We start from the raw sequence: 54,221 nt of genomic DNA, 5'->3' as shown, positions 1-54,221 counted from the left end.
CGGAAATTCGCCAGAGCCCGACGACGGAAAACCAGGAGGACCGAGCCGATGAGCAGCAAAACCGCCCAGAAGACCAAAGCCAGGCCGCCGCGATTGCCGAAGGGCGAGGCCGAGCAGGTGCGCATCCGCAAGGAGATCGGCCATGATTTCGCGCTGAAGGACGACAGGTTCGGCCGCAAGCGGCTGGCCAAAGGAACGCAGGAGGCGGCGCGCCTCTATGAGGTCTCCAATGACGGCCACACCGCGACCGGCGGCATCGTGCGGGTGCGCAATGTCGACCCGCTGAGCGGCCTCACCTCGCTGTCGCGCCAGCAGCGCGAGGCGGGGATGCGCTACCGCCAGGATTTCCGCAGTTCGTCGGAGGCAACCGCCAAGCCGATGGCTTGGGCCGAGCGTGTCGACGGCGGCCGCACCGGCAGCGGCGTCGCAGAACACATCCTGTCCGCCGGCCGCGACCATGCCGAGGCCACCAGGGCGCTTGTCCATTGGGAGATCGCCGGCATCGTGCAAAAGGTCTGCTGTGCCGACGCAACGGTCAAGAGCCTGGCCGAACAGGCGGGCGAACCGCGCGACGTGGTGGTGAAACTACTCAAGATCGGGCTCGACATATTGGCCGTGCATTACGGCATGATGCTGATGCGCAAGCCGAGATGAGGAGCCCCGCCGATCCGGCCGGCACTACCGGCCGGATCGATCCGTCAACGACGGCAGACACGGATTCTTTCGATGATCCGGTGGTGATGACGCCAGTGCCTGATGACTTCGGTATGGCAGCGCCGGTGGTACCGGTACCGGTAGCGCGGCGCGTAGTCCTCGTTATAGACATCATAGCGGTAACGGGGGACGTACTCATCGTCGTAATCGGAATACCGATGGTGGCGATAATAATAGTCGTCGTCATAGCCGTTGCCGATGCCGATCGTGACGCTGCCGCCGGCATTGGCCGGGCCAATCACGGAAGCCGCCGAGGCGATGGCGATCACCGAGGCAAGCAGGAGCTTCTTCATAGCTACCTCCTTCATTAACGTCCCTCTAATAGAAAAACCCGCGAGGGGCAGGCTCGTTCCACAAATTAGCAAGATGCCCCCAACTGAGAGCCCCAATTAGCGCCGCGTGGGCGAAAATGCCTCTGGCTGTGCGGCAGGGTGGCCGTCGACGCAAGCCTCGAGCTGGTTGTGGTCCGCGCCGTATGTATCCCGGCGTCCCGTCAAAACAGCGACACTCGGGCGGTGCCAGTCCCGTCACCTTGCCGATCTATAGGACATGCCCCAGTTCCAGCAAAACGAAAGCGGTCGCACCCAGCACAGCGAGGGCGTAGGCCGCATAAAGAACAAGCAGCATCACCTCAAAGTCCCGGACGAAACTAGCGGCAATCCTGGTCTCCTGAGGCTCCGCTTTCTCGATGCGGTCGGCTTCCAGCTGCTCCGTTGCCACGACGAGGCAGACTATCCTGTCGTTGTCGGCCGCCTGCAATATCCGTTCGGTCAAATCGACTGCAATCACTGGATCATCGGCCAACTGATCCCGCGATAGCCGGCTTTCAGTGACGGTCTGGATTTCACGCTTTCTCACGCACGCATAATTGCGCCGACTAAATTAGGTTCCACTGAAATACATAGTAAAATACATAGATTGCGTCCACCCGATCGCATGGGTGAGGCGTGAGCCCTGCTGGGCGTGGAACCACCGCCCGAGGCCCGCATTTGTCGACCGTCGAGGCGAATCTCGATCCGCATCCTCCGATCAAAGGGCGCCGGCTTCTTCATAGGCTGCTACGGTGCGCCAGTGCTGGTAGGTCGCAATGCTAAAGCCGCCAAACCTTCATATCGCGAACGCAGCGCCGACGTCTTCGGTTCTGACCGGTTATGACGAAGATCGCATGCTTACTTATATCCGGCTGCTCGATGCTTCGGCGGAAGGAACCGATTGGCGCGAGGTCGCCCGTATCGTTCTGCACATTGATCCGGAGCGGGAACCGGAGAGGGCTTTCCGGGCGTGGGCGACACATTTGGCGCGTGCACGATGGATGACCAGGAAGCGGAACGAACCGCGCCAATTGCATGATGAGTGGTGGGGATGAGCACCATCTAGGAACTGCCGTCCCGGTCTGGCCGTTGAGGGAGGAGGCCAACATGGAAAAGCGACCAATGACTTCTTGGCGAGCCAATACTTTCGAGCTGTGCTGCCTTCTTGCAGTTCCGCTGTCGCTTATCCTTACCGTTTTACTGGCTGGTCTCATCCTTAGCTGACCTGGCGTGGGTTGCTCGCCAAGGGCTGGTCGGTCGTGATCCGACAAGATCCCGCACTGTTACTTCACAGCCGCCGCCATCACATCCGAAAACAGCGCCCGTTCCACCGCCGGCTCCAGCGTTTCGGCGAAGGGCGTTGCCAGGTGGTGGCGGTCGCGGAAGGCTAGTTTGCCGTCGATGAAGACGTGGCAGGTGGTCTGGTCGCAAAACCGGTCGGTCATGTCGATGTAAGTGGCGTTCGGCGTCGAGCGCACGATGTCGCGCTCGACTGTGGCGATGTCGTCGTTTGCCGCCATGATCCTCGGCGTGTCGCATGTCGCGGGCGTCTGGCCCCGCCACAGAGCGCGCGCCACGCATTTGTCGGCGTAGCTTGCATTGTAGGGCACGTCCCTGATGACCGCGACCTTGATGCCGGCCTGGCTGAAGGCCTGAAGCGTCCAGGCGAGGCCCGTCCGCCACTGCGCTTGCCAATCGGCGTGCTTCAACTCCTCGGGCGATTCCTTCATCACATTGCCGATCGAGAATTCCGAAATCACCACCAGTTGCGGGTGCAGCGCGATGATGTCCTGGACCGACTGCTCGCGCCACTGGTCGCATTCGGTGTAGTCGCGCTTCAGCCGCCAGTTCCAGGTCGTCACCCGCGAAGCCCGGCAGGAGGATTTGAGAAAGGTGACGACGCGAAAATTGTTCTTCTCGGCCGCCTTGATCAGCGGCGTCGACCAATGGTCGGCATGCGAGTCGCCGAACAGCACGACGGAGCGCTGGGCATCCTTGCGGCCGAACATGCAGGGCTTCGGCTTGACGGTCTCGAAATCGAGCACGCAGCCGCCATTGGTCGCGCGCACGGTGGAGAGCTGGGCGGCGCTGTCGGCGATGACGTGCTGTTCGGGGCTGAGATTGTGCTCGGCAAAGCGCGCATTGCCATAGGCCGCGACCACGCCGGCGCCGGTCAGCGCGGCGGCGGGCACCAGCGCCCGCGCTGCTCCGGCCATCAGCCAGCCGTTGCGGCGGATCGGGTTCTCGATGAAATGATAGGTGAACATCGACAGAACCAGCGTCAGCGCCGCGCAGGCAAAGCGGTCCAGGATGGACAGGTTGGGAACCACCATTGCCGCGTAGACGATGACCGGCCAGTGCCAGAGATAGAGCGAATACGACAGCCGGCCCAGCCATTGCATGGGGGGCAGCGCCAGCACGGCGCTCGGCAGATTGCGGCCGCCGCTGCCGCCGAGCAGCAGCAGCACGGTGCCGGCGACAGGCGCCAGCGCATTCACCCCGGGAAACGGCGAGTCTTCGTCCAGCATCAGATAGGCCCAGGCGATCAGCACCAGACCGAGGCATGCCTGGAGCGTGGCCAGCAGCGGCCGGTCGCGCCAGATCTTTGCCGGCGCCATGGTCGCGAGGCCGCCGGCGGCGAATTCCCAGGCCCTGAGAGGCGAGAAGTAGAAGGCCCAGGGCTGCGACACTTCCGTCAGCCAGGCGCAGGCGGCGAAGGAGGCTAGGCCGGCGACGCCAATGACGATTATAGCGGTGCGCTTGCCCGGGCGCAGCCATGCGGCCATCAAAAGCAGCGCCGGCCATGCCAAATAGAACTGTTCTTCGACCGACAGCGACCAGAAGTGGATGAAGGGGTTGTTGGTGGCGTCGGCGGCGAAATAGTCGAACGACCAGCGGATCAGCCAGAGGTTGATCATGTAGGCGGAGGCGAACATAGCGCCTTTCGAATAGAGCGCCTGTTCCTCCGGCGACAGGATGAAGTAACCAGCAAACAGCGTGGCGAGAATAACGAACAGTGCCGCCGGCAGCAGGCGCCGGGCGCGCCGGGCGTAGAAGCGCCAGAGGTTCAGCCGCCCGGTTTCGGTTATTTCCGTAACCAGGTGTTTTGTAATCAGGTAGCCGGAGATGACGAAGAAGATGTCGACGCCAGCAAAGCCGCCGGGCAGGCCGGAGAGACCAAAATGGAAGGCGATGACACCCGCCACCGCCAGTGCGCGCAGCCCTTCGATGTCAGGCCGAAATGATGCCGACACAATCACCTCGTGCAAGGAATGCCCACCTCGCAGAGGCTCGACCCGATGCGCCGATATTGCAATGCAACAAATCTAACGCAGTGCAACATAGGGCGAGGGGACAGGCTCCTCCCACTCGTCGCATGGGCGATTCGCTCACATTGGCGGTTCAGTCACGAGGCGATTGATATGGAAGCGAAGGGTGCCGAGGCGATCAGGCCTTTTTTCAAAAACTCGGCCTTCAGCACCAGGCCCTTCACCTGCCTGGTGCTGCATTCGATCTCGCCTGGATCGCCGGTGCCGGCAATGCCATGCGGAGGCTAACCGGCGGGCTGCGAGCAGACGGGACCGCTCGGGGTGGCATTGCCACTCCGCGACATGCGTTCCGACCAGGCCATGCCGATGGCGCCACGGCAATCGAACAAAAGCCGTGGCCTTCATTGCGCGGATATTCCGGCGTAGCGACGTCAAATGGCTAAGCCGCCGTGCAGACTGGAAGGTCGCGCAATGACGGACCTGCCCGCCCTTTCGCTTGGTCCGTTATTGCGATCGGCAAGACGCCGGCGGTCACTTGTTACCGAGCTGGTTGGCCATCTTGCAGAAGTCGGCATGCGTCTTGGCAATGCCGGCGTCGCTGCATTCCTTCAACACCATGGCCCGGTCGCTCGTGGAGATGGCCATCCATGCGGTCTTGAATTCGGCTTCCGACTTCATGCTCTTCATGCCGGCGTCGGTGAAGAAGGGTGACATTTTCTGCGGATCGTCGAGCGCCGAAGTGCCAGTGGCACCGGCGGCAAGCGCTGCGCCGGTCATCATCGAAAGCGCCATCGCGCCCATGCAAAGCATCTTGATGTTCATGATCATTCCTCCTGAGCTGCTGCTTTGAGGTTGTCCATCAGCGAGCTACGAAGGAACGGTGTTTTGACCCAAAAGTTCCGCGTTCCGGCGCAGACATGGAACAGGATTGCCCGTGACGCCATTTATGCAAAAAATTCTACCGTGACTGAAAAATTCTACCGTGACTGAATAGCCGCGCTGCCGATCTGAAGCCCGACAAAGCCAATTAAGGTCCAGGGCAATCGGTGTCCAGTTGGGGGAGACGCTGCGAAGTTGCACGCCGGCTCAATATGCCCGATCATGGCGACGGCGGGGCGGAGGTATCAAGTGGCGGCAAATCGTCGAAACGGCGCGCACCTGTCGGAGCCCCGGCGGGCGGGCATTGTTGCCGCTGCCAGGGCGCTTCCGCGCACATCGTTGCCCAGCGTAGCGTCGGTCGTGACGGCCGTCGCGGCGCTCTATTTCGGGCGCGAGGTCTTTCTGCCAATCGCAATCGCCCTGCTGCTTACCTTTGCGCTTGTACCGATGGTGTCGGCACTCAAGCGCGCTGGCATTCCGCGTCTTCCTGCCGTGATCGCGAGCGTGCTCGGCGCATTCACGGTGCTGGCGCTGTTCTCCTTCATCGTCGCCACGCAGGTCAGTGAACTGGCGCAGAACATCCCGCTTTACCAGGCTAATATCCTGACCAAGGTCCGGTCCCTCAAGGACACCGGCGTCGGCGGCGGTATCGTTTCCAGATTGAGCCGGGTGATCGAACGCGTCGGCCAGGAACTCGACAGACCCGGACCTGTGCAACCCGCCGCCGATCAGCCTCCGCGGGAGCCGATCCCGGTCGAAATCGTCGCGCGCGAACGACCGCTCGAGGTTCTCCAGAATCTGATCGGCCCGCTGCTGAGCCCGCTGGGATCGGCCGGGCTGATCGTCGTGGTCGTCATATTCATGCTGCTCGAGCGGGAAGACCTGCGCGATCGTTTCATACGTCTCGTCGGCTACGGCGATCTGCATCGAACCACCGAGGCGCTGCAGGATGCCGGCAAGCGGGTCGGCCGCTACCTGCTCATGCAATTGGTCGTGAACATCGTCTATGCCGTGCCGATTACGTTCGGGCTTTGGGTTCTGGGCATACCCAATCCATTGCTGTGGGGCTTGCTGGCGCTGGCGCTGCGCTTCGTTCCCTATATCGGCCCGGTCATCGCGACGCTGCTGCCTCTGTTCCTGGCGCTGGCCGTGGCGCCCGGCTGGTCGCTCGTGCTATGGACCGCCGGGCTTTTCGTGGTCGTGGAACTGATCACCGGCAACGTGATCGAACCCTGGCTCTACGGCTCGCGCACCGGGCTGTCGCCATTGGCCATCATCGTTGCGGCGATCTTCTGGACCTGGCTCTGGGGGCCATTGGGCCTGGTTCTGTCGACGCCGCTCACGGTCTGCCTCGTCGTGCTCGGCCGCCATGTGCCGCAGTTCGAATTCCTCGACGTTCTGTTCGGCAACGAACCCGTGCTCGAACCGCACGCCCGGCTTTACCAACGGCTGCTGGCCGGCGATCCCGAGGAAGCGACAGACCATGCCGAGGAGATGCTGGAGGAAAACTATCTAGTCGAGTTCTACGACAAGGTCGCGATTCCCGCACTTCTGCTCGGCGAGCAGGACCGTGTGCGTGGTGTGTTGAGCGATGAGCAAAGACAGCAGGTCGCCGGCAGCGCGCTGACGATGGTGGCGAACCTCGACGACAGCGCGCAGGAGGAGGCGGAAGCGGACGATACGGCCGCGGCCGAGGACAATGGTGTACGCGAGGACAAGCAGATTCAGGGGGAGGACGAGGACGACACCGAACTGCCGGATGGCACGGGCATGTCGGTGCTGTGCGCCGGAGGGCGCGGCGAACTCGACGACGCCGCTGCCGCCATGCTGGCGCAGGTGCTCGAAGTCCAGGGCGCTACGGTGTTGAGGGCGAGCTTCGCCGATCTGGAACCGGGAAGCATTCGCCGCCTTGAACTCGACGCCGTCGATACCGTCGTCGTCGGATTTTTGAACCGCGATTCCGTCAAGCACGGCCGGTTCCTGGTCCGTCGGCTGAAACGCGCCAAACCAAGGTTGCGGGTGGGTATCGTGTTGTGGTCGGAACCCGACAGCGACAACCAGGAGGCAGACGCCAGATTGGCCAACGAGATCAATGCCGATTTCGTCGCACACGGCATGGTCGGCGCGGTGCTCGGCGCGTTGTCCAGCGCTCCGCCGGTGGCGCTGAAGGCTACCGCCAAACGCCGCATGCGCCGCTTGACGCCGGCGCGCAAGAAAGAGCCGCTCGCCGCGGCAAAATGAACGCGGCCGACGACGGCGGCAGGTCGGGTTATTACCGCTTTCGCGAAAGTGGTAATAACCAAACGGATCAGGTTATCCTCGCAAGGTCGCGCTGAACCGTCCGCCCCGGCAAACGGCGCCAACCTTCATACAGTCCAGAAATAGCGCACCGTATGGAAGAAGACCGGGGCGGCGAAGACCAGGCTGTCAGCACGGTCCATCATGCCGCCATGGCCTTCGATCAGATGGCCCCAGTCCTTGACGCCCTGATCGCGCTTGATGGCGGAGGCGACCAGCCCGCCGAGGAAGCCCATCAGGCAGGCGATGAAGGCGACGCCGGCTGCCTGCAGCGGCGAAAACGGCGTCAGAAACGACAGCAGCACGCCGAGCAGGCTCGATGCCGCCAGCCCGCCGACCAGCCCCTCCCAAGTCTTCGACGGCGAGACCGTCGGCGCCAGGAGATGCCGGCCGAACAGCTTGCCGAAGATATATTGCAGCACGTCGCTGCCTTGCACGGTGATGATCAGGAAAGCGATCAGCAACAGGTTGCGGCCTTCGAAGCCAGGCACATCGAGCGTCAGCAGCGCCGGCACGTGGCTGACGCAGTAGACCGAAATCATGACCGCCCATTGCTGCGCCGAGACGCGCTCGAGAAAGCGCTCGGTGTCGCCGTGCAGCGCGGTGATCGCCGGCATCAGCAGGAAGCAGTAGACCGGGATGAAGATGGTGAACAGGCCATACCAGGCGGTCCACACCAGCCAGTACTGGAACGGGATGACGATGCCGAACATGCCGAGCAGCACCCAGTGGTCGCTGCGGCGGCTGTGCGTCAGCGTCACGAATTCGCGCAACGCGGCGAACGAAATCAGCGCGAACAGGATGGTCATGCCGGGGCGGCCGAAGAAGAAGGCAACGGTGATCGCCACCACCATCACCCACCAGGCATTGATGCGCTGGGTGAGGTTGACCAGCGTCGGCGACAACGGCTTCGGCGCGCGCCACGACAAAACGCCGGCGACGACGCTGGCGCTGATCAGCACCGCCAGCAGGCCGACAATCAGAATGAGGGTTTCGTGCATCATCGGCAGCATTTTGCCTTGATCCTCAATCGTCTCGCTCCGGCCGGGGGTTCAGCGCCAGCAGCGTTTCGCGGGCGCGGTCGAGAAAGGCGCGGCGTTCCTCACCAGGTTGAATGGCGATCGGCGCGCCGAAGACGACGCGGCAGAGCAGCGGCACCGGCACGAATTGCCCCTTGGGCAGCACCCGCGACATGTTCTCGATCCAGCACGGGATGAGCTCGACATCGGGTCGCGCCATCGACAGATTGTAGAGGCCGGAGCGAAACGGCAGGAGCGGTTCGTCGGTCATGTTGCGCGTGCCTTCGGGAAACAGGATCAGCGAATGGCCCTGGTCGAGCACCGACAGCATGATCGAGATCGGGTGCTGCGTTTCATCCGTCCACTGCCGGTGGATCAGCACGGAAGACAGCATGTCCTCGGCGATGAACCGGCGCAGCCGCGTCTTGCCCCAATAATCGGCGGCCGCCACCGCATGGGTACGGGCGCGTTCCTTCTCGCTGAGGCAGGCCGACAGCAGGATGAAATCGCCGTGGCTGGCATGGTTGGCGAAGTAGATGCGCTGCCGGTCCGATGGCTGGCTGCCGTTCCAGATCGGCCGCACGCCGGTGACCGCCCAGGCCAGCGCCGACAGGCCGACCGAGGTCACCGTCTGCAGCAGGGTATAGGTGCTGACGCGAAGCTTTGTCATGGACGGGCTCAAAAGAATGCCGCGACGACCGAGGCCGCCGCGAACAGGCCGAACGCGATACGCTGCTTGGCGAGCAGGCGGCGCGTGCCGGCCATCCGCTGCTCGAGTGAGCGGCCGCCGGCAGTGGACTTCAGCCGCATGCCGCGCCAGCACGTCGTCGATCGCCGCGCCGCCGCCTGCCTCGCTGGCGTGGCTGGCCATCAACCGAAACAGCAGCGCGTCGAACAAAAGCAGGGCCGAGAGAATGATTGTGGCTATGGCACTTGCGGCGGCGATCAGCCAGGCTACCGCGGACAGCGACGATGTTTGCGGCGCAGCCGCCAGGCCGATGACCGGCGCCGCCAGGAAGGCAGCAGCAATCAGCAGCAGCGGCCATGTCACCTGCACCATCAGCCCGGCAGCGAACGCTTCGGCCCTGTCACGATAGGCGGTCATGCCGGTGCGTCCGTGCAAAGATGCACCGGCCGGCCCGCGGCGGCGAGCTTGCCTCGCGCCTGATCGGGCGTGGCGGCCCGGCCGCTGGCGACCAGCCATTCGGCGACCACGGCGGCGCTGCGTTGGAAGCCGAGCGCACAGCAGACCAGCACCGCGCCCTGCTTCTGCGCCGCCTCGATCGCCGCCACCGCTTGCGCACGCGCCTCGCGAGACGGCGGCAAAAGGTCGACCATGGGCAGGCTCACCCAGCGGATCGAGGCGCCACGCGGCCTTTCCAGTTCGCCGGCAAGGTCGATCACCGTGCCGAAAGGGTCGGCTTCGGCGGCGGTCGGAAAACGGCCAAGGGAAACACCGTCGGCAATGACGATATGCGCCGGAAGCTTTCGCGTCCACGCCCACACATTGGCCTTGGCGCCAAGGCGGTAGGGCCAAAGCAGTAGACGGCTGGCCAGCGACACGCGGCCATCGGCTGTTTTCTGGAACACTTTGGCGCCGGCGCCGGCATAGGCGAAAGCGACTATGGCCAGCGCCAGTGCCGGCCACAACAGGATGAGCCACAGCGCCGAGACCAACGCGCCGGCAGCGGCGCCGGCCAGTGCAAGGCTTGCGCCGAGCGCATAGAACAGCGCCAACCGCCGTGCCTTCGGGTCAGCGCTCAGGCGGAAGCCGGTGAACGGCAGCTCGCTGTCGCGCGGAAACAGCCACAGGGCGAAAAGGCCGAGCAGCGCGCCGGTCGGAATGTCGATGAAATGGTGCTGCCACGTCGTCAGCACCGAGGCGCCGATCAGGAAACACCAGACATGCCAAGCGAAGCCGGCGATGCCGGTCAATCTGTAACGCCAATGGTCCCAGATGATGACCAGCAGCGCGATATGCAGCGACGGCGCCTGGTTGAAGGGTTTGTCGAAGCCGCCGAGCACGGCGAACATGAAGCCGGGCAGGCCGCTCGTCTGCGGGCGCACGAAGGTCGCAGTCAGCGGGAACAGGATGAAGCAGGCGACGGCGACGAGCTGCGCCGTCAGATAGCGGCCGGCAAGGCGGTCGACGCCGCTCTTCGAATTGTTCAACAGCAACGACAAGCCATAGAACAGGTTGATCGACCAGTAGGGCACGATCGTCCAGGCAAGGAACGGGATGCCATGCTCCCAGCCGTAGACGATGCTGCCGACATCGTCGCGCCGCGACGCCAGCCAATTGGCGAAGCCGTAGGTGGCGTAGAAGAACGGCGCCAGAAATGCCAGCCACAATGCGGCGCGCAGGACGATCCCGGGATACGGCTCGCGCGGCAAGGCCGGAAGGGCATCGCGAGGTAAGGCAGAGGCAGGCAAGTCCATGTTCAGACGCGCCGCGCGACCGAAACGGTGAAGATGCCCCACTGGTCGATGCGCTGGTCGAGCTTCTCAAAGCCGGCGGCCGCCACCAGCTGGTCCATCTCGGCCTGCGTGCGGCGGCGCATCACCCAGGCCTGGCCGCCGCGATGCGAGGTCAGGCTGCGCGCGATCATCTCGAGCTGCGGATGCCAGGGCTGGTTGGTATAGACGAGCAGGCTTCCCGGCTGCATGGCGCTGGCCAGTCCACCGAGCGAGCGGGCGATCACGGCATTGTCGGCAAACAATTCGTAGAGCCCCGAGACGATGGCGAGATCCGGCGCCGGGTCGAGCCCGGCCAGCATCGTGGCGTCGAAGGCGTCACCTTGATGGAAAGTGACGCTCGCCGGCAGCTGGCGCTCGGCGATCAGCTTGCGGCCGAGCGAGACGTTGAGCTCGGAGAAATCCTGCAGCCGTACGCTTGCCGGCGGCTCGGCGCATTTCTGCACGGCATCGAGCACGTAGCGGCCATGGCCGGCGGCGATATCGACGATATGGACCGGCCGGCCGGCGGCCTTGAACGAGGCGGCGGCGCTGCCGATCAGTTCTTCCAGATGCAGCTTGCGCTGGCGGATGCCGCGCCAGCCGATGGCATCGAGAAAGGTGCGGTCGATCATGCGGCCGATGGGGCTGATGCCCCGCGCCTCGTTCTCGTAGACATAGTCGAGCGTCGAGCCCGAATCGAAGCCGGTGGCAATCCCCGTCTTCATACCGGACGACAGCCAGGCGCCCATGCGGATCGAAGCGCGGCTCATTGCCCAGTAGAGGCCCCTTAGCGACAGCAGCGGCAGCGGCGAGGCAAGCCGGTCGGCCTCGTCGCGCGTGTAGCCGGCGCGGTCGGCCTCGGTCAGGTCGACCGGCTTTTCCGGCGCCGCGAATTGCTTTTCAAGGAAAGCCCTGATCAGGTCGAGTGCCTTGTGGCGGTCGCGCTCGCCCAGCGTGTCGTGGAAGAAGCCGGCCAAAACATGCCGCTCCTTGGCCGGGCTCGCCAGATTGACGAAAAACTCGTGCTGCGGTTCATGCCGCACCACCCAGTCACTGCCGGAGATCAGAAGCTGTGTCGGCACCGTGATGGCGCGTCCGTCGGCGACGATGCGCGCAGCATGGTCGTAGAGCTCGACCAGGATGTTGGAGGCGATCGGCCGGGTGATCAGCGGGTCGGCGTCGAAGGAGGCGATACGCTCGGGGTCATGCGTCAGGAATTTCGCCTTGACGTAGGAATTCACGAAGAAGCGGCCCTTCAGCTTCTGCCACAACGCGATGCCTTGCTTGGCGAGGGGCACGTAGAGCTTGACCGAGAAGGCTGGCGAGGCCAGCACCAGGGCGCGAATGTCGGGCGCGTAATCGTGCACCCAGGCGGCGGCAAGCACGGCGGCGAAGGATTGCGCGATCAGCGCGATGTCGCGCCGGGCAAAGCCGTCGCTGTCGATCTCGCGCACAAAACAATCGATGTCGCGCACCAGCGCGGCAAATGACGGCGCATAGCCGCGTTCGCCGGCGGAGCGGCCATTGCCGCGCGCGTCCCAGGCATAGAAGGCGTGGTCGGGCATCTGGAACTCGTCGACCAGATGCGCCATACGGCCGCCATGCTCGTGGCCGCGGTGGAACAGCAGGATGGCGCCCTTGGGGTTTTCCGACAGCGCCGGCCAATAGCGATAGAAGATCTCTGTGCCATCGTGGCTCTTGAAGCTGCGCTCCTGCGCCACCCGCTCGATATTGACTGAAGCCACGGCGGCAACCGTCTGTTGGTGAAGCATGTTGTTCTCCCTGGCGAGACCGGAATTCAGCTACCGCTCCCGTTAAGGCCGCTGCGTATCCGGTTGATGGCGGTCGCCAGCGAGAGTGTAGCCATGGCCGGAAACACGAGCGGCGTGAGCGCCGGGACCCACAGGCCGGACGCGATAAGCACCGCGAGGATGCCAAGCGCCAGCGCCCGGTCGCTTTTGCCGAACGGGCCGGCATAGTTGCGCCCAGCTCCGGCCGCGATGCCGAGCACGCCGGCGAATTCCGCGATCATAGCCGCGATAGCGAATGCAACGACGCCCCAGGCAGGAAAAATGACAGTAAAGGCCAGGATCAAAGCGAGATCGGAGACGACATCACAAAGCTCGTTGAGATACATGCCGAGCGTCGAGGCCTGGCCATGTTCCCTTGCGAGCATGCCGTCAATGGCGTTTAGCGCCATTCGCGTAAACAGCACGAGCGGCATCAGCAGAAAGACCGCGCGGCGGCCTGCAAGGGCTGCCACCGCAAGGCCGGCAGCGAGCGAGAGGGCAGCGGCCAACAGTGTGATCTGGTTGGCGGTGACGCCGGCCTTGGCCAGGCCGTCGGCAAGCGGCCGCAGCCTGGCCTGGAAGGCCGGTTTCAGCGCATAAAGCGTCGGCATGTGCGAACCCCCCGGCCGCGGTGCAAATGATGTTGGCGAGGATGGTCAATTGGCGCGCAAGACGCAAGGGCGGCGCCCTGCCATTTTTCGACATCCGGATATGTCGGCGCTAGCTTTTCCTGTCATTGTCGACCGGGAACCGTGCTGGCAAGCTTTCTTCGGCCGTGGCCCAGGCGCGACTATGATAACGCCGCAGGACGAGAATGCATGTCGCGAAGACCGCCAGCCCGCAAATCACGCCGGGCGACATGCCTCCGCCGAAAGCGGACTTAACAACGATGCCGGTGAAGGCGCCGGCGATGGCGCCGTTGATCGTGCCCACCATCCCAGCGGTGGTCATGAAATATTGCAGCGGCGAGGGGCGGAGGCCCTTGTCGACCAGCACCGCCGAGAGGTCGTCATGCGTGGAGTTGACAAGGTATCTTTGCAGGACCGGCGCCAGCTCGACGAAATAGTGGCGGATCCTGGCCATGCCGCGGGCATGCACCATGTCCTCGATGGCAACCTGCACAGCGCGCACGAAGGTGACCAGGCCGATGAAGAAAAGGCAAGGTAGCAAGATAAGGCTGAACAACACGAACGGCCTGCCCATCTCCGTGACCTGGGCGACGAAGGACAAGGCAATCGTTGCGCTCGAGACCGACGTCAGGAACAGATTGGCTCGCTGGTTCGCTTCCTGAATGGTCGCGGCGCGAGCGTTTTGCAGCACGAAATGCTCGGTCGTCAGGCACTGCAAGACTTGCTGCGCCTGGTCAGGCGGAACCGGAGCGTCGGGAGAACGGGTCATCGACATTCCCCGCTTCTGCCCGCCGGAACCGGCAGGGCAGAAGCGGGCGTCGTCCTGCTGCGAGCCATCAGGACTTGCCGTTGCCGCCGTTGATGGCGATACGCTTGGCCTTGGCCTGAGCGCGCGCCGTCTTCGGCAGCGTCACGCTTAGCACGCCGTTCCGGAACGCGGCGTTGATCTTGTCTTCGTCGACTTCGTAGCCGAGCGGGATACGCCGCTCGAAACGGCCATAGAAGCGTTCGGAGAACTGCCTGTCCTTGTCCTCGGTCTCTTCACGCTTCTCGCCGCGCAGCGTCAGCACACCGTCATCGAGCAGCAGCTCGACGTCTTTCTCGTCCATTCCGGGGATCTCGGCGGTGACGCGGATCTCCTTTTCGCTATCGGAGATTTCGACGCTCGGCCAGCTGGCGCCGGCAGCGGAGAAGCCACCGAGCGACGGCAGCCTCGTGTCGAAGCCGCGGAACGCCTCGTCGAACAGGCGGTTCATTTCGCGATGCAGCGTCAGGAAGGGATCGCGATCGCCGCTGCGGAACAGGCTGGGGGCCTGATTATTCTCCCGGCCCCAGGGAATGAGATCACGAATAGCCATTGCATAGTCTCCTTTCTCGACTGGTTCGTTCAGGCAGCCTGCTTGTTTGCTTCGACCTGCGCGGCCTTCGGCCCGGTCTTCGGCGAGGCGACATCGGTCGCGATGGCGATGCGCCGAGGCTTCATCTCCTCGGGCACCTCACGTACCAGATCGATGCTGAGCAGGCCGTTGTCGAGCGAGGCGCCTGCGACCTTGACGTGATCGGCAAGCTCGAAACGGCGGGTAAAGGGCCGTGTGGCGAGGCCATGATGCAGATACTCCGCGTTGTCCGGCTCCTTATGCTGGCCGGAGACAATCAGGAGGTTGGGTTCATGAATGATTTCGAGGTCGTCCTCGGAAAAGCCAGCGACGGCGATAGTGACGCGGTAGTTGTTCTCGCTGCTGCGCGCGATGTCATAGGGCGGCCAGGCGTCGAAAGCCTGCGGCGCATTTTCCAGCAGGTTGAAGACGCGGTCGAAGCCGATGCTCGACCGATAGAGCGGGGAAAAGTCGAATGCGGTTCTCATAGCTACATCCTCCATCGAGCAACATAGATACGAGGAGCGCCAAAGAGCTGGCGCTCCCTGGTTTCGCCGGCCCCATTTCGGCGACCGGTGCCATCGATTTGGTTATTGTCCGCCGCAAGTCAAGACCCCGATGGCTCTCGCGTTGCCGGTTTTCGGGCCGGTTTTTGGTCGGTTCGGCGAGGCTGCCAATCTACTTGTGAGAGATGTCCGGCAGGAGATTGCCTGTTTGGCTTCAATCGCCAACGCCGAGTTCCCCGGCCGGTTATTGTCTGCCGCAGGTCAAGACCCAGATTCTTGTGTTGCCGGGCCCATTCCCGGCACTCGCAGATGGAGCTGACCATGACACGCGACGAGATCATTTCCGTGCTGGGCCCGGTCGACGACGCCGTTATCGCCGACATTGCGGCGACGGACGGGACGGTCCAGGAATTGCGTGAGGCCCTGGCCTGGATCGCCGCCGACGAGGCGCTGGTGAACGAAGGCCGACCGCTGCCGACGGCAAGAGTAGCGACGCTGATCGAACTGCTGCAAGGGCCGGACGAGGAGGAATAACCGCTGTTGCCGCGATGCTCTTGAACCGCGCAAAGGGACGAACCATGTCCTTCAGCGGCGCCGGCTGGTCGCCGGTGCCGCCAGCATGACGTTGCTTGCTCAAACAAGAAGACGATCAGAAAACAAGGAGGAAGTGATGGACGACGTCCGCTTCGCCGAGCCGATCACGTTGAAATTCCAATCCAGCGAGCGCAAGGTCGCCAGTAGTTGGGAAGCCATCGAATGCATGCGTCAGCAGTGGCCGGACCGTGCCCGCGGCCGGAGTTGGCGCGCCGCCTATCGGGCCTGCCGCGACGCGCTCGACGGCTGGCGCACCGCGCGAGATGCGCGCAAGGCCTTCGTCAGGGCGGCGCGCAACGCCGGATTGCTCGCCTGCGAGCCTGTCGACCACGCCGGCTAGCCCGGACCCTCCGATATTTGAACTCCAAAACAAGTTGGGGAAAAGGCAACTGCCTTTCCCCCACCGCGAGAGACTTTGCCCGCTGTCTAGCGGCAGATCGGCTTGCTCCTCAGTGGACGGTGATAATGCCGTTTACGGCCCGCCATTCGGAGGGCTGGATCAGGTGATGATGGGCGACGCGCACCGAATGCAGCGGGCCTTCGATTTCGCGCTCCCAGAAATCGAGGAAATGCTTCAGCGTCGGGAAATCGGGGGCAATATCGTATTCCTGCCAGATATAGAGTTGCAGCAGGCTCCGATGATCGGGCAGGCGATAGTGGATCTCCGCCGTGGTAAGACCAAACCCTTGCATCTGGAGCTGAAAGTCCCTGCTGGTCATGCGATCGTCCTTTCCGTTGAAATCTCGGTCCGTTGAAATCTCGGTCTGCAAAACGCCTCGCCTTCCACATAGGTTCCCGCCGCCACGAGCGGCTCCGGACCGGCGGCATTTTGAAATATCGCGCCAAAATTTGAGCCGCACTTTAGCTGAGAGCGGCTAATGTGCGAACGATTACAGTGCATTGGCACTCTCATGCGTCGAGTGCTAAAATTTTTGCGTGACCCTCTTGAAAGCAGAAAAAAGCGCGACTAGTTCGTATGCGCGCGATGCCTGATGAAGGGGTCGCGCACCCCGTGCCGGGCCGATATTGCCGGTTCGGTCAGGAGGATCTTCGAAAATCTGTTTGTCCCGAGAGGAGAACGACATGACGTTCCGTCCATTGCACGACCGTATCCTGGTCCGCCGTATCGAGGTCGACGAGAAGACCGCCGGCGGCATCATCATCCCCGACACCGCCAAGGAGAAGCCGCAGGAGGGCGAGGTCATTGCCGCCGGTCCGGGCGCGCGCGACGACAGCGGCCAATTGCAGCCGCTCGACGTCAAGGTCGGCGACCGCATCCTGTTCGGCAAATGGTCCGGCACCGAGATCAAGCTCAATGGCGAGGATCTGCTCATCATGAAAGAGAGCGACGTGCTGGGCGTTATCGAGGGCGCCGGCGAGATGAAGAAGGCTGCCTGAGTGGGCCTGAACAAGCATTCCAGTCAACGAAGCTGCCTATCGAAGGAGTGATCCAATGGCTGCCAAAGATGTGAAATTTCATACCGAAGCCCGCGAGAAGATGCTGCGCGGCGTCAACATCCTCGCCGACGCGGTGAGGGTGACGCTCGGTCCCAAGGGCCGCAACGTCGTCCTCGACAAGTCGTTCGGCGCCCCGCGCATCACCAAGGACGGCGTCACCGTGGCGAAGGAGATCGAGCTCGAGGACAAGTTCGAGAACATGGGCGCACAGATGGTCCGCGAGGTGGCTTCGAAGACCAGTGACGTCGCCGGCGACGGCACCACGACCGCGACCGTTCTGGCGCAGTCGATCGTCCAGGAAGGCGCTAAGGCGGTTGCCGCCGGCATGAACCCGATGGACCTGAAGCGCGGTATCGACAAGGCGGTCGAAGCCGTCGTCGCCGAACTCAAGGCCAATGCCCGCAAGGTGACCAGGAACGACGAAATCGCCCAGGTCGGCACCATCTCGGCCAATGGCGACGCCGAGATCGGCCGCTTCCTCGCCGAAGCGATGGAAAAGGTCGGCAATGAGGGCGTCATTACCGTCGAAGAAGCCAAGACCGCCGAGACGGAGCTCGAAGTCGTCGAAGGCATGCAGTTCGACCGCGGCTATCTCAGCCCCTATTTCATCACCAATCAGGACAAGATGCGCGTCGAGCTCGACGAGCCCTATGTGCTGATCCACGAGAAGAAGCTGTCCAACCTGCAGGCGCTGCTTCCGGTGCTGGAGGCGGTGGTGCAGTCGTCCAAGCCGCTGCTGATCATCGCCGAGGACGTCGAGGGCGAGGCGCTGGCGACGCTGGTCGTCAACAAGCTGCGCGGCGGCCTGAAGGTCGCGGCCGTCAAGGCACCGGGCTTCGGCGATCGCCGCAAGGCCATGCTGGAGGATATTGCCATCCTGACCGGCGGCACGGCAATCAGCGAGGATCTCGGCATCAAGCTCGAGAACGTCACGCTCAACATGCTCGGCCGCGCCAAGAAGGTGGTGGTCGAGAAGGAAAACACCACGATCGTCGACGGTGCCGGCTCGAAGAGCGAAATCCAGGGCCGGGTCTCCCAGATCAAGGCGCAGATCGAGGAGACCACCTCCGACTATGATCGCGAGAAGCTGCAGGAGCGGCTGGCCAAGCTCGCCGGTGGCGTCGCCGTCATCCGCGTCGGTGGCTCGACCGAGATAGAGGTCAAGGAGCGCAAGGATAGGGTCGACGACGCCATGCATGCCACCCGTGCCGCGGTCGAGGAGGGCATCCTGCCCGGCGGTGGCGTGGCGCTGCTGCGGGCGGCAAAGGCGCTCGACAATATTCAGGTCGACAATCCCGACCAGAAGACCGGTGTCGAAATCGTGCGGCGCGCGATCGAGGCTCCGGTGCGCCAGATTGCCGAAAATGCCGGCGCCGAAGGCTCGATTATCGTCGGCAAGCTGCGCGAAAAGCAGGAGTTCTCGTTCGGCTGGAACGCGCAGACCGGCGACTATGGCGATCTCTTCGGCCAGGGCGTCATCGATCCGGCCAAGGTGGTGCGCACCGCTCTGCAGGATGCCGCTTCCGTCGCCGGCCTGCTGGTGACGACCGAGGCGATGGTGGCCGAGAAGCCGAAGAAGGAAGCTGGCGCGCCGGCAATGCCCGGCGGTGGCGGCATGGACTTCTAAAGCCAGGCTTCCAAAGCGCGACTTCGAAACGGCAGATGGACCGTGTCCGCCAAAAGCGGGCACGGTCTTGCCGGTCCGGGACTAATGCTGAGCAGGTGTTGCCATGGATATGATGGACAGTTTTGGAAAGATCGCGGCGCCGACCCGCCCGAAAAACGATTTCAACTATGAAGCCGACTGCAGGGCGGCGCTGGCGCCTTTGGTCGACGGCTTGCTGGATATGGCCGAGTCGGCCGGCTGGGACCGCCGCAAGGCGGCCTACACGCTGATGTTTCTATCGGCTCAACGCGTGGGGGCCGGCACGGAGGAGCGCAAATGATCGCGGCGCGGATGCGCGAATGCCTGCGCCTGCTGCGGTGGTCGGAAAACGATTTCGCCGAAGAGGCGGGATACCCGCTCGCCAAGGCAAAGGCGTGGCTCTACGGGCGCGAACATCCGCCGCTGGGCGTGGCGGCCTGGCTCGAAGCGCTGGTCAAGGTGCATCGGCTGCTGCCGCGGCCGGGCATGCCCCCGATTGCGTCCAACTCGCAGATCGGTGGCATCGTTCTGCAGGCGGCCCTCGAGGATCGAAGCGCCCGCGCGGTGGAGTTCCGAAAGGAGCCGATTGAGCCAGGAAAGGAGAGTGTCATGGATCGTGCTTCGTTCGACAAGCCGGTTAATATCCTCACCGGCCTCGGTACACCGACGAAGATAGAAAGCGCGGCTGAGGCCTATGCACTTTTGGCTGAATGGCCGGCAACGAGCCGGACGGCCGCGCATGACATCGCCGCAAAAGCGTGCCGTGCAGCACTGGAAGGAGAGATCGACGCCGAAACGGCGCGCGCCACCTTCGTTGCCTTCGCCCGCCGCAACGACCTGCTTGCGCCGCAGACGAACGGGATGGTTGCCGGCGAGAGCGTTGCTGGCGCGACCGTTGCCGACTGGGCAACGCGCCCACAGCGCGTCAACGCCCCGGCCTGAGCGAGTGCCAATCTCCCTCCTTGAGGGGGAGATGTCGCCGAAGGCGACAGAGGGGGTCGGTACGTCCTGGCGCGACGCCATATTGGACGAAAGAGAAAGTTGGCGCCTCACGCGCGGCGCCCCCCTCTGTCCTGTCGGACATCTCCCCCTCAAGGGGGGAGATTACGCGCTCAGCCGCTTTCGCTTGCTAAGCCATCGGCAGCAGCCGGCGCATGATCAGCGAGGCGTGGCCGCCCACGCCGTGTGCAGCCGGCCGGCGCTCGACGACCTCGAAGCCGTGCTTGCGATAGAAGGCGATTGCGCGGTCGTTGCCCTCGATCACTTCCAGGGCGATGCTGGGAATACCCGCATGCGCGGCAAGAACGGCATGCAGCAGGTCGGCGGCAAGGCCGGTGCCGTACTCGCTTTTGTCTATATGGAGCCGCTCGAGCATGACCTCGCCCTTGTCGTCCATCGCTGCCATCGCATAACCGGCGAGCGAGCTGTCAGCCCGCTCGGCGACGAAGGACATCTTGTTGTCGTCCCCGAGCTCGGACGCCAGCCGCTCCGGCGCGTGCCTCTCATCCGACAGCCGTGCCGTGGTCGCGGCACCCAGGATCGGCGAATAGGTCTGTCGCCAGGACCCTCCAAGCAGCCGCGACACCGCCGGAACATCCTGTTCGGTCATGGTTCTTATTTGAGGCATCGCCACCTGCCGTGCAGTTTATGGCACCGCAGCGTTCGCTCGGCCATCACCGCATTACCCGCGATTTCAGCCAGCGGTCGAAGGCCACGGCGAGGATGAGGATCAGGCCGATGACGATGCTTTGCGTGTAGGACGAGACGTTGTTGAACTGCAGCCCATTCTGCAAGACGCCGATCAGTCCTGCACCGACCACCGTGCCGCCGACGCTGCCGATGCCGCCGAACAGCGAGGTGCCGCCGATAACGACCGCCGAGATCACCGTCAGCTCGTAGCCGATGCCGGCGACGGCTTCGGAGGAGTTGAGCCGCGCCGACAAAACGAAGGCGGCAAGGCCGGCGAAGAAGCCGACGATGATGTAGACCGAGATCAGGATGCGGTCGACGCGCAGGCCGGAGAGGCGCGCGGCCTCGGCATTGCCGCCGACTGCGTAGACCGCGCGGCCGTAGCGCGTGTAGCGCAGCACGATGTGGCAAAGGATGGCGGCAATCGCGAAGATGATCGCCGGCACCGGTACCGGGCCGATCAGGCCGGTACCGAACCAGCGCATCGAGGCGTCGAAGCCGGAGATCGGGCCACCATTGGAGATGGTCAAGGTCAGGCCGCGAAACACGGTTAGGCCGCCGAGCGTGACGACGAAGGGCGGCACTTTCAGCCTGGTGATGGCAAAGCCCTGGACGCCGCCGGCCACGGCGCCGACGACGACGGCGGCGAGAAGGGCGGCGAACCAGCCATAGCCCTGCGTGCCCGTTGTCGACAGCGACAGCGTGTTGGCGGTGCCGCCTTTGGCCACCACCGCCGCGACCATGCCGCAGAAGGCGAGCAGCGAGCCGACCGACAGGTCGATGCCGGCGGTGAGGATGACGAAGGTCATGCCGAGCGCGATCAGGCCGGTGATCGAGATCTGGCGCATGATGTTGAACAGGTTGATCGGGTCGATGAAGCTCGGCTTCAGCACAGTGAAGACGACGATCAGCAACGCCAGGAACATCAGCGGGCCGAAGCTCATCAGCAGGCGCGCAATATTGACGCCACCGCGCTGGCTCCGTTCGGTCGTACTGGTCATTGCGTTGCTTCCTGCTTCTGGTCGAGCGCCATCAGTTCCATCAGTTTCTCCTCGGTCGCCTCGACGCCGGGCATCTCGCCGGTAATGCGCCCGCGCCGCATGGTGACGATCCTGTCCGACACTGCAAGCACCTCGGGCAGCTCCGAAGAGATCATCATGATGGCGATGCCGCGCGCGGCGAGTTCCACCAGGATCTGGTGCACTTCCGCCTTGGCGCCGACATCGACGCCGCGCGTCGGTTCATCGACGATCAGCACCTTGGGATCGCGCGCCAGCCAGCGGGCAAGGATCACCTTCTGCTGGTTACCGCCGGACAGGCCCTCGATCGCCTGCTCGGGCGAAGCCATGCGGATCGACAGCATCTTCCTGTAGTTCGCCAGCGCCTCGCGTTCGCGCCGCTCGGCCATGAAACCGACACTGGAGTAGCGGTCGAGCGCGGCGATCGAGAAATTGGTGAGGATGGCGAGTGCTGCGAAGATTGCCTGGTGCTTGCGGTCCTCCGGCACCAGGCCGATGCCGAGCTCGATGGCGTCGGCGGGTGATGCCGGCGCGATCGGCTTGCCGTCGAGCATGATGGTGCCGGCGGCAATGCGGTCGGCACCGAAGATGGCGCGGGCGAGCTCGGTGCGGCCGGAACCGACGAGCCCGGCGACGCCGAGGATTTCGCCCGCCTTGAGGTCGAGATCGACGCCTTCGAGTACGATGGCGTGCGGCGCCTGCGGATCGCGCACCGTGCGCAGGCCGCGCACAGAGAGCCGGACGTCGCCGGCGACATCGCGCTGCGTCGGCCTGGCATAGAGCTCGGAAGCGGCACGGCCGACCATCTTCTCGATGATCTTCGGCAGCCTGATCGGCCCGCCTTCGCGGTCGAGATGGCCGGCCAGCCTGCCGTCGCGCAGCACGGTCATACGGTCGCAGATCGCCGATGCCTCCTCCAGCCGGTGGGTGACGAACATGATGGCGACGCCATCCTTGCGCAGCCGGTCCATGATCGACATCAGCCTGTGCACTTCGGTCTCGGTCAGCGCCGAGGTCGGCTCGTCCATGATGATCAAGCGGCTCTTCAGCGATAGCGCGCGGGCGATCTCGACCAGCTGCTGCTCGGCCACCGACAGTGCGGAAACCGGCGTCGCCGGGTCGAGATTGAGCCCGACGCGAGCGATGATCGTGCGGGAATCTTCCTCCATTCGCCGCCAACTGACCAGCCCGAACCGGCCGAGCGGCGCGCGGCCGATGAAGATATTCTCCGCCACGGTCAGCGTCGGGATCAGGCTCAGCTCCTGGTAGATTGTTACGATGCCGTGGCGCTTGGCATCCTGCGGATTGTGCGGGCTGAATTCGACACCGTCGAAGACGATGCGGCCGCTGGACGGCGGCATCACGCCGGACAGGATCTTGAGCAGCGTCGATTTGCCCGCTCCGTTCTCGCCGAGCAGGCCGAGGATCTCGCCGGGGCGGACTTCAAGCGAAACGTCGTTCAGCGCGGTGACGCCGGCAAAGCGCTTGGTCACGCCCTCGACGGCGAGCAGGGCGGGCGATGGCGCAATGGCTTCGACTGGCAAAGGATGCTCCTTGAATTGTGGTCCACCCGAAAGGCCACGGGACAGCGCCCCTCTCTGTCGTGCCGGACATCTCCCCCTCCAGGGGGGAGATCGGATGTCACCCAGGCTTTCGCTACTCCGGCGTTGAAGAGAAGGCGACGCGTTGAAACTGCCAATCTCCCCCCTTGAGCGGGAGATGCCCGGCAGGGCAGAGGGGGCGCGACAGAACGCTGCTTTTGGCGCTGTGCGCCCTCGGCGCTTACTTCGTCTCGCCCAGCCTCTCCGCCTTGTCGAGATTGTCCTTGCCGATGACGATCGGCGTCAAAAGCACCAGCTTTTCCTTCGGCTCGGTCTTGTCCCTGGCGTAGGCGACCGCGATCTGCACCGCAGTGCGCGATTGTTCGCCGGGGAATTGCTCGACCGTTCCGGCCAGCTTGCCGTCGCGCACGGCGACCAGCGCTTCGGGAAGCGCGTCGAAGCCGTAGATCTTGACGTCGGTGAAGTTGCGCGCCGCGCAGGCTTCAACCGCGCCAAGCGCCATGTCGTCATTGGCGCAGATGATCGCGTCGGGCTTGCCGTTGGCCGCAAGGCCGGCCTCGGTGACGGACAGCGCCTCGGCGCGGGCGAAGTTGGCGGTCTGCTCGAAGATGATCTGGTACTTGTCCTTCATCGGATCGAGGACATTGTGCACACCCTTGTTGCGGTCGATCGCCGGGCCGGCACCGGGCTGGCCCTGCAGATGGAAGATCTTGGCGCCGTTCGGGAACGCCGCCACCATGGCCTGCGCTTCGGCCTCGCCGCCTTTGACATTGTCGGCGCCGACATGGGCGAGGATGCCCTCGACGCCGTCGACGCGGCGGTCGATGGTGACGACGGGAACGCCGGCCTTGACCGCTTCTTCGATGGCTGGGGCCAGCGCGTTGACGTCGAGCGGCGAGATGACGATGGCGTTGACCTTCTGCACGAGTGCCGCCTCGATGTCGGCGGTCTGCTTGGGCGCCGAGTTCTGGCCGTCGCTCTCGATCAGGTTGACGCCCTGCGCCTGGGCTTCCGCCTTGATCTGGTTCAGCATGTGCACGAAGAACGGAAAGCCGAGGCTCGGCACCGAGCCGAGGATGGTCAGCTTGTCCTGGGCAAAAGCCAGTTGCGGAGCGGCCACCGCCAGGGCGCCCATCGCCGCGGTCGACAGCAGGAATTCACGTCTGTTGATCAATTTAGTCTCCTCCCAGATGAGCGCACGACCCCGGAACCGGAATGGGTTTTCCGGAAGGTTCCTTGCGTCGATTCAAAAATGGAGTGTCCTTCGAGCGCCCAACTCGTGTTTGAAGGGACGCAACGGCGCTCCAGCCGGTCCACCGCGACGTTCTCCTCCGCTCGGTGCCTGCCCAAGGATGCTAACCAAGGCCGGAGCTTTGCGCAAGAACGGGAGAAGGCAAGACCTACCGATCGATCATCACCATGGTGCGCTCGCCGTAGCGCGGACCGGCGACCTTGCCCGGCGCCAATGCGTCGTCGAGCACCTGCATCTCGGCTGTGTCGAGCTTGATCGAAGCCGCGGCGACGTTCTCCTCGAGGTACTTTCGGCGCTTGGTGCCGGGGATCGGCACGATGTCGATGCCGAAGCCGCTCCCCTTGTGGAGCAGCCAGGCCAGAGCAATCTGGCCTGGCTTGACGCGCTTGGCCGCGGCGATGTCGAGTACCATGGCTGCCGCCTGCATGTTGGCGTCATAGTTGGCGCCCTGGTAGCGCGGGTCGCCGCGCCGGTAATCGCCCTCTGGATAGTCTTCGGCGCGCCTGACGTCGCCGGTGAGAAAGCCGCGGCCGAGCGGCGAGAACGGCACCAGGCCGATGCCGAGCTCCTTCAGCAGCGGAATGATTTCCGGTTCCAGATTGCGCTCCCATAGCGAGTATTCGCTCTGCACTGCCGACACCGGATGAACGGCATGCGCCCGGCGGATGTTGGCGGCACCGGCTTCCGACAGGCCGAAGAAGCGAACCTTGCCCTGAGCGATCAGCTCGCCGACAGCACCCGCCACATCCTCGAGCGGCACCGCCGGATCGACGCGGTGCTGATAGAGGAGGTCGACATGGTCGGTGGCAAGCCTTCTCAGCGAACCTTCCAAAGCCTCGCGGATATGTTCGGGCCGGCTGTCGCGCTCGGTGCCGACTTGCTTGCCGTTTTCGATGCGGAAACCGAACTTCGTCGCGATCGTCACTTCATCGCGCCGGCCCTTCAGCGCGCGGCCGAGCAGCTCCTCGTTAGCGTACGGCCCGTAGACTTCCGCGGTGTCGAGGAAGGTGCAGCCGAGTTCGATGGCGCGGTGCAGCGTGGCGGTCGATTCCGCCTCGTCGGCCGGGCCGTAGGACTGGCTCATGCCCATGCAGCCGAGACCGATTGCCGAGACTTGCAGGCCCTGGCTGCCGAGTTTGCGCATCGTCAATGTCATGTGAAGCTCTCCGGATCAGCATCGCGTTCCAAGCCGCCAGGGCAATATAGCGCACCGGCTCGGTTTCCACAGATCGGGAGGCGCCACCGCGCGCGGCTCGCAGCGACCGCCAAATTGACAGCCGACACGCTCTCGGCCATCCTTAAGGCACGCCGCCTTGCGGCTTGTGCGTGAGTGACCAGCATGGCCAGTTCCGTCGCCAGTCAGAAATCCAAGCGCGCCGCGGTGCGGAACGCGCTCGACCGCCACAAGGTGTACATCACTGCGCAGCGTTTTTCGGCCGGCAGCTACAGCGCGCGCGTGCTGGTCGATGGCGAGGCCTATTGGGTCGACGAATTCCGGCTCTGCCAGCTGCAGCAGGGCCTGTCGCCGGCCGAACTCGAATTGACACCGGCCACCGACGATTGAGCGGCGTGACCTCCCATCCTTCGTCATCCCAGGGCGGAGCAGGAGCGAAGCTGCGTCGCGGAGACCCTGGGATCGATGCCGTGACATTGGAGCGCCGCTGCGATGGGATTTTGATGCTGCGCTCGTTGCTTTTGCCCGCCACCTACGTCTAGTCCATGCCAGCTCCTTCGAAGCTCAAGGCCTATCGCGCGAAGCGCGAGTTCACGAGGACGCCGGAACCCGCCGGCGGGCTGGTTGCCGGGGAAGGCAACCGCTTCGTCGTTCACAAGCACCACGCCACCGCCGACCACTACGACCTTCGCCTCCAGGTCGGCGACGTGCTGAAGAGCTGGGCGGTGCCGCGCGGCCCCTCGCTCAATCCGGCCGATAAAAGGCTGGCGGTCGAGACCGAGGACCATCCGCTCGAATATATCGACTTCGAAGGTGTCATTCCCGAAGGCGAATATGGCGGCGGGCCGATGATCGTCTGGGATACCGGCGTCTGGGCGCCGATGGACGACGTCGAGAAGAGCCTGCGCACCGGCTCCTTCAAGTTCCGCCTCGCCGGCGAGAAGCTGAATGGCGGCTGGATGCTGACGCGGCTGAAACCGAAGCCCGGCGAGGATGAGGGCAAGAAGAACTGGCTGCTGCTCAAGGAGCGTGATCTGGCCGCCGACGCCAAGCTCGACATATTGGAAGCCCGGCCGGAAAGCGTCAAATCCGGACGCCGCATCGAGGAACTGGTGGCAACGCCGAAGCCGGCCGCCAAGCCTGCCAAGCCGGTGGTGCTGAAGCCAGGTGCATTGCCGGGCGCCGTCAAGGCGCCGCCGCCCACCCGCATCGAGCCGCAACTGGCGACGCAGGTTTCGAAACCGCCGGGCGGCGAAGGTCCCGCGGAAAAAACGCGCGAAGCCTGGCTGCACGAGATCAAGTTCGACGGCTACCGCACCATGGCGCATGTTTCCGACGGGAAGGTCAGGCTGATCACCCGCGCCGGCCTCGACTGGACGAAGCGCTATGGCGACCTGCCGCTTGCCTTCGCCAGGCTGCCCTGCCGCGAGGCGATCATCGACGGCGAGGTCGTCGCGCTCGACGCCAAGGGCATCAGCCGCTTTGCCCTTTTGCAGGATGCGCTGGCCGAAGGCGCCGGCAACAAGCTCCACTTCTATGCCTTCGACCTCCTCTATCTCGACGGCTGGGACCTGAGGCAAGTGCCGCTCCGCCGGCGCAAGACGCTGCTTTCGCAGCTGCTGTCCGGTCTTGGCGCCAACTCCGCCATCCAGTACAGCGATCACGCCGAGGGCGACGGCCAGGCGCTTTATGACCAGGCATCGGAAATGGGGCTGGAGGGCGTCGTCTCGAAACGTGCTACGGCGGTCTACCAGAGCGGCCGCACCAAGACCTGGACCAAGACCAAGGCGCTTCAGACCGGCGATTTCGTTATCGCCGGCTACACTGTCTCCGACGCGGCCGAGGGGCTGGCCGCACTCGGTCTCGGCGAATTCGAGGATGGCGAGCTGCACTATCGCGGCAAGGTCGGCACCGGCTTCGACGCCGCCACCGCCGGCGAGTTGCTGGCGCGGCTGGAGCCGTTGCGCGCCGGGGCGTCCGCGCCGGAAGGTGTTCCGCGCGAAATCATGCGCGAGATGAAGTGGGTGCGGCCGCTGCTTTCGGCGCATATCCACTACGCCAACCGGACCACCGACAATGCGCTGCGCCATGCCGTGTTCCGCGGCCTGCGCGACGTCGGCCTGTCGACGCCGGTTTCGGCCAAGCGCAAGCGGCTGATCGCCGAGGCCGACCTCGCAACCATCTGGGTGACCAACCCGACGCGGCGGCTGTTCGGCAAGACCGGCCCGACCAAGCTCGACATTGCCGTCTATTACGCGCTGGTCGGCGATTTCATGCTGCCGCACATTCTCGGCCGGCCGGTGTCGCTGGTGCGCTGCCCGACCGGCAGACCGCAGGACTGTTTCTTCCAGCGCCATGCCTTCACCGGCATGCCGTCATCCGTGGCGACCTTCGAGGCGACCAACTCCGAGGGCGAGACCAAATCCTATCTCTCGGTGGAAGACGCCAAGGGCTATCTGGCGCTGGCGCAGTTCGGCGTCGTCGAGTTCCACACCTGGGGCACCCATCGCACGCGGCTCGACAAGCCTGACTTGATCGTTTTCGATCTCGACCCGGGCGAGGGGATCGCCTGGCGCGACGTGGTGGAGGCGGCGGTGCATATTCGCAGCGAGCTCGAAGCGCTAGGGCTGGTGCCGTTCGCCAAGACCTCCGGGGGCCACGGCATCCACATCACCGTGCCGGTGACACAAAAGCAGAACTGGAAGAAACTGCATCAGGCGACCAGCGCCATCTCCACGCATCTTGCCGCCACCGCGCCCGACACTTTCACCACCACCATGGGCAAGGATAACCGCAAGCGGCGCATCTTCATCGACTATCACCGCAATGCGCGCGGCCACACCTCGGCGGCTCCCTATTCGCTGCGCGCCCGCACCAATTTGCCGGCCTCGACACCGGTGAGCTGGAGCGACCTGGAATCCGTCGACGCCCCGCAGGACCTGAATTATTCGTCACTGCCGGGCCTGCTGGCGACGTCAGGCGACCCTTGGGCCGACATGGAAGATTTCGCCCGGGATTTGCCGTTGATAGCCACCGCGAGGTAGTTCTGCGGGCCCCAGACTCCATCGACGCTCCGGAAAATTTGAATTATTCTTCGCCATGGACCTCTTGCGTGCAGGCGGCTCTCAGCGGAGGAAGATTTCGCTAGGGATTTGCCGGTATTGTAAGGGCCCGGTATTGTAAGGGCAATGTAGGATTTCGGCAGTCCCGTTCGTCCTCCGGACGAATGAACGCTGCGAACTGTTCGACAGCACAAGGCCGCGTAGGAGTATTTCATGGCGCCCAGGGCAAGTTGGAAAGGTTACCTCAAGCTCAGTCTGGTCAGCTGTCCGGTCCGGCTCCATCCGGCGACCAGCGCCAGCGAACGCATCAGCTTCAACCAGCTGCACAAGAAGACGCACAACCGCATCAACATGAAGCCGGTCGACCCCGAGCTCGGGCTGGTCGAGCGTTCGGACCTGGTCAAGGGCTACGAATACGAGGACAAGCAGTACATCATCATCGAGGACTCCGATCTCGATGCGGTGCGCATCGAATCCAACCATACGATGAACATCGAGGCTTTTGTCGACGAGCATTCGGTCGACGTCATCTATCAGGACGCGCCCTATTACCTGGCGCCGGATGGCGCAATGGCCGAGGAGACCTTTGCCGTGCTGCGCGAAGCGATGCGCAAATCGGGCAAGCTGGCGATCGCCCGCCTTGTGCTGTCCAGTCGCGAGCGCGTCGTGACGATCGGCGCGCGCGAGAACGGCATGTTCGTCTGCACCTTGAGGAATCCGAACGAAGTGCGTGGCACGGCTGAATATTTCGGCAATATCCCGGCCGGAAACCCCGATCCCGAAATGCTGCAATTGGCCGAAGCGCTGATCAAGCAGAAGGAAACCACCTTCGATCCAAAGAATTACGAGGACCGCTACGAGATCGCGCTGATGGCGATGATCCGCGAGAAGCTCAAGGGCCACAAGCCTATCATCGCGGCGGCGCCTGAGCGCGGCAATGTCATCAACCTCATGGATGCGCTGAAGGCGAGCCTGTCGCAATCGGCCAAGCCGCCGGCCAAGTCCAAGAGCAAGGCCGATGAAACGGCCAAGCCCGCGGCGAAATCCGCCAAGGCCGGCGCCGCCGCGGCCAAGGAAAACCCGCTCAAGGCGAACCTTCTCAAAGCCGTCGGCAAGAGCAAGGCGTGACGGCTCTCGCCGGCACGGTCTTCGGCATCGTCGGCGCGCTGGCGGCCTTCCCGCTCAGGCTGGCGGCGCGTGAGGTCGAGCGCCGGCACGGCCAGTTGCGGCGCGGCGTCACTCGGCGCACCACACATGTCGTGTTGGGCCGCATGTTGCTCGCCAGGGCCGGCGATACCGAGATTGAACGCCGCGTCGTCACCGAGCGCGCGGCCGGGCGCAAGCTGGTCAGCGAGAACGGCTTCCTGCGCCTGCTCGGGCTGATGAAAGCGCCGGAGGCTTCGGCGCTGTCGCGGCAGTCCCTGATCGACCAGTCGCGGCTGACCGGCGCGGATCTCGACCTTTTGTCGCTGTTCGATGCCTTCGAGCATGATTGCGAACCGTATTCCTTTCGCGACCTGATCCTCGCCCGCAAATATGCCGGGCTGGTTGCCGGCGGCGCCTCATGGGGGGCGATCGCGCGCTCTGTGCATCGCTCGGGCCCGGTCGCCTCGCTCACCGCCAAGTCGCTCGCCGTCGGCTCGCAGCATGGGCGGGCCAACGCGATCTATCTCGAGGGAGGCCAGAGCGAACTTGACGGCCAGCTGCTGTTCGATCTGGGAACGCAGGATGACGACACGCTGGAAGAGCTGTTCGCCGATGCCGAGGCGGCGGAAGAGGCTGAAGACCACGAGCAGGCGGCGGCACTCTACCAGCGCTGCCTGGCCATCGACCCGAGCGATGCCATCGCCGCCTTCAACCGCGCCAACTGCCTGCGCGCGGCCGGCCACGCGGCCGAGGCGGCGCACGACTATGCCCGCGCGATAAAGCTCGATCCCGGCTTCGTCGAGGCCTGGTTCAATCTTGCCGGGCTGATGAGCGAAGAGGGGCGGGTAGCCTCGGCGCGCCGCCATTTGCTGAAGGCTATCGCACTCGATCCCAATTATGCCGACGCGGTGTTCAACCTTGCGAGGCTGGAGTTCGACGCCGGCAATCTCGCCGAGGCGCGGCGTCGCTGGGTGCGCTATCTCGAGCTCGACGCCAATTCCGAATGGGCGCGTATGGCGGCCAAGGGGATACAGTTCGTGGATTTGCAGCTGGCGCGGAAATCGGCGGGATAGGTGGTTCAATGACCGCGCTTGAACACCCCCCTCTGTCCTGCCGGACATCTCCCCCTCAAGGGGGGAGATCGGCAGCTCCGGCGCCCCGCGTGCCTTTCAGCTTTGGTGGTTGGCGAAAACGCCGACGCCATCCAATCTCCCCCCTTGAGGGGGAGATGTCCGGCAGGACAGAGGGGGGTGCGAAGGATCTCGGCCTTCATCTGCGGGCCACCCCATGACCACCTTCCTCTTCGACGGCCCCGACACCGCCGCCATCACCATCCTGCTCGCGCATGGCGCAGGCGCTCCTATGGACTCGCCCTCGCTGACAGCCACGGCAAAAGCGCTCGCCGCGGCCGGTTTCCGCGTCGCGCGCTTTGAATTCCACTACATGGCCGCCCGCCGCTACGGCCATCGCAAGCCGCCGCCGCGCGCCGAGACGGTTAACCCGGAATACGTCAAGGCGATCGCCGACCTCCGGGCGAAGGGCGTGGAGGGTCCGCTCATCATCGGCGGCAAGTCGATGGGCGGACGCGTCGCTTCGATGATCGCCGACGAGATGTTTTCGAAGGGCGAGATCTCGGGCCTGCTTTGCCTCGGCTACCCCTTCCATCCGCCGGACAAACCGACGCAGCTTCGGACAAAGCACCTCGCCGATCTCAAGACGCCGACATTGATCCTCCAGGGCACGCGCGACGAGTTCGGGACCAAAGACGAGGTCGCGACCTATGCTCTGTCCGAGGCGATCGAGATCCTCTGGCTGGAAGATGGCGACCATGATCTGAAGCCGCGCAAAAACATCTCCGGCTTCTCCACCGCCGATCATCTGAAGACGCTCGCTGATGCAGTGAAGGCGTGGACCGAACGCATCGTGCGCTGAAGCAGGCCGATGAAGATCGCCACCTTCAACGTCAACAACATCAACAGCCGGCTGCCGAACCTGCTCGCATGGCTGGCCGCCGCCAAACCCGACATCGCCTGCCTGCAGGAGCTCAAGGCGAGACAGACGCAGTTTCCGCGCACTGCGCTGGCGGCCGCCGGCTACGGCGCGGTTTGGGTCGGGCAGCCGACCTGGAACGGCGTCGCCATCCTTTCGCGTGGCGCAGAACCCGTTCTGACCCGCGAGGCGCTGCCCGGCGACGATAGCGACCAGCAGGCGCGCTACATCGAGGCGGCGGTCAACGGTATCGTCGTCGCCTGCCTCTACGCGCCGAACGGCAACCCGCAGCCCGGCCCGAAATTCCAGTACAAGCTCAACTGGCACGAAAGGCTGGAGGCGCATGCGGCGCAGTTGCTCGACACCGGCCTGCCCGTGGTGCTGGCCGGCGACTACAACATCGTGCCCGAGGCGCGCGACATCTACCCGACCCGCTCCTATGACGACAACGCGCTGGTGCAGCCGGAAAGTCGCGCATCGTTCCAGCGGCTGCTCGACCAGGGCTGGCTTGACGCGCTGCGCAAGAAGTACCCGACGGAGACGCTCTACACATTCTGGGACTATCGCCGCAATCGCTGGCCGCGCGATGCCGGCCTGCGGCTCGACCACATCTTGCTCAGCAAGAAGCTGTCGCGCCGGCTGGTAGCGGCGGGCATCGACCGCGACGTGCGCGGCGAGACCGGCGCCAGCGATCACGCGCCGGTCTGGGTGGAGTTGAAGTGAGGCACGGAGGCTGGCGCCGCCTTTCCGGGCGGCAACCAGTCAGGTTGGCCGCGCCGCTTCGCGGGCGAACGCCTCGGCATGCCGGCAACCCTCGACGATCTCGAAGGCCATCTGATGGTCGGCTTCCGCTCGTCGCGGACCGGCGAGGTCATGCCGCTCGAATTCACCGTCGGCGGCGCGTTGCGCTATGTCAGCCTGCCCAACCGGGTGACGGTCAACGGCTCCGACACGATGGCGGAGCTGGCGCGTCTCGGCTTCGGCCTGGTGCAGGCGCCGCATTACCGCTTCGCCGGGGATTTCGCACGCGACACGCTTGTCGAAGTGCTGCCGGATTACCCGCCGTCGCCGACACCGCTGTCGGCGCTCTACCCACAGAACCGCCAGCTCGCGCCACGGGTACGCCTGTTCATCGACTGGGTGACCGGGATTTTTGGCGAGGATGAGACATCGGGCCGGGTGTGATCGTGCACCGGGGGCCGCCGGCTACTTTGCGAAGGGCCCGTTCCTTCGGGCCCGAGGGACCCCAAGGGGGAATTGAACTGCCCCTCCACTTTCGCCAACCTCCAAACCGCAAGAAGGGCACCATCGTGCGGCTTTAGGACGGGCGCGCCGCCGGCGCCTATGAGCTGACAGGTGGGATTGGATGAGGACAGACGCTGCGATCTCCCCGCGTTCATCATCCTCGGCCGGCAAACTGTAGGAGTTCACCGACATCGTTGCGCTGATCGAAGCGAGGGAAACCGAAAAGCCGATGGTTGCGGAAGGTACAAAAACGGACCGCCTCACCTTCACGATGGAAAATTCGGACAGTTAGCCGACAACTCGGCCCATGCTCGATCCAATTCGAGTTTCGATTGGGTCTTTTCAATGCTTTTCGCGGTAGAGTTGTCGATGAAGTTGCTTTCGACCCGCATGACTCGAAAATTTCCACCTGACGGCCGCTGATAGAGGACAATATAGCCGCAGTAACGATCGATGTTTTCAAACTTCGCCGCTATGTCGACTGCGGCATAGACGCCAGGAAAGGCAGCGTTCTCTGGGTCCTTCAACCACGTGAATTTGAGTAGCCGGCGCTCGCGCACAGCGCCGGCCTGAGAATGAAAATGTTTACTTTGCTCCACGAAGGCGTTCGATGGGATCGAAGCTTTGGCGGTATCAGTTATCATTTCGTATGCCCGCCCATACTCTTGGCTATCGAGCGAAAGGAAATAGCGACCAACCGTTTCCGTTGCATCTCGAACCGCGTCCTCCGAGGGCGTCCACTCTTGCGATTGTGCGGGTAGGATCGCAACCAACACCGAAGTCACGATCGCAAGGAAAGCTACGGCTGCATGTGTCATGGGAATTTCTTCGCAGGAGCTTGCCACGAATGCAATCCGGTCACGGCCGATAGCCGGAATTTCGAACTGACCCACATCCCAATGGCGCGCTATGTTAGCGCCGCTGCAAGCGGATTGTCACATATCTCGAACTCCAGCCACTTGCGGTTGCCCGTGCGCGCCATCGCGGCCCTGATCCTTGATCAGCTCCGCCCTCGTGCTATAAAAAACCATGTCAGGGACCAGCCCCGCGGCCACGGCGCCGCTCATCGTGATCGACCTTCAGACCGGCATGTTCGACGGTGTTGCCGAACCGCCGATCCATGATGCCGACGGCATCGTTGCCCGCACCCGGGCGCTGATCGAATGGGCACGGCGCAGCGGGCGCAAGGTCGCCTTCATCAGGCATGACGGGCCGCAGGGCGATCCACTGGCGCCGGGTGAGCCGGGCTGGCCGGTGTGGCCGGCGCTCGGCCAGGCCGAGGACGAGCCGACGTTCGCCAAGCGTGTCGGCGACGCGTTCAGCAATGCCGCGCTTGCAGAATGGGTGGCCGGGCAGGGCGCCGGCGAGGTCGTTCTGATCGGCGCGCAGACCGATTTCTGCGTGGCGGCCACGGTGAAGGGCACCGTGGTTTCCGACGCCCACAGCACGCTCGACGCGGCCAGCGAGACCGCCGCGGAGATCATCGCCCGGCACAATGCGGCATTTGCCGCCGCCGGGGTCAAGCTGGCGACGACAAAAGCCCTGACCGATAGCTGATCCGCCGGCTCATCCCTACGCCGTCAAAGCCTGATCCAGCCGGGAAGCAACTGGGTTCAGACAATTTGGCGCGGGGCGCCTCACTACTGCGGGCTTCCGCCGGCGCGGCCTATCGCGTATTGGCGCGAGAACTCTCCTTTGGCCTTTCCTGGAAAACCATGATTCGTCTCGAAAGCATCAGCAAGCAGAACGGCCGGCAGATCGTCTTCATCGAAGCCTCCGCCGCGTTGCAGAAGGGCGAGAAGGTCGGGCTGGTCGGGCCTAACGGCGCCGGCAAGACAACGCTGTTTCGCATGATCAACGGCGAGGAGCAGCCTGACGAGGGCCAGGTCTCGGTCGATCGCGGCGTCACCATCGGCTATTTCAGCCAGGATGTCGGCGACATGTCCGGCCGCAGCGCCGTTGCCGAAGTGATGGACGGCGCCGGGCCGGTGAGCGAAGTGGCGGCCGAGATGCGTGAGCTCGAGCACGCGATGGGCGACCCCGATCGCGCCGGTGAAATGGACGAGATCATCGCCCGTTACGGCGAGGCACAGCACCGCTTCGAGGAGCTCGACGGTTACGCGCTGGATGGGCGTGCTCGCGAGGTGCTGGACGGCCTTGGCTTCAGCCAGGAGATGATGGACGGCGACGTCGGCAAGCTGTCCGGCGGCTGGAAAATGCGGGTGGCACTGGCCAGGATCCTTTTGATGCGGCCCGACGCCATGCTGCTCGACGAGCCGAGCAACCATCTCGACCTCGAAAGCCTGATCTGGCTGGAGCAGTTCCTGAAGAACTACGACGGCGCGCTGCTGATGACCTCGCATGACCGCGAGTTCATGAACCGCATCGTCAACAAGGTGGTCGAGATCGATGGTGGCTCGCTGACCGCTTACTCGGGGAATTACGAATTCTACCAGCAGCAGCGGGCGATCGCCGACCGGCAGCAGCAGGCGCAGTTCGAGCGCCAGCAGGCGATGCTGGCCAAGGAGATCGCCTTCATCGAGCGCTTCAAGGCGCGTGCCTCGCATGCCGCGCAGGTGCAGAGCCGGGTGAAGAAGCTGGACAAGATCGACCGGGTCGAGCCGCCCAAGCGCCGCCAGAAAGTGTCGTTCGACTTTCAGCCGGCGCCGCGCTGCGGCGAGGACGTGGTGACGCTGAAGAACGTGCACAAGGGCTATGGCAGCCGCTCGATCTACGCGGGATTGGATTTTCAGGTGCGCCGCCGCGAGCGCTGGTGCATCATGGGCGTCAACGGCGCCGGCAAATCGACGCTGCTGAAGCTGGTCGCTGGCGCTTCCGAGCCGGACAATGGCACGGTTGCGCGCGGGCCTAGCGTCAAGATGGGCTATTTCGCCCAGCACGCCATGGAAGTGCTGGAGGGCGAGCGCACCGTGTTCCAGACGCTGGAAGATGCATTTCCGCAGGCCGGCCAGGCGCCGCTCAGGGCGCTGGCCGGCTGCTTCGGCTTTTCCGGCGACGAGATCGAGAAGAAGTGCCGCGTGCTATCGGGCGGCGAGAAGGCGCGGCTGGTGATGGCGCTGATGCTGTTCGATCCGCCCAATTTGCTGGTGCTGGACGAGCCGACCAACCACCTCGACATCGCCACCAAGGAAATGCTGATCACAGCACTGTCGCAGTACGAGGGAACCATGCTGTTCGTCTCGCATGACCGCCATTTCCTGGCGGCGCTGTCGAACCGGGTGCTGGAACTGACGCCCGAGGGCATCCACACCTATGGCGGCGGCTATACCGAATATGTCGAGCGCACCGGGCAGGAGGCGCCGGGGTTGCGGAGCTGAGGCGCGCACCCAGCTCTGCCGCTCGATTCCGGAGGCTAAGCACGAGCTGTTCAGCCGTGTATCGCAATTTCGCGCAGCGGATCGCCGCCATCGATGAACAGCCGGCCTTGCGCGGTCAACGCGGCGCCGAGCCGTCGCAGGGCAATTTTTCCTGCTTCGGGATGACGCCCGTCCAGCGCGCCGACGCGCACCGCAACGGCAATGTCGAAGTGCTTCTCGTCGGCCTCCAACTCGAAATCCTCGATGGCGACCTGGCGAAGGCTCAGCCGGCCTGCCGCAATCTCGGCGCGCGAAGCGGCCCCGGCCTGCGCGATGGCCTTGGCCGAGCGGTCGATCGCCAGCACGTGCCCGCCGCCGATCCGGCGCGCGATCTCGCGCGCTGCAGCACCCGGTCCGCAGCCGATCTCCAGCACTCGCATGCCCTGCCGCAAGGGCAGCGCATTGACGATCGCCAAAAGCCTTGGCGACAAGTCGATCGCCATACGCTCTTCTCCAGCTTTTTCGCAATCCGAGATTAGCGACCGCGGCCGCCGACGGGAAGGCCGAGAGACGCGGGCATCGCCGATGTGTTCAGCTGGTATGTTCAGTTGGGTGCTGCTTGAGCAGGGGGCATGTGATCGACACGAAGAGGTCCGGTCTCCCGCGGGCAACCAGGCGGACCCCGAGCGGCCCGGCGTCGTTGACCTGAGGGGTAGGGAGGGACTGGCGCCGAGCCTAACCGGTTGGGGGGTAGATCACCGGCCGTTTATGTGTATACGCTCAAGCTAATATGAGCGCAAGCTAATGTTGTGCCTCAGCGATGTTGGACGATTGTGCCGATCAGTGGCCGGTTGTGGCTTCCTGCCGCGCCCTCCAACCCGGCCAACACCGCTTATTGCCTTCAAGTCCTGGCTCCATTGCTGTACCCCGGCCGAAATTCAAGGAGCCTGCAATGACCTCACATCCCGACATCCCCGACGCCAGCATGGCGGTCGATGGGGCCGGCATGACAGCCGATGACCGGCGCGCTCGCGAGGCGGATGCCGCATGGCAGGACGATGTTCGCGAGGGCGTGCGGCATGTAGGCGACCTGGATTCGCTGCCGCTGTCGCCAGCCGAGCGGGCGGCGGCCGAAGCCGCGGCCACGCGCCACAAGGTTCGCATCCCCAAGGCCTATCTCGACCTGATCGACTGGAACGACCCCGCCGATCCGATACGGCTTCAGGTCATCCCGTCGCCCGACGAACTGGCAGAGCAGGAGGGCGAACTCGACGATCCGATCGCCGACCACGCCTTCAGTCCGGTGCCAAGATTGACGCATCGCCATGCCGACCGGGTTTTGCTGTTCCCAACCTATCAATGCGCGGTCTATTGCCGGTTCTGCTTTCGCAAGGAGCAGCTGACCTCGATCGGCCGCGGCTATACGCGCGAAGCTCTCGACGAGGCCTTCGCCTATATCGCGGCCCATCCGCAAATCCGCGAGGTGATCCTGACCGGCGGCGACCCACTGTCGCTGCCGGACAAGGTGCTGGCGGAAATCCGCGCCCGAGTCGAGGCGATCCAGCACGTGCGGCTGTTGCGCATCCACACTCGCGTACCCGTCGCGCTGCCGTCGCGCGTCACCGGCCGGTTGGTTCAAGCCTTGCAGGGCCGGCTGATGGTCACGGTCGTCACCCATTTCAACCATCCACGCGAAATCACGGAGGCGACCGAGCGGGCCTGCCGCACGTTGCGGCAGGGCGGCTTCGTGCTGCTGAACCAGAGCGTTCTGCTGAAAGGCGTGAACGATACGGTCGAGGTGTTGGAAGAGCTGTGCCGCGAGCTGATGTATCGTCTTGGCGTCAAACCCTATTACCTGCACCACGGCGACCTCGTGCCCGGAATGGCGCACCGGCGCACCACGATCGCCGAGGGCCAGGCGCTGGTCAGCGCCTTGCGTGCGCGCCTGTCCGGCATCTGCAATCCCGTCTACGTGCTGGACCTGCCGGACGGCGGAGGGAAAGTCCCGCTCGGCCAGTCCTATCTCGAGGCGTGCGAAGGGGAGACGTGGCGAATACGTGGGCTTGATGGGGTTGTGAGGGGGTATGGAGAGCTGGTTGGGGAGGAGGGACGCGCAGCCGCCGTCCAAGCCGGCCCACCTTGGTGACCTGACACGCAGCCCCTGATCACGGAAGCATGCGTTAACTGCTGTTCTATTTGGTGGTTGCGCAATTGCCAAAATAGTGAAAACGTTGGTCCGGGGTAATGGGTTAGGGGAGTTCGTCCCGGCTGTTGCGAGTTACGGGGCGGCGCAAAAGTCATGAACTTTCCACGGTTTCTGGTGGCGCTGACCACCATATCGTCCATCGTGGCGATCTCGACTTACCTTGCGACGGGTTCAATCTGGAAGACGCTGGCCTGGACGATCTTGACCTTGATCGTCATGCAGGTTGGATATTTCCTGTTCGTCGTCCGGTTGATCTACGGATCCGGGGCGAAAAGCGCGGAGGTAAAGCCGCGGCGTCTGAGGGCTGTGCCGCCGAACCGTCGAGGTCGCGTTCAGCTTATGTAGTAATGTCCCATATAGATATGATGGTCTAGACAGGACATGTTCGGTTCTGGGAATGTGCATTGGACGTTCCGCTAGTTTAGTCAACTAATATATATCGCCCAACTCATATCGTCGTTTTTGAGCTAGCGGGAAAACCTGCCTGCTGCTTGTACGACCGTGCCCAACGCCACATTTTACAACCGGCTGGCAAGCTCCCTTTTGTTGATGCCAGCTTGGATGGCGGCGGTAGAGACGGGCCTGAGCAGTCGGCCGAAGCTGCCGATCTCCCCTACAAGGCGAGAGATCGGCGCGTCGTCGGCTTAGCTTTTGGCCGCCGCGAGCTTGTCTTGCGTCTTGGTCTCGAAATCGCTGGCATCATGGCGCTCGTGCAGCTGCATCGAAGGCTCGCCGAAGGTGCGGTTGACCATGCGGCCGCGCTTGACCGCCGGCCGCGCGTCGATGGCGTCGGCCCAACGCTGCACGTTCTTGTACTGCTCCACCTGCAGGAACTCGCCGGAATCGTCATACATGCGGCCCTTGGCCAGCCCGCCATACCAGGGCCACACCGCAATGTCGGCAATCGTATAGTCGCTACCGCCTAAATACTCGCTTTCGGCGAGGCGTCGGTCGAGCACGTCCATCTGCCGCTTGGTTTCCATGGCGAAGCGGTCGATGGCATATTCGATCTTCGTTGGCGCATAGACATAGAAATGGCCGAAGCCGCCACCGAGATAGGGCGCCGAGCCCACCTGCCAGAATAGCCATGACAGGGTCTCGGCGCGGGCCGGCTGCTCCGTCGGCAGGAATTCGCCGAATTTTTCGGCGAGGTAGAGCAGGATCGAGCCGGATTCGAAGATGCGGACCGGCTTTTTCCCACTGCGATCCATCATGGCCGGGATCTTCGAGTTCGGGTTGACCTCGACGAAGCCGCTGCCGAACTGGTCGCCGTCGTTGATCCTGATAAGCCAGGCGTCGTATTCGGCGCCGCTGTGACCGAGCGCCAGAAGTTCCTCCAGCATGATCGTCACCTTGACGCCGTTCGGTGTCGCCAGCGAATAAAGCTGCAGCGGATGCTTGCCGACCGGCAGTTTCTTGTCATGCGTCGGGCCGGCGATCGGCCGATTGATGCTGGCGAAAGCGCCGCCATTTGCCTTGTTCCAGGTCCAGATTTTTGGCGGGGTGTATTGGTCCGTTGCGTAGTCGTTCATTCGGAGGCCTTTGGAAGGTTGGGTTGGGAGGATATCAGATATCAACGTGGGTAATGGCGGAGGAACTTTGCATAGGGCAGCTCGGGATAGCCGTAGGTACAGATAGGGCTGCCGGCGCTGTTGCAAAACCCCGGCGCGAACGGCGCGGCGCCGGTCCACGCCAAAGCCGGCGCCACCTCTTGCGCCTGATCACCTGCGCCATACCTATAGCCCATATCAGCCTGCGAACATTGCCGGGAACCAAAGCATGAATATCGAACCCCTTTTGCGATCCATCGTGGCCGTCCGCGCCACCGTGCCGGAGGACGCCTTCACGGCAAATACACTTGGCACCCGCCGCGAGGGCAGTGGCGTGGTCATCCGCGGCGACGGGCTGGTACTCACCATCGGCTATCTCATTACCGAGGCCGAGGAGGTCTGGCTGGCCGACCAGGACGGGCGCGTGGTTCCCGCCCATGCGCTTGCCTATGACCAGGAGTCGGGCTTCGGCCTGGTGCAGGCGCTGGCGCCGCTCGGGCTGCCCGCCATTGCGCTCGGCGACGCGTCCAGGGCGAAGATCGGCGATCCCGTCGTGCTCTCCGACGGCGTCGGCCGCTCCGTGCGGGCGCGAATCGTCACCAAGCAGGAATTCGCCGGCTATTGGGAATATCTGCTCGACGAGGCGATCTTCACGGCGCCGGCTCACCCTTCATGGGGCGGCGCCGGCCTCATCGGCGCGGATGGCAGGCTGCTCGGCATCGGTTCGCTGCGCCTGCAGATGAGCCGCAACGGCGAGGTCGCCGACATCAACATGGTGGTGCCGATCGATCTTCTGCCGCCCATCCTCGACGATCTGCTGACGCGCGGGCAGGTCGCCAAGCCGCCGCGGCCGTGGCTCGGCGCCTTCTCGGCGGAGAGCGACGGCAAGGTCGTGGTGATGAGCGTCGCCGAGGGCGGTCCAGCCGCCCAGGCGGGCCTTCGCCAAGGCGATGTCATCTCGGATGTCCGCGACACGGCGGTCGATGGGCTTGCCGATTTTTATCGCAAGCTTTGGAACAGCGGCCCGGCGGGCGCCGAGATCCCGCTCCGGGTGCTGCGCGACGGCCGCGAAACCTGGCTGCGCGTCAAGTCCGCCGATCGCAACAGTCTGCTGTGGAAGCCGCCGCTGCAGTGAGGCAACCGAAACCTCTCACTCTCCGCAAGCGCTGAAGCCAGTGCCCGGAGTCCATTCCGCAAATGGGATGACCTTGCCTTCGACCGATACGGTCGCTTGCCTGGTGCTGCCGTCCGCCAACTTCTTGCTGCTTTTGCCCTTGCCGGTCAGCACATTGTAGTCGCAGTCGCCGGCAACATTGTCGTCCATGTAATCCCAATATTCATAGGCAAAACCGGCGACGACGAACGTGCCGTTGCGCCAGGCGAGCGTCAGCGTCTTGTTGGTCCGCTCGCTGCCGATCTCCATCGCCGGAACATAGAGCTTGATCGAGCCGTTGGGGAGCGCAGTGAGTTCGGGCTCGGTGTCGGATCTGGCGGGGCCCGGCCGCTCGTAATCCTTCCATTCGCCGTAAATCTGTTCATGCACGACCCCGGCAGGTCTGAGAAAATTACCGTCGCGGTCCCTGCGGAACAAATGCAGATCCATGGGATGGCCGGGCTCGGTCTCGACGATCATCGCCAGATCGGCGGCACCGTCGCCGTTCCAATCGCCGGTCGCCGCGGTGATGATCTTCTGCGTCTCGATCGGTTCTGCCAGTGCGGCCGCCGGCAGCAGCAGGACCAGACCGAATATTGTCGATCGCATGAAAATCCTCTTCGCCTGGACAGGCCTGAGACGCACGCGCTTCTCAGGAGGCCCGGCTCTGCCGCGTCTCGGAACGGCTCGTCTCGTTGAGCAGCCGGCAGAGCGAAACCGCTTCACGACGGCTCAGGCCGATCAGCGCGATTTCCGAAAATTGCGCCGGCAGATCGTGAACGATGTCCCACACCATCCAACGGCCGTTCGGCTCCATGACACATTCATAGCGCAATAATTGTTCCTGCATCCGACCCCCGGCTTTGCTCACCGGACTGGTACAGCGTCGAGGTAAATGAGTTGTTGCGCGGCGAGAGTATTCCGCGGCTGTCAAAACCAGGCGTTGAATCCCCACAGGGGCGAACCCGACAGGTCACGGCTGACGGTGCCGATACTCTCGACAAGGCGGCAGGGCAGGGACGCTTCCGGCGTGAACGGCGGCCGCCGCCAGAATTGGTTCAGGCGTTGCGGCTCGCCATATGCGCGTCGAGCTTCCTCCTCGAGGGGCCGTAACGCTTGATGATGGTCGCGGCCTCGCTTTGCGGTATGCCGTATTTGCGGGCAAAGGCAGCGACCTCGTAAGGCTCTTCGCCTGAGACCAGTTTGCGATCCTGCTTGGTCTTGGATTTGTCGTCGGCCATGGCGTCCTCCATCACATCTGGTCGTTATAGGGCTCCTTGGTCCGGCCGACCATCCTGGCCAGTTCGGCAAAGGACGGCACGCCGGTTTCGCCCTGGGCATTGTTGGCCGCCTGCAGCAGCCTGAGCGGAAAGCAGACGGCGTCGCGGTTGGATGGCGACATGTCTTCATAGAGACGCTCGTCGCTGGTCATCGCCGCCTCGGCCCGGCGCAACGCCATGTCGACCTCGTCGACCGACAGCAGGCCCTTGTGGACCAGCGCGTTGTTGACGGCCGCGATCGCCATCATCAATCCTTCGAGTTGGAGATTGGCGACGTTCATCGTTTTGCGTCCTCGCCGGGCTTCTTGGCGGTGGCCTTGTGGTCTGGCCGGATCGCTGCGCGCGGCGGGTTCTGGCCCTCCGAATGCCGGGTCTTGTCGTCGAAATCGTCAGCCGGCCTGGTCAATCCCATGCCGCCGGGAGGCGGCTTGTTGCCGGCCGCATCCTGCGAAAATTGGTCGGCCGCGTCGGGGCTCATCTTTGCCGGATATTTCCTCGCTCCGGTCTCGTAGCGGTTCGGGTCGTCGGCCATGTCCTGTGCTCCCGTTGCAATGAGCAGATAACTTTCATGCGGCGGCAGCGGTTCCGTGGCGAAATCGACGTTGCCGGTGCGCAAGCCGTCGCAATCTGTCGGGTTTTCGTGCATCCTTGTGCATGCCAACGATGCTTCGCTCCGACGCGCCGGCAAAATGCTGCTCCTACTGCGGTGGGCGCGACCACGACTACGAGGATTGCCCGAAGCGCAAAAGCGATGCCGAACGGCAGAAGGAGACGCCAGGCAACGCGTACTGCCGCGGCTGCAGGGGAAATCCGCTAGCCAGCCTGAACCACCCCGCCGGTCCGGGGCCGGCCGGCGCGAAGATCCTTCCATGTCGAGAGGATTGCAATGCCGCCGCTATTGTGGGCAAAAGCAGCACGGGCAATCGGGTTGGGGTGGGGTAATGACCGAAACGCAAGGCAATTCAGGCCGTCCGCAGGGCAAGCCGGGGACGGCGTCGGGGTCGACGCACTCCTCATCGTGGCGCTCGGCATCTTTGCGCTGTTTGGATCCTGGTACACGATCGATCAGGGCGACCGCGGCGTGCTCTTGACCAACGGGGCGCTGAGTTCGGTCGTCGATCCCGGACTGCATTTCAAGCTGCCGTGGTTACAGCGCGTCGAGAAGATCAGCCTGCGCCAGCAGGTGCTCAAATGGGGCTGCGAGAACCAGAACGCTTGCGGCGGCCTGCCGGCCATGCAGGCCTATTCGCGCGACCAGCAGCCGGCCGACATGCGCGTCACCGTCAACTTCCACGTGCCGGCCGCCGAAGTCAGCAACGTCTACACCAATTATGGATCGATCGAGGCACTGGCCGACCGTGTCATTGCCAGGAAAGCACCGCAGGAGATCAAGACCGTGTTCGGCCAGTACGACGCGGTGTCGGTTATCCAGAACCGGGCGAAGTTCAACAAGGACGTTGCCGACGCCATCGCGGCGGTAACCGACGGCCCGGTGATGATAGACAGCGTGCAGGTCGAGAACATCGACTTCTCCGACGCCTACGAGCAGGCGGTCGAAGCCAGGATGACGGCGCAGGTGGAGGTGCAGAAGCAGGAACAGAACCTGCAGCAGGAAAAGATCAAGGCCGATATCGCTGTCACCCAGGCCAAGGGCCGCGCCGACAGCGTCAAGGCCGAAGCCGAGGCCAGCGCCTACAAGACCAGGGTCGAAGGCGATGCGACCGCGGGCGCCATCAAGGCTCGCGCCGCCGCAATCGCCAACAATCCGCTGCTGGTCGAACTGACCAAGGCGGAGAGATGGAACGGCGAATTGCCGAAGTCGATGATCCCGGGTTCGACAGTGCCGTTCCTGGAGCTCAGCACACCTGCCGCAGCATCGAACTGAGGCGCGGCGCCGCGGCGCAAACCAGATCAGGACGGCGGCAAGGTAGCCGTCCCATTGCGGTCACGGCTGAAGCACGGCGCCTCGGGCGCTTGCTTGCGTTCGCCCGAGAAAAGCCGTCAGCAGCTCCATTCCCACCGGCCAGTCGCCGAGCCCGCTGTCGCCATTGATGTGGCCAAGCGGCCCGGCGATATGGAAATCGCTGCCCCAGCGCTCGGATTTCGCCCTGACATAGTCCAGCGAGCCGTAGGGATCGTTGGTGCTGGCGACAATCAGCGACGGAAAGCGAAGCTGTTGTTGCGGCGCGTCGGCGAAGGCCCGGGCCGAGGAGGGGAAGGCCGGCGACGCAGGGTCCGGAACGGCGACCAGCAACGCGCCGCCGATAGAGCGGGGGGAGATCCGCTGCCAGTGTACGACCAGCAGACAGCCGAGGCTATGGGCGACGAGCACCGGCGGTGTCCATGCCTGGCATACAGCGGTTTCCAGTGCTGCCACCCAGTCGTCGAAATCCGGCGCATCCCAACTCGCCGGACTGAACCGCCGCATCGCCGGGCTTGCCTGCTGCCAATGCGTCTGCCAATGGGCTTTGCCCGATCCGCCGATGCCCGGCACAATGATGAAGTCGGTCATGCGAAGCCCTTCTTTCCTGATGCCGCGCGCAATTCTAGGTCTTCTCCTGGGCAGCGGAATGAGAGATCATCGGAAAGCAGCGACGAAATCCGATGGATTAAAGGCGATCATGCGGAACGGCGATTATCGGCCAAGGCTCGATCCCACCGATCTGGCGATCATTGAGATCATGCAGGAGGATGGCCGCATCGGCATTTCCGAGCTTGGCCGCCGCGTCGGACTGTCCCAGCCCGCCACCTCGGAACGGGTGAAGCGGCTGGAGGAGCGCGGGGTCATCACCGGTTACAAGGCGGTGATCAATTCGGCAGCGCTCGGGCTCGGCACCATGGCGGTCATCCGCCTGCGCACCACGCATGAGCATATCCAGGCCTGCCTGAAGAAGTTCGCCCAATTGCCGGAGGTGGTCGAGGTGCTGCGGGTGACCGGTGAGGATTGTTTTCTGGTCAAGGTCGTGGTCCCGTCACCGCCCGACCTTGAAAGCATCGTCGACAGCATCGGCCGGTACGGCACGGTGACGACAAATGTGGTTCTGCGCGCCGAGCAACCGAAGCGGCTGGGACGCGAATTGATAACCAGGGCCTGACCGGTCTATCGCTTGGTCTGTGTATGCCCGACGGCATTGGCGAACGAGATGCCGCCCTTGATCTCGCGCATCGCCATCGAGGTGATCGTGCGCCGCACGCCGGGCAGCCGGCTGAGCTCCTCGCGCAGCATCCTGTCGAGCGCCATCATGTCGACGGTGACGATCTGCAGGAGATAGTCGGCCTCGCCAGTCGTGGCGTGGCAGCGGCGGATCAGCGGATGCTGTTTGACCGCCGCCTCGAAGGCGTCCGACAGTTCGAAATCGATCGACACCTGGATGAAGGCCTCGATGCCGAAGCCGAGCTTGGCTGGGTCGATCAGGGTCGAGTAGCCGCGGATGACGCCGGCGTCCTCAAGCGCCTTGACCCGCTTCCAGCACGGCGTCTTGCTCAGGCCGACCTCATCGGCGAGCGCGGCAAAGGAGGTGCGGGCATCGCGTTCGAGCACCGCGACGATCTTCCGGTCGACCGCATCCAGCATCATTCGTTCTTTCTGTCTGCTTCAGAGGCAGCTTTCGTCCTTCATTTCTCGCCAATCGAATAACAGAAAGGGACAATGTTCGGCAAGAAAGCGATTAGACTCGGGGACCGGGATCCAACAAACGCCTGCGGCCCAACGGCCGCGGCAAGGAGCATGGCCATGGACAAGCAGGACTATTATGCCCGCATCGAAACGCCTGAGATGCGCGACTATGGCGTCTACCTCAAATGCGACAGGCTGCTGGCCTGCCAGAAGCCGCTGGCCGAGATGGTCAATGCCGACGAGCTGCAGTTCCAGATCGTGCATCAGGTCGAGGAGCTGTGGATGAAGCTCATCGCCTATACGCTGGTCGATGTCGTCGATTTCCTGGAAAAGCAGGATACGCATCGCATCGTCACGCTGATGGGACGCGTGCACCGGCTGATGCGGCTGATGACGGCGCAGCTCGACCTGCTCGAAACCATGTCGCCCAAGGAGTACCAGCAGATCCGGCTGCAGCTCGGCAATGGCAGCGGTCAGGAATCGCCGGGTTTCAAGCAGCTGTTGCGTCTGCCGCCGGATCTGTGGCGGGCCTTCAAGACGTCATACCTCGACGGCCGCGGCCTCTCGGTCGAGGATGTCTACGATACCGGCTACGATCACGGCGACAGCTATGTCGTTGCCGAAGCGCTGGTCGAGTTCGACGAGCTGTTCCAGAAATTCCGCGCCAACCACCTCTATCTCATCCACCGCACGATCGGCCTCGGCGCGAAATCGCTGAAGGGCAGGCCGGTCGAATTGCTGGAGGCCGGCGCCCGCCACCGCTTCTTCCCGGAACTCTGGGACATACGCTGGGCGATGACCGACCGCTGGGGCAGCCAGTATGGAACGGTACGGGAGCCGATCAGCAAGCCGGGGGTGAACTTAGGGTAGTTTCAGGCTCGGGTTCCTCGCCTCGCGCGAAGCGGCGGAGAGAGGGCCGCGAAGCGGCCGGAGAGGGGCCTTTTCTTTGCCGGCGCAGTCCCCCTCAACGTCGCGGCTTCGCCGCGCCACCTCTCCCCCATGAATGGGGGCGAGGAAACCTGCCTTCTCCCCGCGCACTTGTCTCCTGCAGGTTTTTCGGGGGATGATGTCGGGCTTGCGGCTGGTGGTGCGTCCTTGGGGCACAACCATCGTAACTCTTGGGAGGACGTCGTGACCTTGGAAACCGCTCAATCAACCGTCCAGTCGCCGTGGCAGACCGCGGCAATCCTCATCGCCCGCCTGATCTTCGCAGCCGTCTTCCTGATGGCCGTGATCTTCAAATTCGTCGATATCGGCGCCACCGCCGGCTATATCGCGGCGGCCGGGTTTCCATTCCCGCTCTTCCTGGCCTGGTGCGCAGCCCTGCTTGAGGTCGTCCTCGTTCTATGCTTCCTGACTGGCGCCTTCTTCTCATGGGCAGCACTTGTCGCCGGCGCCTATGTGCTGTTCCTGGGCTTCGCCTTCCACGGGCCGTCGCACTGGGCCGGCAACCAGGCGGAGTTCGGCTTCTTCGTCGATCACTTCACCTTCCTGGCCGGGCTGCTGTTTGCCGCCGTGCACGGGCCGGGCCGCGTCCTGGCGCTGAGGCTTGGCAGGGGGTGATGCCAAAGCTTGCTGCGGCGGTCATCCTCGATCGCCGCGTCACATCTGGTCGTTGTAAGGTTCCTTGATCTGACCGACCATGCGCGCCAGTTTTGAGAAGGAGGGCATGTCCGTCTCCGGCTGACATTGATTGGCCAGCTCCAGCAGTCGGATCGGGAAGTTGACGGCATCGCGACTCGACGCCGACATGCCTTCGGACCTTTCCTCGTTGGTCTCGCTGGCTTCGGCCTTGCGCAATGCGATATCTATCTCCTCGACGGAGAGCACGCCCTTGCGGACCAGGACCTGATTGATCGATGCGATGGCCATAAGCAGGCCTTCGAGTTGCAGATTGGCGACGTTCATGATTTTTGCTCCCATTGGCTAGGGTTCAAACGCGCGAATGCCTGTTCTGATCCGGACGGTGGCGTCTCGCCGGACATTCCAGTGTGCTTCGCCAATCGGCTACTCTGCGTTTTTTCGCGTCTCAGGTGAATTTTGTTCTTGCTTTGTGCCGGCAGCTATGCTACTAATGTGGGTATGGTGCTAATTGGCTCCAACGACCCGCCCGCCGAGGCGGGTTTTTTGTTTCAGGCTTCTTTTTCGATCAGACGTTACGTGAGCTGGCTATGAAGTCGGCGGGACAGCGTCCCCCCTCTGTCCTGCCGGACATCTCCCCCTCTAGTGGGGAGATTGGCTGTCATTGCCGCTTTCGCCAATTTTGTAGGTGCAAAAAGGCGCTGCCGCCAAAGCTGCCGATCTCCCCCCTCGTGGGGGAGATGTCCGGCAGGACAGAGGGGGGCGCGAAGGAACGCAAGCTTGCCGGCTGACAGCCGAGGCACCGAGGGAAGTTCCCATTTTTTGCCGCCGATGGCACATTTTGTTCTTGCTTTGTGCCGGCAGCTATGCTACTGATCTGAGTATGGTGCTAATTGGCTCCAACGACCCGCCCGCCGAGGCGGGTTTTTTGTTTCAGGCTCCCTTTCGACCAAACGTTACGTGATCTGCCGGCTGTGAAGTGGGCGGACGCAGCGAGGCGCTGGAACTGCCGATCTCCCCACTAGAGGGGGAGATGTCCGGCAGGACAGAGGGGGCGCGAATGAACACAACCTTGGCGACCGTTTCTTGAGCACAACCTCGCGGCGGGCAAAGGAAATCGCTTTTTTTCACCGTGCCACATTTTGTTCTTGCTTTGTGCCGGCAGCTATGCTACTAATCTGCGTATGGTGCTAATTGGCTCCAACGACCCGCCCGCCGAGGCGGGTTTTTTGTTTCAGGCTTTATCTTTCGATCGAATGATGTGCGTGCTGCCGGCTGTGAAGTTGGCGGGACAGCGCCCCCCTCTGTCCTGCCGGACATCTCCCCCTCTAGTGGGGAGATTGGCAGCTTGGGCGACAGCACCTTTTTTGCATCCTACAAAATTGGCGAAAGCGGTGATGACAGCCAATCTCCCTCCTTGTGGGGGAGATGTCCGGCAGGACAGAGGGGGGCGCGACGGAACGCGACCTCGAGGATCCTCAAATTAGCGCGCCGCCGTGCGCCCATCCCAGGAAAAGCACCATGTCCAACCGTTACGCCACCATCATCATCGACGATGACGGCCGAGAGGTCGTCAGCGCTATTGGCGAGTTCGCCGGCACCGCACCCTATGCACGCCATGGCCGCTTCGAGCAGGTTGTCGTCGGCGTGCGGATCGGCATGGTGCGCGGCGGCCCCGGCGACGCGGTCGGCGGTTTCGGCTTCCCGTTGGGAGCACTCGACGGCAAGGCGGCGGCAATTCTAAGGGCAAGGCTGAATGCGTTGCCCGACGCCAGTACATTGGGGCCTGGCACGACGACCGATGCGAAATCGGCAAGCCAGCCGCCGAAGCCGAAGTCGGCGCGCGCCGCCAAGAAAGCGAAGCCGCGCAAGCGCATCGTGCGGCCAGGCAACAAGAAGCCGGCGATCTCCGCCGGGACGGCGGAGTAGGGCATGGCCAAAGCTCCTTCCGCCGGCGATCCGCAGCCGCACGATCAAGCACCCGGCAAGCAGACCAGGCGGGCGAAGAAGACGCTGGCCGACGGCTTTCTCGAAGCGATCCGCGCCGATTTCCGCGCCCATGGCGCCGGCGTCATCGCCGAGGTGCGCGCCGAAAAGCCCGACCAGTATCTGAAGCTCGTGCTGTCGGTGCTGCCCAAGGATCTTAGTGTCAACATCAACAATCTGGATGCATTGAGCGATGACGAAATCAGGCAGCGCATCCGCGGCCTCGAAGCCGTCCTTAGGCCGTTCCTCGAGAAGCCGGGCCTCGAAAAAGGCCTCGCACAGCCGGGCGGCAAGGAAGGAATATCTCAGCCTGCTGGCGGAGCTGGACCGGAGGCGCCGCACTAACCAGCTTGCCGCCTATCGGCCCTATCCCCGACAGGCCGAATTCCACGCCGCCGGCGCGACCAATCGCGAACGCCTGTTCATGGCCGGCAACCAGCTCGGCAAGACCAGGGCCGGCGGCGCCGAGTGGGCGATGCACCTCACCGGCCGCTATCCCGACTGGTGGCAAGGCAAGGTTTTCGATTGTCCGGTTCGGATGTGGGCGGCCGGCGTCACCGGCGAAAGCACGCGCGACAACCCGCAGCGCATCCTGATCGGCCCGCCGCAGCAGCAGGCGGCGTGGGGCACCGGTATGATCCCGGCCGACGCGATCCTCAGCACGATGGCGGGGCGGGCGCCGGGCGCGCTCGACAGCGTCGTGGTGGCCTGGGGCGGCGGTGGCGACGTGCAGGCCGGCGAATCCGTGCTGTCGTTCAAGAGTTACGAGAAGGGCCGCGAGAAGTGGCAGGGCGAGACGCTGCACGGCGTCTGGTTCGACGAGGAGCCGCCGCTCGACATCTATTCCGAAGGGCTGACCCGCACCAACGCCACCGGCGGCATCACCATCGTCACCTTCACGCCGCTGCTCGGCATGTCGGACGTGGTGCTGCTGTTTTTGTCCGCGGAGCAGGTGGGAGGGATGGGGAGGGGATGACAGGGCTGCGAAATCGCGCAACTCGCGTTCCTTCGCGCCCCCCTCTGTCCTGCCGGACATCTCCCCCTCTAGTGGGGAGATTGGATGTCGCATTGGCTTTCGCCAATCTCCAATGCTTGCGGATAAGCGAGACGCTGAAGCTGCCATCTCCCCCCTTGAGGGGGAGATGTCCGGCAGGACAGAGGGGGGCGCTGTCCCGCCATCATGAAAACATCTTACCGAACAGCAGCATACGTCCAACACCTGCCACCATGATTCAATGCCGCGAGGGTGAAAACAATGACCCGTCACGTCACCTTCATGACCATCGACGACGCCGAGCACTACACGCCGCAGCAGCGCGCCGAGATCATTGCCGCCTATCCGGCGCATGAGCGCGAGGCGCGGGCCAAGGGCATTCCGGTGCTCGGCTCCGGCCGCATCTTTCCGGTGGCCGAGGAGCTGATCGCCTGCGAGCCGTTCCGGCTGCCGCGCTATTGGCCGCGGCTCGGCGCGCTCGATTTCGGTTGGGACCATCCCTCGGCCGCGGTCGAGCTTGCCTGGGATACGGAAGCCGATGTCGTCTATGTCACGAAGGCCTGCCGTGCCTCGCAGCAGACTCCCGCCATGCAGGCGCTGACGCTGAAACCGTGGGCGATTGGCTGCCATGGGCATGGCCGCGCGCCGGCGGGCGCGAGACGCTGGAGGGTGCGGGCACCGCGCTTGCGAAGCAATATTCCGCGCATGGGCTGAACATGCTCGCCAGCCATGCGCAGTTCGCCGACGGTTCCGTATCGGTCGAGGCCGGGCTGATGGACATGCTCGACCGCATGCAATCCGGCCGCTTCAAGGTGTTTTCGACGCTTCTGCCCTGGTTCGAGGAGTTCCGGCTCTATCACCGCAGGGACGGCCAGGTGGTGAAGCTGCGCGACGATCTGATGGCCGCGACCCGTTATGGCGTGATGATGCTGCGGGAAGCGGTGGTCGATCCGGCGGTATTCAAGGCGGCGCGGCGGAAGGCCGGGCAGGCCGATCCGCTGGGGTTGTTCAGGTGACCCTCCGCATCATTCCCGCCACGTTGCGCGACCTCTCCTACATCGCCGCCAATCTGCGCCCCGAGGATCGGGCCGAAATCGACTGCCAATTGGACAACTGGTCGCCGGCTTTGCTGGCACTGACGGCGCTGCAGGGCTTTGCTTATGTCGCCGAGCTCGATGGCAATCCGGAGGCCGGCTTCGGTGCTGCCGAGCAGCGCAGCGGATTGTGGATCGCCTGGAGTTGGGGCACGCGCCGCATGCGGCGCTGCGTGCCTGCTATTACGGAGTTCTTTCACGCGGTGCTCGGGCCGGAGGTTGCGGCACGCGGCGCCTGGCGGGTCGAGGCCCGCGCCTTGGCAGCCAACGGTTTGGCGCTGCGCTGGCTTGCAAGGCTGGGCGCGACGCAACGCTGCCGCCTGCCGGGCTATGGCCGGAACGGCGAGGACTTTCTGCTCTACGACTGGACAAGAAGCTCTCACTTTGGAGAAAACCATGTGCCTTTTTCAAAAGCCGCCGGCGCTGAAGCCGTTGGCGCCGACACCGACCATTGCCGACAAGGACGTGCAGGCGCGCGAAGCCGCTTTACGGGCTCAGCTTGCGGCCAATGATGGCACTGCAGGAACCGTGAAGACCGATTTGTCGCCCGGCGACCTCACCGGCCAGCGCCGCGTGCTGCTGGGGGTTTGACATGGGCGCCATGAGAAGAGTGTTCCGCAACCGGGTGCTGGCGTGGTGGTACTGGCGCCGGCACGCAAGGTTGGCGAAGAAGCGGTGATGCTGCCAATCTCCCCACTCGTGGGGGAGATGCCCGGCAGGGCAGAGGGGGCGCTATCCCGCCGCCTCGGTGATCAATTTGCAATTACCGCCATCGGCTCATTCCGGTGGGAACGAAACTGAGCTTGGCGTTCCTTCGCGCCCCCCTCTGGCCTGCCGGCCATCTCCCCCACGAGTGGGGAGATCGGCAGCTTCCGCATTTTCCGTAACAGCCGAGCGCAATTCGTGTTCCTTCCGCACGGTTGACATTCCTTCCTCAGCCGCCATGCTGCAATGCAACATGGCCATCGAGGAGTCCGGCATGACAGAAGCCCGGTCATCGCGCATCGAGTGCCTGGACGGGCTTCGGGCGCTCGCCGCGATCTGGGTGCTCATCGGACACTGCCTGCTGTTGACCGGCTGGCATATTCCTATTCTCGGCGAACCGGATCTCGGCGTCGACCTCTTCATCATGCTGTCCGGTTTCCTGATGGTGTTCCACTACCAGCTGCGCCAGGACAAGGAGCCCTGGCAAAGGCCGGAAACCTGGCTGAAGTTCTGGACCCGCCGCTATTTCAGGATTGCGCCGCTGTTCTACGTCATGCTGTTCGCTGCCCTGGCGCTTGGCCCTTATCTCTACCAGTCCAGGATGGTCATCGACGAGTTCCTGCTGCGGTCGCCGCAGGCGCCCGAGCGTTATCTCGACGGCGGCTTGAAAAACATCGGCGCCCATCTGCTGTTCCTGTTCGGCCTGGTGCCGAATTTCGCCTATCGCACGCCGCTGCCCGACTGGAGCCTTGGCTTGGAGATGCAGTTCTATGCAGTGTTCCCGGCGATTATGCTGCTGGTGCGCAGGCTTGACTGGATATGGAGCGGTATCCTGGTCGCGGCGATCGGCAGCGCGATCGTGTTGTTGATGGGACAATTGTCGGTGCATTTTCCGATGCCGTCGTTCCTGCCGCTGAAGATGCAGATTTTCCTGTGCGGGATGCTGCTGGCGGGCGTCGTCCATCAAAGGCAAAAGCGGCCTTTCGTGCATCTGACATTGGCCATGGCTCTGGCCGCGCTGCCCTTCGGCGGCGGCTACGGGCTTGGCAAGTTTTTGATGCGCGAAGCGCTCGTCGTGGGTTTCTTTGCGCTGGTTCTCTACCAGATGCTGCCGGGAATAGCGGGCATCATGGCCAGAAAGATCGCCATGACGCTCGCCAACCGGTTCTTTCATCTGATGGGTGAGCTTTCCTTCAGCATCTATTTGATCCATCTGCTGGTTCTCCAGCCGGCGGCGGCTCTGGTTATCACCCAGTTCGGCCACGAATTGTCGGCGCCGCTGCGCTTCGCGATCGTTGTTGTCCTCGTCTTGCCGGTGGTGTGCCTGCTGTCCTGGATCACCTATACGCTGATCGAAGTGCCCGGCCAGAAGATGGGACGTTTCGTGGTGCAGCGCTTTGGGCGCAAAGCCGCGCTGGAGACGACGCCGGCGGAATAAGGCGCTTCCAATCTCTCCGCTTGAGGGGGAGATGTCGCCGAAGGCGACAGAGGGGGTCGCCGATCCACGCGAGACGACCCCCTCTGTCCTACCGGACATCTCCCCCTCAAGTGGGTGTTTGGACCGGGGACATCGCGAACAGGTGTGCGAGGACATCGCGAACAGTTTGGCGCGCTTTGCGCTGGGGGGTTCGGGATGCCATTCGAGGACACGAGCGC

The 54,221-nt window shown here is 63.8% G+C and carries 60 protein-coding genes and 1 pseudogene; 32 read left to right on the top strand and 29 right to left on the bottom strand.

Going from position 1 to position 54,221, the window contains the following annotated elements:
• The first annotated feature begins 48 nt into the window (after positions 1-48).
• The gene (locus NKJ84_RS19475; RefSeq protein ID WP_352507807.1) at positions 49-654 is read left to right on the top strand and encodes a DUF6456 domain-containing protein; all 606 of its coding nucleotides are present in this window, start codon (positions 49-51) and stop codon (positions 652-654) included.
• A gap of 44 nt (positions 655-698) precedes the next feature.
• Here NKJ84_RS19475 and NKJ84_RS19470 read toward each other — a convergent pair whose 3' ends face one another.
• Positions 699-1,007, bottom strand: coding sequence for a hypothetical protein (locus NKJ84_RS19470; RefSeq protein WP_292664589.1), 309 nt, complete (start codon positions 1,005-1,007; stop codon positions 699-701).
• Between the two features lie 247 nt (positions 1,008-1,254).
• Complete coding sequence (locus tag NKJ84_RS19465) at positions 1,255-1,518, bottom strand: hypothetical protein (RefSeq protein WP_254819672.1); 264 nt, start codon at positions 1,516-1,518, stop codon at positions 1,255-1,257.
• A gap of 283 nt (positions 1,519-1,801) precedes the next feature.
• On the opposite strand from NKJ84_RS19465, the gene NKJ84_RS19460 reads away from it, so the two are divergent.
• Positions 1,802-2,080: a DUF2285 domain-containing protein gene (locus NKJ84_RS19460; protein WP_352507806.1), complete on the top strand. Its 279-nt coding sequence runs from the start codon at positions 1,802-1,804 to the stop codon at positions 2,078-2,080.
• Between the two features lie 228 nt (positions 2,081-2,308).
• On the opposite strand, the gene NKJ84_RS19455 is transcribed toward NKJ84_RS19460, so the two are convergent.
• The gene (locus NKJ84_RS19455; RefSeq protein WP_352507805.1) at positions 2,309-4,279 is read right to left on the bottom strand and encodes an acyltransferase family protein; all 1,971 of its coding nucleotides are present in this window, start codon (positions 4,277-4,279) and stop codon (positions 2,309-2,311) included.
• Between the two features lie 546 nt (positions 4,280-4,825).
• Entirely contained in the window at positions 4,826-5,116 is a 291-nt protein-coding gene (locus NKJ84_RS19450) for a hypothetical protein (protein WP_352507804.1), read from the bottom strand.
• A gap of 306 nt (positions 5,117-5,422) precedes the next feature.
• On the opposite strand from NKJ84_RS19450, the gene NKJ84_RS19445 reads away from it, so the two are divergent.
• Entirely contained in the window at positions 5,423-7,414 is a 1,992-nt protein-coding gene (locus NKJ84_RS19445; protein WP_352507803.1) for an AI-2E family transporter, read from the top strand.
• Between the two features lie 125 nt (positions 7,415-7,539).
• Here NKJ84_RS19445 and NKJ84_RS19440 read toward each other — a convergent pair whose 3' ends face one another.
• The 8 genes from NKJ84_RS19440 to NKJ84_RS19405 form a co-directional block, all read right to left on the bottom strand.
• A complete protein-coding gene (locus NKJ84_RS19440) occupies positions 7,540-8,475 on the bottom strand; it encodes a phosphatidate cytidylyltransferase (RefSeq protein WP_254819727.1) in 936 nt (311 codons plus the stop codon).
• A 22-nt stretch (positions 8,476-8,497) separates the two neighbouring features.
• Positions 8,498-9,160, bottom strand: a complete 663-nt coding sequence (locus NKJ84_RS19435) for a lysophospholipid acyltransferase family protein (protein ID WP_254819667.1) — start codon at positions 9,158-9,160, stop codon at positions 8,498-8,500.
• Positions 9,161-9,591: 431 nt separating this feature from the next.
• Positions 9,592-10,929, bottom strand: a complete 1,338-nt coding sequence (locus tag NKJ84_RS19430) for a phosphatase PAP2/dual specificity phosphatase family protein (RefSeq protein ID WP_352507802.1) — start codon at positions 10,927-10,929, stop codon at positions 9,592-9,594.
• 2 nt (positions 10,930-10,931) lie between these two features.
• Positions 10,932-12,719, bottom strand: coding sequence for a bifunctional alpha/beta hydrolase/class I SAM-dependent methyltransferase (locus NKJ84_RS19425; protein ID WP_352507801.1), 1,788 nt, complete (start codon positions 12,717-12,719; stop codon positions 10,932-10,934).
• A gap of 26 nt (positions 12,720-12,745) precedes the next feature.
• Positions 12,746-13,348 (bottom strand): CDP-alcohol phosphatidyltransferase family protein, encoded by a 603-nt coding sequence (locus tag NKJ84_RS19420; RefSeq protein ID WP_254819663.1) that lies wholly within the window; start codon positions 13,346-13,348, stop codon positions 12,746-12,748.
• Between the two features lie 109 nt (positions 13,349-13,457).
• Positions 13,458-14,135 carry a hypothetical protein gene (locus NKJ84_RS19415; protein WP_352507800.1) on the bottom strand — a complete coding sequence of 226 codons (678 nt, stop codon included), beginning with the start codon at positions 14,133-14,135 and terminating at the stop codon, positions 13,458-13,460.
• 67 nt (positions 14,136-14,202) lie between these two features.
• A complete protein-coding gene (locus NKJ84_RS19410) occupies positions 14,203-14,724 on the bottom strand; it encodes an Hsp20/alpha crystallin family protein (RefSeq protein ID WP_352507799.1) in 522 nt (173 codons plus the stop codon).
• Positions 14,725-14,753: 29 nt separating this feature from the next.
• Positions 14,754-15,230 (bottom strand): Hsp20 family protein, encoded by a 477-nt coding sequence (locus NKJ84_RS19405; RefSeq protein ID WP_254819660.1) that lies wholly within the window; start codon positions 15,228-15,230, stop codon positions 14,754-14,756.
• Positions 15,231-15,569: 339 nt separating this feature from the next.
• On the opposite strand from NKJ84_RS19405, the gene NKJ84_RS19400 reads away from it, so the two are divergent.
• Together NKJ84_RS19400 and NKJ84_RS19395 are read left to right on the top strand one after the other, a co-directional pair.
• A complete protein-coding gene (locus tag NKJ84_RS19400; protein ID WP_352475551.1) occupies positions 15,570-15,782 on the top strand; it encodes a hypothetical protein in 213 nt (70 codons plus the stop codon).
• Positions 15,783-15,918: 136 nt separating this feature from the next.
• A complete protein-coding gene (locus NKJ84_RS19395) occupies positions 15,919-16,182 on the top strand; it encodes a DUF982 domain-containing protein (protein WP_254819658.1) in 264 nt (87 codons plus the stop codon).
• A 109-nt stretch (positions 16,183-16,291) separates the two neighbouring features.
• Here NKJ84_RS19395 and NKJ84_RS19390 read toward each other — a convergent pair whose 3' ends face one another.
• Entirely contained in the window at positions 16,292-16,561 is a 270-nt protein-coding gene (locus NKJ84_RS19390) for an usg protein (protein WP_023718102.1), read from the bottom strand.
• A 364-nt stretch (positions 16,562-16,925) separates the two neighbouring features.
• Here NKJ84_RS19390 and NKJ84_RS19385 point away from each other — a divergent pair, with 364 nt between their 5' ends.
• The 4 genes from NKJ84_RS19385 to NKJ84_RS33275 all read left to right on the top strand — a co-directional run bounded on the left by NKJ84_RS19385 (position 16,926) and on the right by NKJ84_RS33275 (position 19,887).
• Positions 16,926-17,240 (top strand): co-chaperone GroES, encoded by a 315-nt coding sequence (locus NKJ84_RS19385; RefSeq protein WP_254819656.1) that lies wholly within the window; start codon positions 16,926-16,928, stop codon positions 17,238-17,240.
• A gap of 55 nt (positions 17,241-17,295) precedes the next feature.
• Positions 17,296-18,927: a chaperonin GroEL gene (groL, locus tag NKJ84_RS19380; RefSeq protein WP_352507798.1), complete on the top strand. Its 1,632-nt coding sequence runs from the start codon at positions 17,296-17,298 to the stop codon at positions 18,925-18,927.
• Positions 18,928-19,030: 103 nt separating this feature from the next.
• On the top strand, positions 19,031-19,246 hold the full coding sequence (locus tag NKJ84_RS19375) for a hypothetical protein (protein WP_254819654.1): 216 nt from the start codon (positions 19,031-19,033) through the stop codon (positions 19,244-19,246).
• Positions 19,243-19,887 (top strand): DUF982 domain-containing protein, encoded by a 645-nt coding sequence (locus NKJ84_RS33275; protein ID WP_502896260.1) that lies wholly within the window; start codon positions 19,243-19,245, stop codon positions 19,885-19,887. The genes NKJ84_RS19375 and NKJ84_RS33275 overlap by 4 nt, the downstream gene beginning before the upstream one ends.
• Positions 19,888-20,074: 187 nt before the next feature.
• Here NKJ84_RS33275 and NKJ84_RS19365 read toward each other — a convergent pair whose 3' ends face one another.
• From NKJ84_RS19365 to NKJ84_RS19345, 5 genes are all read right to left on the bottom strand, one after another.
• On the bottom strand, positions 20,075-20,572 hold the full coding sequence (locus tag NKJ84_RS19365) for a GNAT family N-acetyltransferase (protein WP_352507797.1): 498 nt from the start codon (positions 20,570-20,572) through the stop codon (positions 20,075-20,077).
• Between the two features lie 46 nt (positions 20,573-20,618).
• Complete coding sequence (locus tag NKJ84_RS19360; RefSeq protein WP_352507796.1) at positions 20,619-21,635, bottom strand: ABC transporter permease; 1,017 nt, start codon at positions 21,633-21,635, stop codon at positions 20,619-20,621.
• Positions 21,632-23,197: a sugar ABC transporter ATP-binding protein gene (locus NKJ84_RS19355; protein WP_352507795.1), complete on the bottom strand. Its 1,566-nt coding sequence runs from the start codon at positions 23,195-23,197 to the stop codon at positions 21,632-21,634. Before NKJ84_RS19355 ends, NKJ84_RS19360 begins: the two co-directional genes overlap by 4 nt.
• Before the next feature lie 238 nt (positions 23,198-23,435).
• Positions 23,436-24,386: a substrate-binding domain-containing protein gene (locus NKJ84_RS19350; protein ID WP_352507835.1), complete on the bottom strand. Its 951-nt coding sequence runs from the start codon at positions 24,384-24,386 to the stop codon at positions 23,436-23,438.
• A 229-nt stretch (positions 24,387-24,615) separates the two neighbouring features.
• Positions 24,616-25,623 carry an aldo/keto reductase gene (locus NKJ84_RS19345; protein WP_352507794.1) on the bottom strand — a complete coding sequence of 336 codons (1,008 nt, stop codon included), beginning with the start codon at positions 25,621-25,623 and terminating at the stop codon, positions 24,616-24,618.
• A gap of 183 nt (positions 25,624-25,806) precedes the next feature.
• On the opposite strand from NKJ84_RS19345, the gene NKJ84_RS19340 reads away from it, so the two are divergent.
• The 7 genes and pseudogenes from NKJ84_RS19340 to NKJ84_RS19310 form a co-directional block, all read left to right on the top strand.
• Positions 25,807-26,031, top strand: coding sequence for a hypothetical protein (locus tag NKJ84_RS19340; RefSeq protein WP_352507793.1), 225 nt, complete (start codon positions 25,807-25,809; stop codon positions 26,029-26,031).
• 155 nt (positions 26,032-26,186) lie between these two features.
• Positions 26,187-28,685: a DNA ligase D gene (ligD, locus tag NKJ84_RS19335; protein ID WP_352507792.1), complete on the top strand. Its 2,499-nt coding sequence runs from the start codon at positions 26,187-26,189 to the stop codon at positions 28,683-28,685.
• A 231-nt stretch (positions 28,686-28,916) separates the two neighbouring features.
• On the top strand, positions 28,917-29,831 hold the full coding sequence (gene ku, locus NKJ84_RS19330; protein ID WP_352507791.1) for a non-homologous end joining protein Ku: 915 nt from the start codon (positions 28,917-28,919) through the stop codon (positions 29,829-29,831).
• Positions 29,828-30,922, top strand: coding sequence for a tetratricopeptide repeat protein (locus tag NKJ84_RS19325; RefSeq protein WP_352507790.1), 1,095 nt, complete (start codon positions 29,828-29,830; stop codon positions 30,920-30,922). The genes ku and NKJ84_RS19325 overlap by 4 nt, the downstream gene beginning before the upstream one ends.
• 214 nt (positions 30,923-31,136) lie before the next feature.
• Entirely contained in the window at positions 31,137-31,781 is a 645-nt protein-coding gene (locus NKJ84_RS19320) for an alpha/beta hydrolase family protein (RefSeq protein ID WP_352507789.1), read from the top strand.
• Between the two features lie 9 nt (positions 31,782-31,790).
• Positions 31,791-32,561, top strand: a complete 771-nt coding sequence (locus NKJ84_RS19315; protein WP_352507788.1) for an exodeoxyribonuclease III — start codon at positions 31,791-31,793, stop codon at positions 32,559-32,561.
• 66 nt (positions 32,562-32,627) lie between these two features.
• Positions 32,628-33,023 (top strand): annotated as a pseudogene (locus tag NKJ84_RS19310) (LysR substrate-binding domain-containing protein); the annotation flags it as partial.
• Positions 33,024-33,349: 326 nt separating this feature from the next.
• On the opposite strand, the gene NKJ84_RS19305 reads toward NKJ84_RS19310, so the two are convergent.
• On the bottom strand, positions 33,350-33,901 hold the full coding sequence (locus NKJ84_RS19305; RefSeq protein ID WP_352507786.1) for a DUF4019 domain-containing protein: 552 nt from the start codon (positions 33,899-33,901) through the stop codon (positions 33,350-33,352).
• A gap of 211 nt (positions 33,902-34,112) precedes the next feature.
• Here NKJ84_RS19305 and NKJ84_RS19300 point away from each other — a divergent pair, with 211 nt between their 5' ends.
• Positions 34,113-34,640, top strand: coding sequence for an isochorismatase family protein (locus tag NKJ84_RS19300; protein ID WP_502896258.1), 528 nt, complete (start codon positions 34,113-34,115; stop codon positions 34,638-34,640).
• Between the two features lie 158 nt (positions 34,641-34,798).
• Entirely contained in the window at positions 34,799-36,421 is a 1,623-nt protein-coding gene (locus NKJ84_RS19295; protein ID WP_352507784.1) for an ABC-F family ATP-binding cassette domain-containing protein, read from the top strand.
• A gap of 50 nt (positions 36,422-36,471) precedes the next feature.
• Here NKJ84_RS19295 and NKJ84_RS19290 read toward each other — a convergent pair whose 3' ends face one another.
• Positions 36,472-36,903, bottom strand: coding sequence for an SAM-dependent methyltransferase (locus NKJ84_RS19290; RefSeq protein WP_352475533.1), 432 nt, complete (start codon positions 36,901-36,903; stop codon positions 36,472-36,474).
• A gap of 503 nt (positions 36,904-37,406) precedes the next feature.
• On the opposite strand from NKJ84_RS19290, the gene NKJ84_RS19285 reads away from it, so the two are divergent.
• Positions 37,407-38,546, top strand: a complete 1,140-nt coding sequence (locus tag NKJ84_RS19285; RefSeq protein WP_352507834.1) for a KamA family radical SAM protein — start codon at positions 37,407-37,409, stop codon at positions 38,544-38,546.
• Positions 38,547-38,699: 153 nt separating this feature from the next.
• Positions 38,700-38,951, top strand: a complete 252-nt coding sequence (locus NKJ84_RS19280; RefSeq protein ID WP_352507783.1) for an exopolysaccharide production repressor protein — start codon at positions 38,700-38,702, stop codon at positions 38,949-38,951.
• Between the two features lie 299 nt (positions 38,952-39,250).
• Here the strand turns inward: NKJ84_RS19280 and yghU are convergent, their stop codons facing one another.
• Positions 39,251-40,138 carry a glutathione-dependent disulfide-bond oxidoreductase gene (yghU, locus tag NKJ84_RS19275; protein WP_352507782.1) on the bottom strand — a complete coding sequence of 296 codons (888 nt, stop codon included), beginning with the start codon at positions 40,136-40,138 and terminating at the stop codon, positions 39,251-39,253.
• A 247-nt stretch (positions 40,139-40,385) separates the two neighbouring features.
• Here yghU and NKJ84_RS19270 point away from each other — a divergent pair, with 247 nt between their 5' ends.
• Positions 40,386-41,291, top strand: coding sequence for a S1C family serine protease (locus NKJ84_RS19270; RefSeq protein ID WP_254819635.1), 906 nt, complete (start codon positions 40,386-40,388; stop codon positions 41,289-41,291).
• Positions 41,292-41,306: 15 nt separating this feature from the next.
• Here NKJ84_RS19270 and NKJ84_RS19265 read toward each other — a convergent pair whose 3' ends face one another.
• The 5 genes from NKJ84_RS19265 to NKJ84_RS19245 form a co-directional block, all read right to left on the bottom strand.
• Positions 41,307-41,918 carry a hypothetical protein gene (locus tag NKJ84_RS19265; protein WP_352507781.1) on the bottom strand — a complete coding sequence of 204 codons (612 nt, stop codon included), beginning with the start codon at positions 41,916-41,918 and terminating at the stop codon, positions 41,307-41,309.
• A 43-nt stretch (positions 41,919-41,961) separates the two neighbouring features.
• A complete protein-coding gene (locus NKJ84_RS19260; protein WP_023675701.1) occupies positions 41,962-42,126 on the bottom strand; it encodes a hypothetical protein in 165 nt (54 codons plus the stop codon).
• A 241-nt stretch (positions 42,127-42,367) separates the two neighbouring features.
• The gene (locus NKJ84_RS19255) at positions 42,368-42,550 is read right to left on the bottom strand and encodes a DUF3606 domain-containing protein (protein WP_023675702.1); all 183 of its coding nucleotides are present in this window, start codon (positions 42,548-42,550) and stop codon (positions 42,368-42,370) included.
• A gap of 11 nt (positions 42,551-42,561) precedes the next feature.
• Positions 42,562-42,870, bottom strand: a complete 309-nt coding sequence (locus NKJ84_RS19250; RefSeq protein WP_023675703.1) for a hypothetical protein — start codon at positions 42,868-42,870, stop codon at positions 42,562-42,564.
• Positions 42,867-43,235, bottom strand: a complete 369-nt coding sequence (locus NKJ84_RS19245; protein ID WP_352507780.1) for a hypothetical protein — start codon at positions 43,233-43,235, stop codon at positions 42,867-42,869. The genes NKJ84_RS19250 and NKJ84_RS19245 overlap by 4 nt, the downstream gene beginning before the upstream one ends.
• Positions 43,236-43,475: 240 nt before the next feature.
• Between NKJ84_RS19245 and NKJ84_RS19240 the strand changes: the two genes are divergently transcribed.
• A complete protein-coding gene (locus NKJ84_RS19240; protein WP_352507779.1) occupies positions 43,476-44,474 on the top strand; it encodes a prohibitin family protein in 999 nt (332 codons plus the stop codon).
• 60 nt (positions 44,475-44,534) lie between these two features.
• On the opposite strand, the gene NKJ84_RS19235 is transcribed toward NKJ84_RS19240, so the two are convergent.
• The gene (locus NKJ84_RS19235; RefSeq protein ID WP_352507778.1) at positions 44,535-45,101 is read right to left on the bottom strand and encodes an RBBP9/YdeN family alpha/beta hydrolase; all 567 of its coding nucleotides are present in this window, start codon (positions 45,099-45,101) and stop codon (positions 44,535-44,537) included.
• 109 nt (positions 45,102-45,210) lie between these two features.
• Between NKJ84_RS19235 and NKJ84_RS19230 the strand changes: the two genes are divergently transcribed.
• Positions 45,211-45,684: an Lrp/AsnC family transcriptional regulator gene (locus NKJ84_RS19230; protein ID WP_352507777.1), complete on the top strand. Its 474-nt coding sequence runs from the start codon at positions 45,211-45,213 to the stop codon at positions 45,682-45,684.
• A 5-nt stretch (positions 45,685-45,689) separates the two neighbouring features.
• On the opposite strand, the gene NKJ84_RS19225 is transcribed toward NKJ84_RS19230, so the two are convergent.
• A complete protein-coding gene (locus tag NKJ84_RS19225) occupies positions 45,690-46,166 on the bottom strand; it encodes an Lrp/AsnC family transcriptional regulator (RefSeq protein ID WP_352507776.1) in 477 nt (158 codons plus the stop codon).
• Positions 46,167-46,322: 156 nt separating this feature from the next.
• Between NKJ84_RS19225 and NKJ84_RS19220 the strand changes: the two genes are divergently transcribed.
• Both NKJ84_RS19220 and NKJ84_RS19215 read left to right on the top strand, forming a co-directional pair.
• On the top strand, positions 46,323-47,075 hold the full coding sequence (locus tag NKJ84_RS19220; protein ID WP_352507775.1) for a tryptophan 2,3-dioxygenase family protein: 753 nt from the start codon (positions 46,323-46,325) through the stop codon (positions 47,073-47,075).
• A gap of 261 nt (positions 47,076-47,336) precedes the next feature.
• Positions 47,337-47,768: a DoxX family protein gene (locus NKJ84_RS19215; RefSeq protein ID WP_254819626.1), complete on the top strand. Its 432-nt coding sequence runs from the start codon at positions 47,337-47,339 to the stop codon at positions 47,766-47,768.
• A 39-nt stretch (positions 47,769-47,807) separates the two neighbouring features.
• Here the strand turns inward: NKJ84_RS19215 and NKJ84_RS19210 are convergent, their stop codons facing one another.
• Positions 47,808-48,113: a hypothetical protein gene (locus tag NKJ84_RS19210; protein WP_023675713.1), complete on the bottom strand. Its 306-nt coding sequence runs from the start codon at positions 48,111-48,113 to the stop codon at positions 47,808-47,810.
• Between the two features lie 1,194 nt (positions 48,114-49,307).
• On the opposite strand from NKJ84_RS19210, the gene NKJ84_RS19200 reads away from it, so the two are divergent.
• From NKJ84_RS19200 to NKJ84_RS19175, 7 genes are all read left to right on the top strand, one after another.
• On the top strand, positions 49,308-49,715 hold the full coding sequence (locus NKJ84_RS19200; protein ID WP_352507774.1) for a hypothetical protein: 408 nt from the start codon (positions 49,308-49,310) through the stop codon (positions 49,713-49,715).
• 3 nt (positions 49,716-49,718) lie between these two features.
• Positions 49,719-50,117: a hypothetical protein gene (locus NKJ84_RS19195; RefSeq protein ID WP_254819622.1), complete on the top strand. Its 399-nt coding sequence runs from the start codon at positions 49,719-49,721 to the stop codon at positions 50,115-50,117.
• Between the two features lie 79 nt (positions 50,118-50,196).
• Entirely contained in the window at positions 50,197-50,748 is a 552-nt protein-coding gene (locus NKJ84_RS19190; protein WP_254819621.1) for a terminase large subunit domain-containing protein, read from the top strand.
• Between the two features lie 279 nt (positions 50,749-51,027).
• Complete coding sequence (locus NKJ84_RS33270; protein ID WP_502904031.1) at positions 51,028-51,480, top strand: terminase large subunit domain-containing protein; 453 nt, start codon at positions 51,028-51,030, stop codon at positions 51,478-51,480.
• The gene (locus tag NKJ84_RS33265; protein ID WP_502904030.1) at positions 51,378-51,782 is read left to right on the top strand and encodes a phage terminase large subunit family protein; all 405 of its coding nucleotides are present in this window, start codon (positions 51,378-51,380) and stop codon (positions 51,780-51,782) included. Before NKJ84_RS33270 ends, NKJ84_RS33265 begins: the two co-directional genes overlap by 103 nt.
• Positions 51,779-52,372 carry a hypothetical protein gene (locus NKJ84_RS19180; RefSeq protein WP_352507773.1) on the top strand — a complete coding sequence of 198 codons (594 nt, stop codon included), beginning with the start codon at positions 51,779-51,781 and terminating at the stop codon, positions 52,370-52,372. Before NKJ84_RS33265 ends, NKJ84_RS19180 begins: the two co-directional genes overlap by 4 nt.
• A 467-nt stretch (positions 52,373-52,839) precedes the next feature.
• Positions 52,840-54,003: an acyltransferase family protein gene (locus tag NKJ84_RS19175; RefSeq protein ID WP_352507772.1), complete on the top strand. Its 1,164-nt coding sequence runs from the start codon at positions 52,840-52,842 to the stop codon at positions 54,001-54,003.
• The last annotated feature ends 218 nt before the right edge of the window (positions 54,004-54,221 follow it).

The organism is Mesorhizobium sp. M0048 (assembly GCF_040323405.1).
Classification (GTDB): domain Bacteria; phylum Pseudomonadota; class Alphaproteobacteria; order Rhizobiales; family Rhizobiaceae; genus Mesorhizobium.
The sequence above is the reverse complement of the archived record's forward strand: the minus strand, read 5'-3'. Positions and strand labels throughout refer to the sequence as shown.

Coding starts and splice junctions, on each gene's coding strand:
- NKJ84_RS19475 (WP_352507807.1), top strand. CDS start 49: ATGAGCAGCAAAACCGCCCAGAAGACCAAAGCCAGGCCGCCGCGATTG.
- NKJ84_RS19470 (WP_292664589.1), bottom strand. CDS start 1,007: ATGAAGAAGCTCCTGCTTGCCTCGGTGATCGCCATCGCCTCGGCGGCT.
- NKJ84_RS19460 (WP_352507806.1), top strand. CDS start 1,802: ATGCTAAAGCCGCCAAACCTTCATATCGCGAACGCAGCGCCGACGTCT.
- NKJ84_RS19450 (WP_352507804.1), bottom strand. CDS start 5,116: ATGAACATCAAGATGCTTTGCATGGGCGCGATGGCGCTTTCGATGATG.
- NKJ84_RS19440 (WP_254819727.1), bottom strand. CDS start 8,475: ATGATGCACGAAACCCTCATTCTGATTGTCGGCCTGCTGGCGGTGCTG.
- NKJ84_RS19435 (WP_254819667.1), bottom strand. CDS start 9,160: ATGACAAAGCTTCGCGTCAGCACCTATACCCTGCTGCAGACGGTGACC.
- NKJ84_RS19430 (WP_352507802.1), bottom strand. CDS start 10,929: ATGGACTTGCCTGCCTCTGCCTTACCTCGCGATGCCCTTCCGGCCTTG.
- NKJ84_RS19425 (WP_352507801.1), bottom strand. CDS start 12,719: ATGCTTCACCAACAGACGGTTGCCGCCGTGGCTTCAGTCAATATCGAG.
- NKJ84_RS19420 (WP_254819663.1), bottom strand. CDS start 13,348: ATGCCGACGCTTTATGCGCTGAAACCGGCCTTCCAGGCCAGGCTGCGG.
- NKJ84_RS19415 (WP_352507800.1), bottom strand. CDS start 14,135: ATGACCCGTTCTCCCGACGCTCCGGTTCCGCCTGACCAGGCGCAGCAA.
- NKJ84_RS19410 (WP_352507799.1), bottom strand. CDS start 14,724: ATGGCTATTCGTGATCTCATTCCCTGGGGCCGGGAGAATAATCAGGCC.
- NKJ84_RS19405 (WP_254819660.1), bottom strand. CDS start 15,230: ATGAGAACCGCATTCGACTTTTCCCCGCTCTATCGGTCGAGCATCGGC.
- NKJ84_RS19400 (WP_352475551.1), top strand. CDS start 15,570: ATGACACGCGACGAGATCATTTCCGTGCTGGGCCCGGTCGACGACGCC.
- NKJ84_RS19395 (WP_254819658.1), top strand. CDS start 15,919: ATGGACGACGTCCGCTTCGCCGAGCCGATCACGTTGAAATTCCAATCC.
- NKJ84_RS19390 (WP_023718102.1), bottom strand. CDS start 16,561: ATGACCAGCAGGGACTTTCAGCTCCAGATGCAAGGGTTTGGTCTTACC.
- NKJ84_RS19385 (WP_254819656.1), top strand. CDS start 16,926: ATGACGTTCCGTCCATTGCACGACCGTATCCTGGTCCGCCGTATCGAG.
- groL (WP_352507798.1), top strand. CDS start 17,296: ATGGCTGCCAAAGATGTGAAATTTCATACCGAAGCCCGCGAGAAGATG.
- NKJ84_RS19375 (WP_254819654.1), top strand. CDS start 19,031: ATGGATATGATGGACAGTTTTGGAAAGATCGCGGCGCCGACCCGCCCG.
- NKJ84_RS33275 (WP_502896260.1), top strand. CDS start 19,243: ATGATCGCGGCGCGGATGCGCGAATGCCTGCGCCTGCTGCGGTGGTCG.
- NKJ84_RS19365 (WP_352507797.1), bottom strand. CDS start 20,572: ATGCCTCAAATAAGAACCATGACCGAACAGGATGTTCCGGCGGTGTCG.
- NKJ84_RS19360 (WP_352507796.1), bottom strand. CDS start 21,635: ATGACCAGTACGACCGAACGGAGCCAGCGCGGTGGCGTCAATATTGCG.
- NKJ84_RS19345 (WP_352507794.1), bottom strand. CDS start 25,623: ATGACATTGACGATGCGCAAACTCGGCAGCCAGGGCCTGCAAGTCTCG.
- NKJ84_RS19340 (WP_352507793.1), top strand. CDS start 25,807: ATGGCCAGTTCCGTCGCCAGTCAGAAATCCAAGCGCGCCGCGGTGCGG.
- ligD (WP_352507792.1), top strand. CDS start 26,187: ATGCCAGCTCCTTCGAAGCTCAAGGCCTATCGCGCGAAGCGCGAGTTC.
- ku (WP_352507791.1), top strand. CDS start 28,917: ATGGCGCCCAGGGCAAGTTGGAAAGGTTACCTCAAGCTCAGTCTGGTC.
- NKJ84_RS19320 (WP_352507789.1), top strand. CDS start 31,137: ATGACCACCTTCCTCTTCGACGGCCCCGACACCGCCGCCATCACCATC.
- NKJ84_RS19315 (WP_352507788.1), top strand. CDS start 31,791: ATGAAGATCGCCACCTTCAACGTCAACAACATCAACAGCCGGCTGCCG.
- NKJ84_RS19305 (WP_352507786.1), bottom strand. CDS start 33,901: ATGACACATGCAGCCGTAGCTTTCCTTGCGATCGTGACTTCGGTGTTG.
- NKJ84_RS19300 (WP_502896258.1), top strand. CDS start 34,113: ATGTCAGGGACCAGCCCCGCGGCCACGGCGCCGCTCATCGTGATCGAC.
- NKJ84_RS19295 (WP_352507784.1), top strand. CDS start 34,799: ATGATTCGTCTCGAAAGCATCAGCAAGCAGAACGGCCGGCAGATCGTC.
- NKJ84_RS19290 (WP_352475533.1), bottom strand. CDS start 36,903: ATGGCGATCGACTTGTCGCCAAGGCTTTTGGCGATCGTCAATGCGCTG.
- NKJ84_RS19285 (WP_352507834.1), top strand. CDS start 37,407: ATGACAGCCGATGACCGGCGCGCTCGCGAGGCGGATGCCGCATGGCAG.
- NKJ84_RS19280 (WP_352507783.1), top strand. CDS start 38,700: ATGAACTTTCCACGGTTTCTGGTGGCGCTGACCACCATATCGTCCATC.
- yghU (WP_352507782.1), bottom strand. CDS start 40,138: ATGAACGACTACGCAACGGACCAATACACCCCGCCAAAAATCTGGACC.
- NKJ84_RS19270 (WP_254819635.1), top strand. CDS start 40,386: ATGAATATCGAACCCCTTTTGCGATCCATCGTGGCCGTCCGCGCCACC.
- NKJ84_RS19265 (WP_352507781.1), bottom strand. CDS start 41,918: ATGCGATCGACAATATTCGGTCTGGTCCTGCTGCTGCCGGCGGCCGCA.
- NKJ84_RS19260 (WP_023675701.1), bottom strand. CDS start 42,126: ATGGAGCCGAACGGCCGTTGGATGGTGTGGGACATCGTTCACGATCTG.
- NKJ84_RS19255 (WP_023675702.1), bottom strand. CDS start 42,550: ATGGCCGACGACAAATCCAAGACCAAGCAGGATCGCAAACTGGTCTCA.
- NKJ84_RS19250 (WP_023675703.1), bottom strand. CDS start 42,870: ATGAACGTCGCCAATCTCCAACTCGAAGGATTGATGATGGCGATCGCG.
- NKJ84_RS19245 (WP_352507780.1), bottom strand. CDS start 43,235: ATGCACGAAAACCCGACAGATTGCGACGGCTTGCGCACCGGCAACGTC.
- NKJ84_RS19240 (WP_352507779.1), top strand. CDS start 43,476: ATGCCGCCGCTATTGTGGGCAAAAGCAGCACGGGCAATCGGGTTGGGG.
- NKJ84_RS19235 (WP_352507778.1), bottom strand. CDS start 45,101: ATGACCGACTTCATCATTGTGCCGGGCATCGGCGGATCGGGCAAAGCC.
- NKJ84_RS19230 (WP_352507777.1), top strand. CDS start 45,211: ATGCGGAACGGCGATTATCGGCCAAGGCTCGATCCCACCGATCTGGCG.
- NKJ84_RS19225 (WP_352507776.1), bottom strand. CDS start 46,166: ATGATGCTGGATGCGGTCGACCGGAAGATCGTCGCGGTGCTCGAACGC.
- NKJ84_RS19220 (WP_352507775.1), top strand. CDS start 46,323: ATGGACAAGCAGGACTATTATGCCCGCATCGAAACGCCTGAGATGCGC.
- NKJ84_RS19210 (WP_023675713.1), bottom strand. CDS start 48,113: ATGAACGTCGCCAATCTGCAACTCGAAGGCCTGCTTATGGCCATCGCA.
- NKJ84_RS19200 (WP_352507774.1), top strand. CDS start 49,308: ATGTCCAACCGTTACGCCACCATCATCATCGACGATGACGGCCGAGAG.
- NKJ84_RS19195 (WP_254819622.1), top strand. CDS start 49,719: ATGGCCAAAGCTCCTTCCGCCGGCGATCCGCAGCCGCACGATCAAGCA.
- NKJ84_RS19190 (WP_254819621.1), top strand. CDS start 50,197: ATGGCCGGCAACCAGCTCGGCAAGACCAGGGCCGGCGGCGCCGAGTGG.
- NKJ84_RS33270 (WP_502904031.1), top strand. CDS start 51,028: ATGACCCGTCACGTCACCTTCATGACCATCGACGACGCCGAGCACTAC.
- NKJ84_RS19175 (WP_352507772.1), top strand. CDS start 52,840: ATGACAGAAGCCCGGTCATCGCGCATCGAGTGCCTGGACGGGCTTCGG.